This window comes from Paraburkholderia sediminicola (assembly GCF_046027355.1).
GTDB lineage: Bacteria > Pseudomonadota > Gammaproteobacteria > Burkholderiales > Burkholderiaceae > Paraburkholderia > Paraburkholderia sediminicola_B.
The window spans coordinates 1-49840 of the sequence record NZ_JAQQEK010000013.1 but is presented as its reverse complement, the minus strand read 5'-3'; the positions used below and the strand labels follow the sequence as shown (position 1 = coordinate 49840).

General features: G+C 61.4%; 76 protein-coding genes, 2 tRNA genes and 2 pseudogenes (1 of these 80 cut by a window edge). 35 read left to right on the top strand and 45 right to left on the bottom strand.

Annotation, left to right across the window (positions count from 1 at the left end; translation table 11 throughout):
• The 22 genes from PQR42_RS22425 to PQR42_RS22320 all read right to left on the bottom strand — a co-directional run.
• Positions 1-175, bottom strand: the 5' portion of a protein-coding gene (locus PQR42_RS22425) for a hypothetical protein (RefSeq protein WP_408493773.1). It extends 11 nt beyond the left edge of the window; only the first 175 of its 186 coding nucleotides appear in the window; the start codon lies at positions 173-175; the stop codon falls past the left edge of the window.
• Positions 159-359 (bottom strand): hypothetical protein, encoded by a 201-nt coding sequence (locus tag PQR42_RS22420; protein WP_408493772.1) that lies wholly within the window; start codon positions 357-359, stop codon positions 159-161. Before PQR42_RS22420 ends, PQR42_RS22425 begins: the two co-directional genes overlap by 17 nt.
• A gap of 55 nt (positions 360-414) precedes the next feature.
• Positions 415-1710: a phage major capsid protein gene (locus tag PQR42_RS22415; protein ID WP_408493771.1), complete on the bottom strand. Its 1296-nt coding sequence runs from the start codon at positions 1708-1710 to the stop codon at positions 415-417.
• A gap of 112 nt (positions 1711-1822) precedes the next feature.
• On the bottom strand, positions 1823-2722 hold the full coding sequence (sppA, locus tag PQR42_RS22410; RefSeq protein WP_408493770.1) for a signal peptide peptidase SppA: 900 nt from the start codon (positions 2720-2722) through the stop codon (positions 1823-1825).
• Positions 2719-3900 carry a phage portal protein gene (locus PQR42_RS22405; RefSeq protein ID WP_408493802.1) on the bottom strand — a complete coding sequence of 394 codons (1182 nt, stop codon included), beginning with the start codon at positions 3898-3900 and terminating at the stop codon, positions 2719-2721. Before PQR42_RS22405 ends, sppA begins: the two co-directional genes overlap by 4 nt.
• Before the next feature lie 92 nt (positions 3901-3992).
• Complete coding sequence (locus PQR42_RS22400; protein ID WP_408493769.1) at positions 3993-4178, bottom strand: hypothetical protein; 186 nt, start codon at positions 4176-4178, stop codon at positions 3993-3995.
• Positions 4175-5845, bottom strand: coding sequence for a terminase large subunit (locus tag PQR42_RS22395; protein WP_408493768.1), 1671 nt, complete (start codon positions 5843-5845; stop codon positions 4175-4177). The genes PQR42_RS22400 and PQR42_RS22395 overlap by 4 nt, the downstream gene beginning before the upstream one ends.
• Before the next feature lie 3 nt (positions 5846-5848).
• On the bottom strand, positions 5849-6319 hold the full coding sequence (locus tag PQR42_RS22390) for a terminase small subunit (protein ID WP_408493767.1): 471 nt from the start codon (positions 6317-6319) through the stop codon (positions 5849-5851).
• Between the two features lie 181 nt (positions 6320-6500).
• Complete coding sequence (locus PQR42_RS22385) at positions 6501-6830, bottom strand: HNH endonuclease (RefSeq protein WP_408493766.1); 330 nt, start codon at positions 6828-6830, stop codon at positions 6501-6503.
• Positions 6827-6982 carry a hypothetical protein gene (locus tag PQR42_RS22380; protein WP_408493765.1) on the bottom strand — a complete coding sequence of 52 codons (156 nt, stop codon included), beginning with the start codon at positions 6980-6982 and terminating at the stop codon, positions 6827-6829. The genes PQR42_RS22385 and PQR42_RS22380 overlap by 4 nt, the downstream gene beginning before the upstream one ends.
• Positions 6983-7087: 105 nt before the next feature.
• On the bottom strand, positions 7088-7570 hold the full coding sequence (locus tag PQR42_RS22375) for a hypothetical protein (RefSeq protein ID WP_408493764.1): 483 nt from the start codon (positions 7568-7570) through the stop codon (positions 7088-7090).
• A gap of 110 nt (positions 7571-7680) precedes the next feature.
• The gene (locus PQR42_RS22370) at positions 7681-8049 is read right to left on the bottom strand and encodes a hypothetical protein (protein WP_408493763.1); all 369 of its coding nucleotides are present in this window, start codon (positions 8047-8049) and stop codon (positions 7681-7683) included.
• Positions 8036-8299 carry a hypothetical protein gene (locus PQR42_RS22365; protein WP_408493762.1) on the bottom strand — a complete coding sequence of 88 codons (264 nt, stop codon included), beginning with the start codon at positions 8297-8299 and terminating at the stop codon, positions 8036-8038. Before PQR42_RS22365 ends, PQR42_RS22370 begins: the two co-directional genes overlap by 14 nt.
• Before the next feature lie 10 nt (positions 8300-8309).
• On the bottom strand, positions 8310-8798 hold the full coding sequence (locus tag PQR42_RS22360; protein ID WP_408493761.1) for a hypothetical protein: 489 nt from the start codon (positions 8796-8798) through the stop codon (positions 8310-8312).
• Positions 8795-9130, bottom strand: coding sequence for a hypothetical protein (locus PQR42_RS22355; protein WP_408493760.1), 336 nt, complete (start codon positions 9128-9130; stop codon positions 8795-8797). The genes PQR42_RS22360 and PQR42_RS22355 overlap by 4 nt, the downstream gene beginning before the upstream one ends.
• Entirely contained in the window at positions 9127-9579 is a 453-nt protein-coding gene (locus PQR42_RS22350) for a hypothetical protein (RefSeq protein ID WP_408493759.1), read from the bottom strand. The genes PQR42_RS22355 and PQR42_RS22350 overlap by 4 nt, the downstream gene beginning before the upstream one ends.
• A 14-nt stretch (positions 9580-9593) precedes the next feature.
• On the bottom strand, positions 9594-9938 hold the full coding sequence (locus PQR42_RS22345) for a hypothetical protein (protein ID WP_408493758.1): 345 nt from the start codon (positions 9936-9938) through the stop codon (positions 9594-9596).
• Positions 9939-9941: 3 nt separating this feature from the next.
• Positions 9942-10496 carry a DUF1064 domain-containing protein gene (locus PQR42_RS22340; protein ID WP_408493757.1) on the bottom strand — a complete coding sequence of 185 codons (555 nt, stop codon included), beginning with the start codon at positions 10494-10496 and terminating at the stop codon, positions 9942-9944.
• On the bottom strand, positions 10493-11653 hold the full coding sequence (locus PQR42_RS22335) for a replication protein (protein ID WP_408493756.1): 1161 nt from the start codon (positions 11651-11653) through the stop codon (positions 10493-10495). The genes PQR42_RS22340 and PQR42_RS22335 overlap by 4 nt, the downstream gene beginning before the upstream one ends.
• Position 11654: 1 nt before the next feature.
• Positions 11655-11855, bottom strand: coding sequence for a hypothetical protein (locus tag PQR42_RS22330; protein ID WP_408493755.1), 201 nt, complete (start codon positions 11853-11855; stop codon positions 11655-11657).
• Between the two features lie 71 nt (positions 11856-11926).
• Positions 11927-12523: a toxin YdaT family protein gene (locus PQR42_RS22325; RefSeq protein ID WP_408493754.1), complete on the bottom strand. Its 597-nt coding sequence runs from the start codon at positions 12521-12523 to the stop codon at positions 11927-11929.
• A 136-nt stretch (positions 12524-12659) separates the two neighbouring features.
• On the bottom strand, positions 12660-12827 hold the full coding sequence (locus tag PQR42_RS22320) for a hypothetical protein (protein ID WP_408493753.1): 168 nt from the start codon (positions 12825-12827) through the stop codon (positions 12660-12662).
• Between the two features lie 98 nt (positions 12828-12925).
• Here PQR42_RS22320 and PQR42_RS22315 point away from each other — a divergent pair, with 98 nt between their 5' ends.
• A complete protein-coding gene (locus PQR42_RS22315; RefSeq protein ID WP_408493752.1) occupies positions 12926-13138 on the top strand; it encodes a hypothetical protein in 213 nt (70 codons plus the stop codon).
• Here the strand turns inward: PQR42_RS22315 and PQR42_RS22310 are convergent.
• Both PQR42_RS22310 and PQR42_RS22305 read right to left on the bottom strand, forming a co-directional pair.
• Positions 13135-13467 (bottom strand): hypothetical protein, encoded by a 333-nt coding sequence (locus tag PQR42_RS22310; RefSeq protein ID WP_408493751.1) that lies wholly within the window; start codon positions 13465-13467, stop codon positions 13135-13137. The genes PQR42_RS22315 and PQR42_RS22310 overlap by 4 nt on opposite strands.
• Before the next feature lies 1 nt (position 13468).
• Entirely contained in the window at positions 13469-13708 is a 240-nt protein-coding gene (locus PQR42_RS22305; RefSeq protein ID WP_408493750.1) for a transcriptional regulator, read from the bottom strand.
• An 82-nt stretch (positions 13709-13790) separates the two neighbouring features.
• On the opposite strand from PQR42_RS22305, the gene PQR42_RS22300 reads away from it, so the two are divergent.
• The 18 genes from PQR42_RS22300 to PQR42_RS22215 all read left to right on the top strand — a co-directional run bounded on the left by PQR42_RS22300 (position 13791) and on the right by PQR42_RS22215 (position 24310).
• Positions 13791-14564: a S24 family peptidase gene (locus PQR42_RS22300; RefSeq protein WP_408493749.1), complete on the top strand. Its 774-nt coding sequence runs from the start codon at positions 13791-13793 to the stop codon at positions 14562-14564.
• A gap of 53 nt (positions 14565-14617) precedes the next feature.
• Positions 14618-15304: a hypothetical protein gene (locus PQR42_RS22295; protein ID WP_408493748.1), complete on the top strand. Its 687-nt coding sequence runs from the start codon at positions 14618-14620 to the stop codon at positions 15302-15304.
• 169 nt (positions 15305-15473) lie between these two features.
• Complete coding sequence (gene tcmP / locus PQR42_RS22290; RefSeq protein WP_408493747.1) at positions 15474-16301, top strand: three-Cys-motif partner protein TcmP; 828 nt, start codon at positions 15474-15476, stop codon at positions 16299-16301.
• 46 nt (positions 16302-16347) lie between these two features.
• On the top strand, positions 16348-17088 hold the full coding sequence (locus PQR42_RS22285; protein WP_408493746.1) for a DUF5131 family protein: 741 nt from the start codon (positions 16348-16350) through the stop codon (positions 17086-17088).
• Positions 17089-17441: 353 nt separating this feature from the next.
• Positions 17442-17711 (top strand): XkdD/Y8K6 family phage-associated protein, encoded by a 270-nt coding sequence (locus PQR42_RS22280; RefSeq protein WP_408493745.1) that lies wholly within the window; start codon positions 17442-17444, stop codon positions 17709-17711.
• On the top strand, positions 17708-17860 hold the full coding sequence (locus PQR42_RS22275; RefSeq protein WP_408493744.1) for a hypothetical protein: 153 nt from the start codon (positions 17708-17710) through the stop codon (positions 17858-17860). The genes PQR42_RS22280 and PQR42_RS22275 overlap by 4 nt, the downstream gene beginning before the upstream one ends.
• Positions 17861-18164: 304 nt before the next feature.
• Positions 18165-18455, top strand: coding sequence for a hypothetical protein (locus PQR42_RS22270; protein WP_408493743.1), 291 nt, complete (start codon positions 18165-18167; stop codon positions 18453-18455).
• Between the two features lie 7 nt (positions 18456-18462).
• Entirely contained in the window at positions 18463-18696 is a 234-nt protein-coding gene (locus tag PQR42_RS22265; protein WP_408493742.1) for a hypothetical protein, read from the top strand.
• A 23-nt stretch (positions 18697-18719) separates the two neighbouring features.
• Positions 18720-19259 (top strand): PRTRC system protein E, encoded by a 540-nt coding sequence (locus PQR42_RS22260; RefSeq protein WP_408493741.1) that lies wholly within the window; start codon positions 18720-18722, stop codon positions 19257-19259.
• 10 nt (positions 19260-19269) lie between these two features.
• Positions 19270-19683, top strand: coding sequence for a PRTRC system protein C (locus PQR42_RS22255; RefSeq protein ID WP_408493740.1), 414 nt, complete (start codon positions 19270-19272; stop codon positions 19681-19683).
• Positions 19680-19862 (top strand): hypothetical protein, encoded by a 183-nt coding sequence (locus PQR42_RS22250; protein WP_408493739.1) that lies wholly within the window; start codon positions 19680-19682, stop codon positions 19860-19862. Before PQR42_RS22255 ends, PQR42_RS22250 begins: the two co-directional genes overlap by 4 nt.
• The gene (locus PQR42_RS22245; protein WP_408493738.1) at positions 19859-20905 is read left to right on the top strand and encodes a PRTRC system protein F; all 1047 of its coding nucleotides are present in this window, start codon (positions 19859-19861) and stop codon (positions 20903-20905) included. Before PQR42_RS22250 ends, PQR42_RS22245 begins: the two co-directional genes overlap by 4 nt.
• On the top strand, positions 20902-21615 hold the full coding sequence (locus PQR42_RS22240) for a PRTRC system protein B (protein WP_408493737.1): 714 nt from the start codon (positions 20902-20904) through the stop codon (positions 21613-21615). Before PQR42_RS22245 ends, PQR42_RS22240 begins: the two co-directional genes overlap by 4 nt.
• Before the next feature lie 4 nt (positions 21616-21619).
• Positions 21620-22411, top strand: a complete 792-nt coding sequence (locus tag PQR42_RS22235; protein ID WP_408493736.1) for a PRTRC system protein A — start codon at positions 21620-21622, stop codon at positions 22409-22411.
• Positions 22408-23151 carry a PRTRC system ThiF family protein gene (locus PQR42_RS22230; RefSeq protein ID WP_408493735.1) on the top strand — a complete coding sequence of 248 codons (744 nt, stop codon included), beginning with the start codon at positions 22408-22410 and terminating at the stop codon, positions 23149-23151. The genes PQR42_RS22235 and PQR42_RS22230 overlap by 4 nt, the downstream gene beginning before the upstream one ends.
• Positions 23148-23594, top strand: a complete 447-nt coding sequence (locus PQR42_RS22225) for a hypothetical protein (RefSeq protein WP_408493734.1) — start codon at positions 23148-23150, stop codon at positions 23592-23594. The genes PQR42_RS22230 and PQR42_RS22225 overlap by 4 nt, the downstream gene beginning before the upstream one ends.
• Positions 23595-23630: 36 nt before the next feature.
• Positions 23631-23948, top strand: coding sequence for a hypothetical protein (locus PQR42_RS22220; RefSeq protein WP_408493733.1), 318 nt, complete (start codon positions 23631-23633; stop codon positions 23946-23948).
• A 2-nt stretch (positions 23949-23950) separates the two neighbouring features.
• Entirely contained in the window at positions 23951-24310 is a 360-nt protein-coding gene (locus PQR42_RS22215) for a hypothetical protein (RefSeq protein WP_408493732.1), read from the top strand.
• Positions 24311-24340: 30 nt separating this feature from the next.
• Here the strand turns inward: PQR42_RS22215 and PQR42_RS22210 are convergent, their stop codons facing one another.
• The gene (locus tag PQR42_RS22210) at positions 24341-24619 is read right to left on the bottom strand and encodes a hypothetical protein (RefSeq protein ID WP_408493731.1); all 279 of its coding nucleotides are present in this window, start codon (positions 24617-24619) and stop codon (positions 24341-24343) included.
• A gap of 91 nt (positions 24620-24710) precedes the next feature.
• On the opposite strand from PQR42_RS22210, the gene PQR42_RS22205 reads away from it, so the two are divergent.
• Both PQR42_RS22205 and PQR42_RS22200 read left to right on the top strand, forming a co-directional pair.
• Entirely contained in the window at positions 24711-24938 is a 228-nt protein-coding gene (locus tag PQR42_RS22205; RefSeq protein ID WP_408493730.1) for a DUF4224 domain-containing protein, read from the top strand.
• Positions 24907-26124 carry a site-specific integrase gene (locus tag PQR42_RS22200; protein ID WP_408493729.1) on the top strand — a complete coding sequence of 406 codons (1218 nt, stop codon included), beginning with the start codon at positions 24907-24909 and terminating at the stop codon, positions 26122-26124. The genes PQR42_RS22205 and PQR42_RS22200 overlap by 32 nt, the downstream gene beginning before the upstream one ends.
• Positions 26125-26145: 21 nt before the next feature.
• On the opposite strand, the gene PQR42_RS22195 is transcribed toward PQR42_RS22200, so the two are convergent.
• The 4 genes from PQR42_RS22195 to PQR42_RS22180 all read right to left on the bottom strand — a co-directional run bounded on the left by PQR42_RS22195 (position 26146) and on the right by PQR42_RS22180 (position 28675).
• Positions 26146-26370 carry a hypothetical protein gene (locus PQR42_RS22195; protein WP_408493728.1) on the bottom strand — a complete coding sequence of 75 codons (225 nt, stop codon included), beginning with the start codon at positions 26368-26370 and terminating at the stop codon, positions 26146-26148.
• Between the two features lie 686 nt (positions 26371-27056).
• Positions 27057-27132, bottom strand: a tRNA-His gene (locus tag PQR42_RS22190).
• An 88-nt stretch (positions 27133-27220) separates the two neighbouring features.
• Positions 27221-28231: a tRNA dihydrouridine(20/20a) synthase DusA gene (gene dusA, locus PQR42_RS22185; RefSeq protein ID WP_408215168.1), complete on the bottom strand. Its 1011-nt coding sequence runs from the start codon at positions 28229-28231 to the stop codon at positions 27221-27223.
• Positions 28232-28384: 153 nt separating this feature from the next.
• On the bottom strand, positions 28385-28675 hold the full coding sequence (locus PQR42_RS22180) for a DUF2213 domain-containing protein (RefSeq protein WP_408387509.1): 291 nt from the start codon (positions 28673-28675) through the stop codon (positions 28385-28387).
• A 114-nt stretch (positions 28676-28789) separates the two neighbouring features.
• Here PQR42_RS22180 and PQR42_RS22175 point away from each other — a divergent pair.
• Together PQR42_RS22175 and PQR42_RS22170 are read left to right on the top strand one after the other, a co-directional pair.
• A pseudogene (locus PQR42_RS22175) lies at positions 28790-29193 on the top strand (DUF1643 domain-containing protein).
• Between the two features lie 536 nt (positions 29194-29729).
• A pseudogene (locus tag PQR42_RS22170) lies at positions 29730-29927 on the top strand (pyocin activator PrtN family protein); the annotation flags it as partial.
• A gap of 35 nt (positions 29928-29962) precedes the next feature.
• Here the strand turns inward: PQR42_RS22170 and PQR42_RS22165 are convergent.
• The 3 genes from PQR42_RS22165 to PQR42_RS22155 all read right to left on the bottom strand — a co-directional run bounded on the left by PQR42_RS22165 (position 29963) and on the right by PQR42_RS22155 (position 32152).
• On the bottom strand, positions 29963-30832 hold the full coding sequence (locus PQR42_RS22165) for a hypothetical protein (protein ID WP_408493805.1): 870 nt from the start codon (positions 30830-30832) through the stop codon (positions 29963-29965).
• 760 nt (positions 30833-31592) lie between these two features.
• A complete protein-coding gene (locus tag PQR42_RS22160) occupies positions 31593-31838 on the bottom strand; it encodes a hypothetical protein (RefSeq protein WP_408387510.1) in 246 nt (81 codons plus the stop codon).
• 89 nt (positions 31839-31927) lie between these two features.
• On the bottom strand, positions 31928-32152 hold the full coding sequence (locus tag PQR42_RS22155) for a hypothetical protein (protein ID WP_408215162.1): 225 nt from the start codon (positions 32150-32152) through the stop codon (positions 31928-31930).
• A gap of 313 nt (positions 32153-32465) precedes the next feature.
• Here PQR42_RS22155 and PQR42_RS22150 point away from each other — a divergent pair, with 313 nt between their 5' ends.
• Positions 32466-32732 carry a hypothetical protein gene (locus PQR42_RS22150; RefSeq protein WP_091794641.1) on the top strand — a complete coding sequence of 89 codons (267 nt, stop codon included), beginning with the start codon at positions 32466-32468 and terminating at the stop codon, positions 32730-32732.
• A 119-nt stretch (positions 32733-32851) separates the two neighbouring features.
• On the opposite strand, the gene PQR42_RS22145 is transcribed toward PQR42_RS22150, so the two are convergent.
• The 3 genes from PQR42_RS22145 to PQR42_RS22135 all read right to left on the bottom strand — a co-directional run bounded on the left by PQR42_RS22145 (position 32852) and on the right by PQR42_RS22135 (position 33890).
• Positions 32852-33250, bottom strand: coding sequence for a glyoxalase superfamily protein (locus tag PQR42_RS22145; protein ID WP_408387511.1), 399 nt, complete (start codon positions 33248-33250; stop codon positions 32852-32854).
• Between the two features lie 84 nt (positions 33251-33334).
• Positions 33335-33580, bottom strand: a complete 246-nt coding sequence (locus PQR42_RS22140) for a hypothetical protein (RefSeq protein WP_408387512.1) — start codon at positions 33578-33580, stop codon at positions 33335-33337.
• A gap of 112 nt (positions 33581-33692) precedes the next feature.
• Complete coding sequence (locus PQR42_RS22135) at positions 33693-33890, bottom strand: hypothetical protein (RefSeq protein ID WP_408215154.1); 198 nt, start codon at positions 33888-33890, stop codon at positions 33693-33695.
• Between the two features lie 150 nt (positions 33891-34040).
• On the opposite strand from PQR42_RS22135, the gene PQR42_RS22130 reads away from it, so the two are divergent.
• Entirely contained in the window at positions 34041-34346 is a 306-nt protein-coding gene (locus PQR42_RS22130; RefSeq protein ID WP_408387513.1) for a hypothetical protein, read from the top strand.
• A gap of 8 nt (positions 34347-34354) precedes the next feature.
• On the opposite strand, the gene PQR42_RS22125 is transcribed toward PQR42_RS22130, so the two are convergent.
• The 4 genes from PQR42_RS22125 to ssuD all read right to left on the bottom strand — a co-directional run bounded on the left by PQR42_RS22125 (position 34355) and on the right by ssuD (position 37681).
• Positions 34355-34570, bottom strand: coding sequence for a TOBE domain-containing protein (locus PQR42_RS22125; RefSeq protein ID WP_028198179.1), 216 nt, complete (start codon positions 34568-34570; stop codon positions 34355-34357).
• A gap of 47 nt (positions 34571-34617) precedes the next feature.
• Positions 34618-35619 carry an ATP-binding cassette domain-containing protein gene (locus tag PQR42_RS22120; protein WP_408387514.1) on the bottom strand — a complete coding sequence of 334 codons (1002 nt, stop codon included), beginning with the start codon at positions 35617-35619 and terminating at the stop codon, positions 34618-34620.
• Entirely contained in the window at positions 35616-36452 is an 837-nt protein-coding gene (gene ssuC / locus PQR42_RS22115) for an aliphatic sulfonate ABC transporter permease SsuC (protein ID WP_408387515.1), read from the bottom strand. The genes PQR42_RS22120 and ssuC overlap by 4 nt, the downstream gene beginning before the upstream one ends.
• A gap of 68 nt (positions 36453-36520) precedes the next feature.
• A complete protein-coding gene (gene ssuD / locus PQR42_RS22110) occupies positions 36521-37681 on the bottom strand; it encodes an FMNH2-dependent alkanesulfonate monooxygenase (protein ID WP_408215143.1) in 1161 nt (386 codons plus the stop codon).
• A 583-nt stretch (positions 37682-38264) separates the two neighbouring features.
• Here ssuD and PQR42_RS22105 point away from each other — a divergent pair.
• Positions 38265-38690 carry a hypothetical protein gene (locus tag PQR42_RS22105; RefSeq protein ID WP_408215140.1) on the top strand — a complete coding sequence of 142 codons (426 nt, stop codon included), beginning with the start codon at positions 38265-38267 and terminating at the stop codon, positions 38688-38690.
• A gap of 97 nt (positions 38691-38787) precedes the next feature.
• On the opposite strand, the gene PQR42_RS22100 is transcribed toward PQR42_RS22105, so the two are convergent.
• Positions 38788-39924, bottom strand: coding sequence for an enoyl-CoA hydratase/isomerase family protein (locus PQR42_RS22100; protein WP_408387516.1), 1137 nt, complete (start codon positions 39922-39924; stop codon positions 38788-38790).
• Between the two features lie 46 nt (positions 39925-39970).
• A complete protein-coding gene (locus tag PQR42_RS22095; protein ID WP_408387517.1) occupies positions 39971-40852 on the bottom strand; it encodes a TetR/AcrR family transcriptional regulator in 882 nt (293 codons plus the stop codon).
• Positions 40853-40987: 135 nt separating this feature from the next.
• Here PQR42_RS22095 and PQR42_RS22090 point away from each other — a divergent pair, with 135 nt between their 5' ends.
• The gene (locus tag PQR42_RS22090; RefSeq protein ID WP_408387518.1) at positions 40988-41986 is read left to right on the top strand and encodes an NAD-dependent epimerase/dehydratase family protein; all 999 of its coding nucleotides are present in this window, start codon (positions 40988-40990) and stop codon (positions 41984-41986) included.
• Between the two features lie 216 nt (positions 41987-42202).
• On the opposite strand, the gene PQR42_RS22085 is transcribed toward PQR42_RS22090, so the two are convergent.
• Together PQR42_RS22085 and PQR42_RS22080 are read right to left on the bottom strand one after the other, a co-directional pair.
• On the bottom strand, positions 42203-42664 hold the full coding sequence (locus PQR42_RS22085) for a DUF1488 family protein (protein ID WP_408493727.1): 462 nt from the start codon (positions 42662-42664) through the stop codon (positions 42203-42205).
• Complete coding sequence (locus tag PQR42_RS22080) at positions 42664-42942, bottom strand: hypothetical protein (protein ID WP_408387519.1); 279 nt, start codon at positions 42940-42942, stop codon at positions 42664-42666. Before PQR42_RS22080 ends, PQR42_RS22085 begins: the two co-directional genes overlap by 1 nt.
• 290 nt (positions 42943-43232) lie before the next feature.
• Between PQR42_RS22080 and PQR42_RS22075 the strand changes: the two genes are divergently transcribed.
• Positions 43233-43424 (top strand): hypothetical protein, encoded by a 192-nt coding sequence (locus tag PQR42_RS22075; protein ID WP_342960273.1) that lies wholly within the window; start codon positions 43233-43235, stop codon positions 43422-43424.
• A gap of 73 nt (positions 43425-43497) precedes the next feature.
• Positions 43498-43890 carry a hypothetical protein gene (locus PQR42_RS22070; RefSeq protein WP_408387520.1) on the top strand — a complete coding sequence of 131 codons (393 nt, stop codon included), beginning with the start codon at positions 43498-43500 and terminating at the stop codon, positions 43888-43890.
• A 31-nt stretch (positions 43891-43921) separates the two neighbouring features.
• On the opposite strand, the gene PQR42_RS22065 is transcribed toward PQR42_RS22070, so the two are convergent.
• Both PQR42_RS22065 and PQR42_RS22060 read right to left on the bottom strand, forming a co-directional pair.
• Complete coding sequence (locus tag PQR42_RS22065; RefSeq protein WP_408387527.1) at positions 43922-44254, bottom strand: DMT family transporter; 333 nt, start codon at positions 44252-44254, stop codon at positions 43922-43924.
• A gap of 10 nt (positions 44255-44264) precedes the next feature.
• Entirely contained in the window at positions 44265-44762 is a 498-nt protein-coding gene (locus PQR42_RS22060; protein WP_408215116.1) for a heme-degrading domain-containing protein, read from the bottom strand.
• A 238-nt stretch (positions 44763-45000) separates the two neighbouring features.
• Between PQR42_RS22060 and PQR42_RS22055 the strand changes: the two genes are divergently transcribed.
• From PQR42_RS22055 to PQR42_RS22030, 6 genes are all read left to right on the top strand, one after another.
• Positions 45001-45077, top strand: a tRNA-Met gene (locus PQR42_RS22055).
• Between the two features lie 377 nt (positions 45078-45454).
• Positions 45455-46000, top strand: coding sequence for an NUDIX hydrolase (locus PQR42_RS22050; protein WP_408215113.1), 546 nt, complete (start codon positions 45455-45457; stop codon positions 45998-46000).
• 9 nt (positions 46001-46009) lie between these two features.
• Positions 46010-46747 carry a leucyl/phenylalanyl-tRNA--protein transferase gene (gene aat, locus PQR42_RS22045; protein WP_408387522.1) on the top strand — a complete coding sequence of 246 codons (738 nt, stop codon included), beginning with the start codon at positions 46010-46012 and terminating at the stop codon, positions 46745-46747.
• Positions 46748-46863: 116 nt separating this feature from the next.
• Positions 46864-47685 (top strand): arginyltransferase, encoded by an 822-nt coding sequence (locus PQR42_RS22040; RefSeq protein ID WP_408387523.1) that lies wholly within the window; start codon positions 46864-46866, stop codon positions 47683-47685.
• An 81-nt stretch (positions 47686-47766) separates the two neighbouring features.
• On the top strand, positions 47767-48828 hold the full coding sequence (locus PQR42_RS22035) for a quinone-dependent dihydroorotate dehydrogenase (RefSeq protein ID WP_408215104.1): 1062 nt from the start codon (positions 47767-47769) through the stop codon (positions 48826-48828).
• Positions 48829-48961: 133 nt separating this feature from the next.
• Positions 48962-49756, top strand: coding sequence for a cystine ABC transporter substrate-binding protein (locus PQR42_RS22030; protein ID WP_408387524.1), 795 nt, complete (start codon positions 48962-48964; stop codon positions 49754-49756).
• The last annotated feature ends 84 nt before the right edge of the window (positions 49757-49840 follow it).

Genomic DNA, 49840 nt, shown 5'->3' with positions numbered 1-49840 from the left:
TCTGCTTTACGGAGGCCGCGTTGGCATCCGAGGCGGGCGCAAAGCGCGGCGTGAAGCCGAGCAGCAGAGCTGCGGTCAAGCTGGCAGCCGTGCCGACGGTCACCGACAGTTGCACGAACGAGAATCCGTTCGCCACGTCGAGCTGCTGCGGGTCGAGATTAATTTCGGCCTGCACGTTGTCGCCGGTCGCTTTGACGATCTGCGCGACAGCCGAGCACGCCGGTCTGGATCAAGCCCAGCAACTTGTTGAAGTTGGCGGCCGATACCCAGGCCGACGTGAGCGCGCCAGCGCCCTGCGACGAGGGCGTGATTGCGCCCAACACTGCCACCTGTTCGGAGGCTTTGATATTCGGGATCATGGTCTTTCCTCGATGAACTCAGGAGAGAGCCGGGGACATACCCCGGCCAGGTGGATCAGCGTGCGGCGAGCTGGATGAACGGAGAGAGCGTGTTTGCGCCCTTCGCCTGCTGAATCGGATTGACGATCTTCGGCTGACCGTCCACGCGGAAGATTGCGCGGAACGCCGTTGCGTCAGCGTCGAAGTACAGATGCATCGACGTTGCGGTCTGAACGCCGCCCGCCTTCGTGATCGTGCGGTAGTACGACAGGTCGATCAGGCTGATGTCGCCCTGCGCGCTGAACGCCGGAGCATGCTGGCTGACGCTGATCGGCCGACCCATCAGCGTGCCGTACGGCGAACCCTGCGCACCTTGCGAGATCGGCAGGTAGATCGGGTAGTTACCCAGTTGCAGGCTGAACAGCGACGGCAACGCGTCCGGCGTGATGAGCCACGTGGACTTCGGGAAGCTTCCCGGGGTGAGTCGCGCAATCATGTTCGACACGTTACCGAGCGACACCGTCTTGGTCGCCTGGCCGGCGTCCTTCGCCTGCACCACGGCCGCCGCGCCGTTGAACGCGCCCTCGGGCTGACCGGCGCCCGTACCGAACAGAATGGCTTCGTTCGTTTTCCACCGGATCGAGCGCGCCATCAGGCCCGGCAGATACGATTCGAGCGCGTTCGCGTCCGACAGCAGTTCGTCCGTCACCGGCGTCAGTGCCATCAGCTTGTGCAGGCGCAGCGTCGAAACGCCGAGTTTCGGCTTGGTGGCATTGGCCTGCGATGCTTCAGCTTGCCAGTACGCGCGCACGCCATCCGTGCCCCACGGCGTGGTTTCGTCCTTCGGGAACGTCATGCCGTTGCCACCGACCTCGATGTTGTCAGTCATCGGCAGCAGCGCGTCGTCCTCGAGCGAGAGCGTAAAAATGTCGGTCGAGAAAGCCGGCGGAATGAGGAAGCCGCCATCGGTGCCGGCCGCCTCGTTGGCATACGTGCCCGCGCCGGGCGCGGCGGCGCCGATCACGAGACGCTGATCGATGCTGCCGTTGCGCTGGCTGCCAGCGCGCACGGCCATTGCGAACTCGCCGAACGACTGGAAGCCGCGGCGCGCGTCGTTTTCGATGTTCTCCGACACGCCGATGTGTGCACCTTCCGGAATCATGACACCGGCCGAGCGCTCCGCTTCGATCAGCGCTTCTTCGCGCGAAATTGCTGCTGCGGTGCGCTCCAGACCGGCGCGCTCGGCGTCGAACGCCGCGACTTCATCATCGGTCAGATCGCGGTTTTCCGACGCGGCCTTGTCGGTGATCGCGCGCATTGCGGCGACTTGCTTTGCTTTGCGGGCTTGCAGCTCGCGGAGTTGCTTGGACATTTAAGGGCTCCTGAAACGAAAAAACCGCCTCGCGGCGGCTGAATTTACGGTTTGCGCTCAGTCGGAGGACTGCACACAACGCGCTTGTTGGCGCGGTGCTCGGGCTTAGCGCTCAGCCCATAATTGCGATTTCGCGCTGCGCGGCAGCGAGGCGGCTCGCGGCCGGCTTCGTCGCCTTGATGTTTCGCTGCATCTTCGCCACCACGTCATCAAAGGTGGCGACGCCGTCGACCATGCGCTCGGACATTGCCTGATCGGCGCCAAGCACGCGACCTTGGCCCATACCGTTACGAACCTGATCGATACCGACCTTACGGCCCTTTGCAACGCCCTTCGTGAAGGCTGCGTAATAGTCGTCGACGCGCGATTGCATGAACGACTGCGCCTCGGCATCCAGCGGCTGATACGGGTTCCCTTCGACCTTGAACTTGCCGGCGGAAATGAGAGTGATAGACACACCCTCTTCCTCCATGGCTTTCGACCAGTCCTGGTGCGCCTGCCATACGCCGATCGACCCGACCTCGCCGCCCGGAGTGACGTAGAACTCGTTTGCCGCGCAGCCGATCCAGTAAGCCGCGCTCGCGGCAAGGCTGTTCGCCACGGCGATGACTGGTTTCTTGGCCTGCTGAATCTCTGCCGCGAGCTCTTGCACGCCGTAGACAGAACCGCCGGGGCTGTCGATGTCGAGCAGGATCTGCGAAACGGTGTCGTCAGCCGAAGCATCGGCTAGAGCCGCGCTGATCTGCTGCGTGCTGGTTCCACCGTCGCAGATATTGATCTGACTCGCGCGCTGGACAATGGCGCCATGCACCGGGATGACAGCAATGGCTCCCGCGCGCGCATTGCCACGACTGCGCGGCCCGGCCGACACGCCTTGCGCCGATTCGTCCTCGATGTCGGCGTGAACTCCGTTTTCGCGCCGAGCGAGCACCGCGGCGTAAGCCGCCATACGCTCGGGCATGAGTGCCCACGGGGTGGCGAGACACCACGTGATAAATCGTTCGTTTCTCATTGTTCGCCCGTACTGGAAGGGTCTTTCGGCTCCTGCGCTCCCTGCGCCGGGGGCTGTTTTTGCTGTTGCGCCTGCAGCGCTTTTGCATCGCTGACCGGAACCATGTTCAGGGGCATCAGCGGTTCGTCGAGACCATCAATCGGCTCCATATTCTCGCTTTCACGGGCTTGGTTCCGCGTCATCCAGCCGTCGAGAATGCCGTTGTGATAGAACATCGACCGCGCAGATTGATCGCCGCGCAGCAGGCCAGCAAAATCGAACTCAACTTCGATGTTTCGATCCTGCTCGAGCAGGAGATTCGACTCAATCGATGATTCCCAGCGCTCGGCCCACGGTGTCATCGTGTAGATGACAAAATCGAGCGATTGCTGCTCGATGTTGGAGAACGTCGCTTTGCTCAGGTCACCGACCAGGTGCGGCGGAATCCGGAACATGCGCGCAATGTCGCCCACTTGATACTGCCGTGCCTCGAGGAATTGGCTGTCCTTGTTCGTCAGGCCCAGCTCGTGGAATTTCATGCCGTACTCGAGCACGGCGATTTTCCCGCGATTCAGGCCGGTTTGTGCTGCCTGAAACGACTCGCGAAACGTGTCGCGAGCCGACTTGTCTTTGAAATTGCCGGGAAATTCGATCCAGCCGCCACCCGGCTTCGCGTCATTCTGAAAGAAACGCGCGCCGTAGTCCTGCGCCGACAATCCGAGGCCCACCGCCTCGCGTGCGATCTCGATCGGGTTCAAGCCAACGATGCCATCGCTTGAGAGTCCGCGGATGTGCCACAGTTCGCCGCGGGTGAACACTCGGACCGAACCGAACCGATCAGTGTAGCGATACCGGTAATCGAAATCGCCGCCGCCGTCGAGCAGCTCAATCTTGATGCGGTCCGGATGCAGCGGGATCAGGTCCGTAATATTGCCGCGCCGGTCCGTGACGATCTGATTGAAGGCGTTTCCCCGCATCGCAAGGTGCCCCTGCATCATCTCGCGCCATTCGAACGGTGTCTGATACTGGTTCGGTCGACGGCACAGCAGGTCGAGCAGCCAATGCTTGCGGATCGGCGTTTTTTTGTAGCCGCCGACGTCGTAAAGACGCATCGGCAGCACGCTAAACGACTCGGCAAGTACGCGCACACACGCAAACACGACCGGCAACTGCAACGCACGATCAGGCGAGACGCGCATACCGGACGCGGTGCGTGTCGTGACGGGCTCAAACCAGAAATTCCCATACGGGGACCGGTCACCGCCGTCTGCCTTGATGCGCGAAATGAACATCAGTCAACATCCTTTTCTTCGCTCTTGGGCACGTAAATGCCGACCATTCGCGTGACGACGAGCACAATCGCAAGCAACAGCAGACCCGCGAAGATCATCCCGCCACCCAAGTTGAGCAGCACGCCGCCGGCAAGCGCCAGAAGCCAGCCGATCAGCAGGCAGATGTTGAAAATGTGTGCGTTCATACCGTCATGAGTTCGTAGTCATCGCCGATGATCAGGCCGCCCTGCGGGTTCAGGCTCATCAACGTGATGGCATCGAACGCCGCCATAAGCGGGTCAATTTTTGCAGTGCCACTGGCCTGCTTCGTGATATTCACTGCATTGCCGACCGGGACAATCCGCGCGTTCCCTACGCACCACGCCATCATTCGCTGACCGCCATGAACTAGCACGCCCTCAGCGAGCTTTCGCTCGGTCGTCTTGATTGCGCCGGACAGCTTCCAGCCCTGCGAAATGCCGATCACCTTGTCTTCCGGCACATGGGCCTCGACCAACGCGTCGAGCACGCCGCCGATGCCCGCGGGGTCAGCGCCGACCTTGTCTAGCAGGCCGGCCGCATGAATGATGGCTACGATGTCGGCGACGTCGCGCACGTCATCACCGATCTGATCGACGACCGTTAGATCGCCATCTTTCTCGAAGTCGCGCAGCGTTGGCGCAACCTCTTTCCGACGTTCGAACACGGATGGATGCGCCCAGGCGTGCGTCCAGAGCAACCAGCGGCGCGTTGATTTCTCGCGCCCGACGACTGCCAGGCCGAGTAAGTCGTCGAGGCCACCGCCATCGATGCCGACGTCGATCACTTCGCAGCGCTCGATCAGGTCATCAAGTGTCAGCTTCGGCACCGAGCCTGCGTCTTCCCAGAATTCCGCGCCGGCCCAACGATCTGAGCGCAGCGCAAGGCCAATTTCGACGTTTGCATGCTTTGCGAGAAAGCCGCGGAACGATTCCTCGCCCTCGGTCTGCGCCTTCTTGAACTCGCGCTCAAGGAACTCCTGATCAACCGAATAGCCGAGGTTCGGGTTGACCATCCCGAGGTTTTCGACCTTCAGGTGCTGCTTGCTCGCCACCATTTCCGGCGGGTGCTCGAAGATCACCGGGACGAAACGCTTGTCTTCGATCTTGCCGTCGCGTACATCGCGCGCGTACTGGAGCTTCTGGCGAAACACGCCCGCCGGCGGATCATCGGACTGGGTCGTCAGATAGATAACGAAGCCTTCCGGCCGCGATGCCAGGCCGCCGATCGCCTCACGCAGCATATTCTCGGCATTGGCCTGCTTGCCGAAAAGCCAAAGCTCGTCGACCAGCGTGCCGACGCTCTTCTTGCCGCCGACGGTGTTTGAGTCTGCCGCGACGACCTTCAGCGTCGCGCCGCTGTTGCGGTGCGTGATCGTCTTGATGTGCGTCTGAACCTGCAGCAGCTCGTCGAGCTCGTCGTCGTGCTTCACCATGTCCCGGCTGGGACTGAAACTGTTCTGCGCAACCTCAATCGTCGGCGCCAGAATCGCGAACTCAGCCGACTGCCGCCAATTGAGGATGACCGCAGTCATCATGATCCCGGCCGCGATCGTCGACTTCGAGTTCTTTTTCGGCAGGCAGATAAACCATTCGGTAATCAGCCGCCTGCCGCTGTCTGGGTCGTACGCGCCGAAGATCGACGCGACCAGGTCGAACACCCACTGGGCGCACGACTCACCGAACGTCGGGCTGCCCGGCGCATCGACGATCTTCAGTTGCTTGAAGATTGCAAGCGCCTGCTCAGCCTGGTCGGGGAAGATCGGCGGCGGAATGATTGACTCGCCGCGCTTGAGCCGTTCGGCCCAGTCGAGGCAGCTTGTCTTCCATTCCATCTATCACTTCCGGTTATTGACCACCAGCTTCGGGGGAGCCGTCGCCGCGAACTTGCCGGCCCCGACCTTCTTTGCTGCGTCTGCCTTCGCGTCTTTCTTGCCGGCCTCGCCAACCTTGGCGTGCACAAACGGCATGAGCGCCTTCGCCGCGTCGACACGCAGTTTCGGTTCCGTGCGGTCATCGTTCATGGCGGCTATCAGAAACGCCTTCGGATCGGTGAAATTCGTCATCGCCTCGACGTCGAATTTCGGGGCTGGCTTTTCCTCGGGCGTCGGCGCAGTGGCTTGCGGCTTCGATTCCTGCTGGATGCGCTGGGCAGCCAGGTAGAGGGCGACGTCCTTGTCTTTAACAAGCCGCGATCCGGCGGCCGAGGCCGTCGCCTTGCTGTACCCTGCCGCGATAGCCGCGTCCTTATTGGACTTTCCGGCTAAAACAGCATCGGCGAAGAGCCGTTTCTTGCTGTTAAAAGCCATTAACAAAAGCTCCAAAAAGGGAAAAATTCTGCGCGTGAGAGAACGGTCGGTTTCCCGTCATGCGAAACGCTAGAGATTCGATGCCCCCACCCCCGCGACGCCGCTGCGGCACGCCAGGCGGGGCTGTGGCGGGCTGCTGCGCTGCAGCCGGTGCACATCGAACTCATTGGGAGGCCGCCTGCTACAGCGCGCCTGCTGCTGATCGGCCTCGCGCCTCGCTTGCCGTCTTGGCAGTATGGCAATCGTCGCAAAGCAGGTTGAGGTTGCTGTCGTCGTTGCTGCCTCCCTGCTCGAGCGGCACATGGTGATCGACCTGATCACGCCACGGCAGCCACACACAGCCACAGCCCTGGCACTCGAACTGCTGATCGACTGCGACGCGCCGACGCGTCTCAACCCATTTGCGCCCGCGTATGCGCGGCGTCGTGCCTGCCTTTGCCTCGAGCGTCGCGACGCGGTTGGTGTTCGCCGCTTGGATGCGCGGCTTGAGCGTCGACAGCTTCCGGCTCACTCGACGATCACCCGCATCGCGCGCTTGATCTGAGCTTGGAGCTTCGCCGGATCCGGCACATTGCCACTGAGAATGCAGCAGATCGCAAGCACGCGCAGGTATGGCTTGAGCCACCATGCGAATGTCACGCTCAATTTGATCTGCTGTGCCATGCGACGCTCCAATGCAAAAAGCCCGCTGGCTTTCGCTTAGCGGGCTTTGTTCGCACCAAGGGTACGGTATATGGAAACGGATGATATGGCGGCGTTTTCCGCCAGTCAAGCGTTTTGCGAAACGATCATCCCTGCTTCGTCGAGATGACCATACCATTCCGTCCACGCGCTTTTCTCGACGTCTTTCAGATACGCATTGATGATGGACGCGTGACGCTCTGCGGTACGCGGTGGGATATTGAGATCGCCCGCGATTTCCTTAATTTTGATCTTCTCGCCAAAGAACTTCTCAATCACTGCCGACCGGAAGCGGCGGAGCGAGAACGCGCCACCGAGCGCGGGGATCACCAGTTCCGTGAGTTGGCTGACCGCGTCGCGGTACAACGGGTTCGGTTTCCAGCCACCGCAGCAGACATGCTTGCATTCGCAACGTTCCTTGCGCGGCGCGCAGCGCGCGACCAGTACAAGCATTTGCACATAGTCGATGCGTTGGAGCTCGGCCAGCACCATCCCCGATTGCGCCGCGCCATCGAGCCCAATCAGGCCTCGACCACTGCCAGAGCCTCCGCGCTGCAGCAACTTCGCCATCGGCGACATCGCATATTGCTGCGCGGCGTAGTTGCACGCGAAGATCACAGCCTCATGAGCGCTCTTGAAAATGCCATCGTGCTTGACAGTTTCCATATCTTCTACTCCAGTTAAATCTTGATCACGCCGGTGGCAATAGCCTCGGCAACGCGCAAACGGCAAACAGCGACCAGCGGCAACTCGTCGCGAAACAGGTCGTGAAAGTCGGGGTTCATCTGCGCTTCGGCGATCCACACTCGCCGCGTACCGCCGCCCTTGCTGCTGATCTCGTCGAGCGGATACAGCGTGTAGTGCTGGCGGAACTGGATCGGCGACGTGATGACCGGGTTCTGTGTCGGCTGGTAGAACTGGTGGCCGATGGTCTCGACGTCGACGCGGCAGTACTCCATTCCGTTCGCCTTGACTACATCGGCGCGGAATCCTTCGGCGCGCGCAACCCAGCAATCCAATTGCGCGCCGTTCAACTCATGCACGTTCATCAGGCACCTCAGCCGCTTGCGGCATCTTTTCGTAATCCACGGTCACCGTGACAAGGGCCTCGTATTCCGAACCGTAGTTACCCATGCGACTGCTCAATTGCACCTGCACGCTGGTGCTGTCGGCATCGATCGGCACGCCGGCGGCCTCGCAGATCTGTCTGGCCAGAATCTGCTTAATCTCGTCGGCATGCAGCACAGCACGGTGCGTCTGTGTATTGGTGCGCCCGGTATGGATTTCGATTTTGCTCACCTGACGCTCCTTAAGCGAGACTCTTCAACAGCGCCTGCAGCTGGCGCAGCTTTTCGAGGTTTGCATTGCTCTCGGCATTGCCTTGCTCGATCGTGAGCGCCGCGGTTTCGATGTCCGACGCCAGAATTACGATGCTGGTCGCCATCGCCCGCGCACGCTCCGACAGGCCGGACAGAATGTCGATAGGCGATTTCGCCGGCGCACCGACGGCCTCTTTGCCTTCGCCCTTCATTTCGGTCGCCACGTGCAATACCTCCCTTTCCCTGATTTCCACTCGTTGATACAAGCCGGTTTGTCGCTCGCGAATTAGGCCGGCGTCTTTCAGGCGGATGAGGCAGCCATCGAGAACCGCAACATCGGGCGAGCTCTTCGTCACTCGCCTTAGATTGGACGCAATCTCGTTGCGCGACCACGCTTCCTGAATCGGCACCATCTCGAGCACCTTCTTCGCGATCGCCGATTGCGAGTTCAGTGCTGACTGATATTTAGCTGGCGTCATGACATCTCCCGTACGTCCCACTCCAGATCACCACTGGCGAGAAACGCCTCCAATGTGGTGCGGTTATATTCGACCGGCGCTTTCGCGCGATAAATGCCTTCGCCGACCCAATCCAGATCACCCGGCAGAAAGCCGCCGCGATAGTGTTCCGGTATCCACGCCTCGACATAGACAAAGCGCGGGCCGCGATGCTCGTACATCACACGCTCGAGCCGGTGGACCGTCGTCTCGATACGCCTGGTCTTTCCGTAGGTCGCGAACTGCACCCGCCCCACGCGACGGCCATGGCTCAACCAGCCGACGCCGTCGGGGATCTCAATCCACAATCTCAAACCGCCTCCTGCATTTCCAATCCCATCTTGCGAGCGCGCACTGGTGCCCACAACTCATAGCCGCTATCCCACACGTCGAACTTGACCCGCCTCGGCGTGCCGACGCGGTTCTGGTCGATCCACCGGTGGCATGGGTTGCAACCGGGCACCGTAAATTCGTTGTCTGCCTTCAGACCACCGGCTTTCCCATGGCGAGACTGATTCGAATGACACGGCACGACGGTGTCGTCCACAGGGTTAAGCCGGCACACCCCCGGCACGCGCAAGTAACACGGCTCGCCGCGGCACGCCGCTAGATACCTCGCGCCCTCGGCAACCGTCACGCGCTTCCGGCGCGTCTTGAGCGCAGCCTTGCGCAATCCCGTCTGCGTGTGAAATGTCGTCTTGAATGCTGCCGACGGCTCCGGGCGTTTGAAGCCAGTGCGCGCAAGCGGCGTCTTTCGCTGCATTGGTGCCGATCGCTTCACGCAACCGCCCTTCCGACTGTCACCATCGCGTGCATGGCCGCGTAGAGGCCACCGACCATCTCACCGCGCGACTCGCGCCGAGCCTTGCGCGCCGCATAGCGCGCGTTTGGTCGGTAATCGGCGACGCGGGGGAACGGCTTGCCGGTGAGTTGGTAAGACGATCGGTAACTCGAATCGCTTGCCTTGACATGACCGCTCTCCTTCAGCGCGCGAAGCCTTTTCTTGATGCTGTCGTAAGGAGCGCTAGTGCCCTCGACGATGTCCGCGATAGTCGAGTCCGGATACAGCTTCAGAAATTCACAAACCTCGCGCCGCTGGGCGCTCATGATTCGATTGGCCACGTGCTAGATCTCCTTCACCGTGATGCCGTGCTTTTCGAGCATCTGCTTGCGCTTCTGGATGTACGTTCGGTTCTTCCGTGTGGCTTCGGACTTGACGTCCTCGACGACGAACTTGCCGTCGCGGATGTACGTGAAATCCGCGACGTATGTCGACTTGCGCTCCCACGTGCCGTCGTCACGCTGCTGGCGCTTCGTCAGGAGGAACGGCACCTGCAGACGCAGTTCGCTGATCAGCCCGGCGGCCTGCTGCTGAACCAGATGGAACCAATGCGACCGTTCGCGCTGGCTGTCGAACTTGATGCCGTTGTGCTCGCACTTCGTGTTGCGGTACTTCGGCTGTCTCGCGGAGGGCGCCAGCGGAACGATCAGGCGTGGTGAGAACGGATCGTTATCGTCGACGTCATCCAGCGCGCTCGTCTGCGGCGGGTTGCCCGTAAGTTCGTAGATGCGGCGCTGCGCGGTCGTCATGGCCGGCCGCGAGTCGTCGCGCACGCGCGCAGTGCCGACGACCGTTGTTCCTGCCGGCACAACCATCGGCCAAGGTGCTCGTTTGCTCATGCGTTTCCTTCCTGCTTTGCGATTGCCGCCCGAACGCGCGCTGCGACAGCCGGCATCGGGTCTTCGTCGGTGAACGGCACGCCCATTTCAATCGCCATCGCCCTGATGCCGCTCGCGGACTTGTCCCACTCGCCCACCACCCTAGTGCCGTCGGGATTCCGCTTGACTGCCATGCGGCCCTTCACGTCGCCAAAGCCCTTCGGGCTGATCAGGTAATCGAAGCCGGCATGCGGCGGCAGGTCGACCTTGTCGCGCACCGCCGGGAAATACCGCGCCCATGCATCGACATCGCCCTTCAGGTGCGTCATGAACGCCCGGATTGCGCCAGCGCGCGGCTCAACGAACACAGCCTCGTCCACTGCGCCGATACGCTCCCCGAGTGCCTTGTTGAAGGCTCGGATCACGGCAAGTTCGGCGTCGGTGTATGCGGTCTGGATTTCGTCCATCCACCCGCCAGCGTTCAGCCACGTGGCTGCGTGTGGGATGAACTGCGGGTTCACCCACTGCCCCGAAGTCTTGGCACGCTCCAGACCTGCCATCAGGTCGTTGAAGAGCTGCTCGTTCGGTTTGAGCTTGGCGAAGGCTTTCTCTGCCGTGGTCTTGGATTTTTTCTTCGGGTATGCCGCCCAGAAAATATCAAAGCGTTCGCGAAGCGAGGGCGAAAGGTTTTCTTTTGGAGTTGTCTTTTGGTTAGTGTCTTTTGGGGTTGTCTTTTGTGGTTGTTGATTCGACAACCCTTCAGTTGTTGATTCGACAACCGGGCTGGTTGTATTTTCGACAACCGGGGGTTGTTGAATCGACAACCGTAGATGCTCGGCGACAGCCCATTGACGGTAGTGCTTGTTCAGACTCAGCGTGTGCGCATACTCGCCGTCGGCGCGGTGAAGGATGCGGAGGTCAACCAGCTGGGCAACTGTGCGGCTCAGGTTCGCTTTGTCGATGTTGGTCATTTTGCGGATCTGCGACAGGCCGATGTCGTCGCTGCGCTTGTTGAAGCCGTATGTCTTCCGGACGACTGCCATCACCACCGCAAGCTGCTGGCCCGTCAGACGGGCGAACAGCAGTGCGTCGAGCAACTCGTTGGCAATGCGCGTGAAACCGTCCTGCGTTTGCGGGCCGACCTGCTCAGGCAAATGAATGACCTCGGCCAGTGCCATATCAGTTCGTTGCGGGCAGACCGATGGTTTCGTTGAGTACGCCAGTGGCCGGGCATTTCTGCGTGCCGCGCACCTTGAGCGCCTCGTCGTCGAGCAGCTCGCGCACGCGGCCGCAGACGCTCGACAAACGGAGGTTCGTCCGGTCGGCGATCTCCTGCCGCGTGAGCGTCAGGTGTTCGCTGTAGAAAAGGTTCGTGATCATCTGCTTTTGCGTGCAGCGTTTCGTTCCGGTGACCGAGTCAGAGCCGGCGAGTTGCGTGTGTGTGGCGCGCATCAGGACACCTTTCGGAGATCGTGTTGGACGGTTTCGCCAGTCGTGGACAGCGCCGATTCGACGGCGCGCAGGGAGCGCTGTTTGACGCGGATGTCGTCGACCAGGCTGCTGTGGAGCCGCGGCAACTCGCCCGGATCGACTCCATCGAGCAGGTCGGCGGCGTCAGACTCGGTGCGATGGTTGGCGCGCATGATCGTTTGCACGAGCTCATGCGCGTTGATCTGGGCGTCGACGTCGTGATGGCGGGCGCGGGCTGCGCAGTCGATTTCCGCAAGAACCTCGTTCAGCAGATCGACGCGGCGCTCGACTGGCAGCGCCGCGAGAATCGAGTTCTCGAAGTTCGCCGGCATCAGGTTGTTGTCTTTCGACTCGTCGTCGAGCCAGCGCCAGATGCGGTCCGCGTGGTTCTTCTGCGTGGTGTAGACGTCGCCGTGCTTGTCGAACACGATCACGCCGGACATGTGACCGCCGATTCTCTCGTGAGCGGCGACGATCTCTGCTGCCGCAGTCTCGCGACTCCAGCCCTGCGCCTTTCGCCAAGCGGCAATGTGGTCGCGGATGATTCCGATTCGGGACTTGTGCGAACTGTCTCGCATGATCTGTCACTCGTTAGTGGCTACAGTGTCAACGTGCGATCAGGACTACTAAGCCGACGTACGTGACACAGGGAGAGAAAAATGAAAACGCTACGGGAATCTTTTGCTGCCGCCGTGCCCGATGGGGCCGCGGCAGTTACTTCGCTGCTACTGCTGGTTGCGCTGCAGCCACTTTCAGCGCCTCAAACTGCTTCGCCAGTTCCGCACGCGCCACGTCGTATTCACCTGGGTGGCGCGCACCGCGTACCGCAATCGCGCAAAGCGCCTCGCGGATTTGTTTTTGTTCGGTTGCTGTGAGCGCCATGCTCTCTATCTCCAACGTGCTGCGTAATGGGGTGGGTATCCCGGCTCTCGCCTGTAGAATTGGCAGCTCTCACACAACCAGTTTCTACGGGGATACCCATGGTTACAGAACAATTCAAAGCCAAAGACGAATCCGGGAATGTCTATCAGGTTGTCGTCCATCGAAACTCGATCAACACCAGCACGCTCGATGGTCCCGGCTCGCTGCTAGGCCTGCCCGATTTCCGCCTGTCAGATGGTCGATCGCTCAATCGAATTTCCGAGAACGTTTTCCAGATCGTTCAGACCGGAACGAAAATCGAACGCGTTTAGCCGTCGCGCAAAGCCCACTCGCGCGCGGTCGACTGCAAAGTCGTGGCATCGACCTCGCGCCCATATTTGCCGCTGAGGTGACGCCAAAGAGCGAGTTCGACGCTGGCCGGCATAACGATGCCATCAACGAGAAGATCGGCGCCCTGATACTGAACCTGCACAGTCCCAGGAATCGCCAGGCTGAGCTTGACGATGGGCGCCTCGTTGGCCGTGACATCAGTCGAGACGGACTGCACGCTCTTGATCTCAACGCCGTCGACGACGACTTTTCCGAAGCCCGCGCCATTCACAGTGATCGTTACCGCGGAACCGCTCTTGTTTTCGGTCATGTCAGGCCGCCTCCCTCGCGGCAGTGTTTCGCAAGTGCGCCCAGTTCACGTCTGGACGAAGGTCTTCGCAACGGACCGCGCCGCCGCTCTCGCAATCGATGTTGATGCACAGGGATTCGCCGAGTTGCTGGCCAGCGCTGATCGCCTTGCGCAGGTAACCAATGGTCGTACCGCATCGCGCCGCAAAGTCGCGTTGTGCGTCGGTGGCCAGCGAATTGAGGTATGCAAGTAGGTTGTCCATCCCCGCATATTACCGAATAGTAATGGGCAGTCAATACCTTTTGGTGTTTTACCTTTTGGTAATTACAACGGACAATTGCAGCATGAGCACCACAAACGAACTCCGCAGGCAACAGACGACCCGCCGCCGCGAACGGCTTGCGGAACTGATACGTCTACACTTCGGCGGAAGACAGTCCGGTTTCGTTGACAAGATCGAGGGAAATCAAGGCGAAATTTCCGCTCTCATCGGCAACGAAAAGAAATCATTTGGCGCGCTCAAAGCTCGCGGCCTTGAGCAAAAAGCCGGACTGCTGGCGGGAAGCCTTGACGCTTCCGTTGGGTCGCCCTTCTATCCCGTGAGCAGAGACCAAACAGGCAATGATTTGTCGGATGCTGACAAAACAAAGGCCCCAGGAAAAATTACACATCCGTTACCCTTAATGCATGCCGTAGGCGAATCGAAGAATTTTCGACGCGTATATGTAATTGGCCGCGCGCAAGGGGGACTACCAGAGCGCATTTGGACTGACGGGGATCATTTGGTGGGTGCAATTGATGAGTACGCAGAGCTCGCGACTACGGATCCGCAGGCTTTTATCTGCCCAGTAGTAGGCGACTCGATGTATCCGCGCTTCATGCCCGGCGAATACGTTCTGGTTGAACCGGGCACTCCGCCGCAGATCGAAGGAACCGTCCTGGTCAGGCTGACTACAGGCGAAACCATCCTCAAGAGATTGCTGTCTCGGCGAGACGCGCATGTGCGGCTTGGGTCATGGAATGATCCGATCGTCCACACGTTTCGCGAGAGTGAAATCACTTGGATGTACTACGTGGCGCATGCGGTACCGCCGGAAAAAATCAAAACACGCTTCTGACAGCGTCCAAAAATGCATCGGGGCAAAAGTGAGAATTGCAGGGGTAATTGTTTTTGTCTGCGCAGCAATTGGCTTTTTTGTCTCGCGCGCAGCAGACGCATTCGGAGCTGTTGCAGCTCCAGCACTTTCCTGTTCGTACTAAATTAAAAAATTGGAATAGCTCATTCGAGCAACGTAAAGAGGCCAAATTGAAAACCACACGCACTATCCGTGCGGCGGCAGTCGCCGTCGCTGCAACTTCGCTGACCGCTTGCTCCACCTATTCCGTTTCGCGCTACTCGGTATCAGCCGATGATGTCGTCGCCCTGCGCAGTCTGCCGCCCAATAGCGTCAGCGTTGGCGCGTTCACGTCCCCTAGCGGCCCAGTATCGGAAATCACATGCCGAGCTGTCGGTCCGATCAAAACTCCGGACGGGGAGACATATGCCGACTTTGTGCGAAAGGCGCTGATTTCTGAACTGAAAATGGCCGGGGCATATTCAGACACTGCGCCGACGCAAATCACAGGCGTGCTCAACAAGATCGATTTTTCGTCCAACTCGGGCATGTGGAATCTCGACCTTTCGCTCACCTCGACGAACAACCGATCCCTATCGGTGACAGAGGCGTATCCGTTCACATCAAGCTTTTACGGCGAGACGGCGTGTAATCAAACAGCTCAAGCCCTAATGCCGGCAGTGCAGGACCTGATTGGAAAGGCGGTGCAGAATCCCGGCTTCCCCGCAATGCTTGCTAGGTGACCCAGATCCGCCGTTCAACCTTGGGCGGTCCCTATTGCCGGTGCTGTAGCGCCGGCACTCAAGAAAGCCTACCAAATAGCAGTCGCTTGAAAAGAGACGCGTCGCTAAACCACGCAGGTGTAAGGCGGCGTCCAGTGTGTTCTAACGTCGAACAAAGACAGGCAACACGGTGGCTAACGAAAAAACCAGACCCGACCCATCTGACGGTCTGAAGGCGATGATCGTTGGTAAGTGGGCGCAAGAAAAGCATGAACGCCTAAGCGCGTATATCGGCGCATCAAGGCGGGCACGCGCGAAGTTTGGTTACTCTTCATATATTGATCTGTTCTGCGGGCCGGGGCGTGTGGTCGAGCGGCATACGGATACTTTCCGCGACGGAGGCGCACTCCTAGCTTGGAAGAGCTCTGTCATTGGGAAAGCGCCATTTTCGCGGGTTTTTGTATCCGACCTTGACGCAGAATCAGTCCAATCTTGCAAGGCCCGACTGGAGGCGTTGTCTGCGCCGGTCACCACAGCCGTCGGGCCAGCTTCGACAACAGTCGATGCGATTATTAGCAAACTGCCAAGCGGCCTTCATCTCGCGTTCCTGGATCCGTTCAACGCCGAGCACCTCGATTTTTCCATCATCAAAAAGCTCGCAAAACAGCCTCACATCGACATCCTCGTCCATTTCAGTGTCATGGACATACAGCGAAACATCGACCTCGAGGCTGCTAATAACGGATCGCGCCTTGACGCGATCGCTCCCGGTTGGCGCAACCGAATTGATCTCACGAAGTTGCCACGAAAGGACTTCGTCACGGCCTTTTCCGATTATTGGCAATCACTCGTCAGCGACCTCGCGAACATGAAGACTGCCAATGCCAAGCCATTGATAGTGAACAGCAACAACGGCCCCCTCTACCGCCTCATGTTGCTGCATCGTCACAAGCTTGCTGGCTCTCTTTGGGATGACGTTGGCCGCGAACATAAGGGACAATCGGACTTGTTTGACTAGGCTTCCCCGCCTACACTGCTACTGTACATATATACAGGGGTTTTAGATGCCGACCAAAACCGCGATCGAGTGGACTGAGATGACATGGAATCCGGTCACTGGCTGCGTGAAGATCAGTCAGGGTTGCAAGAATTGTTACGCTGAACGTATGGCGAAACGCTTAAAGGCGATGGGCAGCGCACGCTACGACGATGGGTTCGCCCCGACACTGCACGCCGATCTCGTCGACGTACCCCGGAAATGGAAGAAGCCACGCACCGTCTTCGTAAATTCAATGAGCGATCTCTTTCAGGAGGCTGTGCCGCTTGAATTTATCAAGCGCATTTTCCAGACAATGCGAGACACGCCGCAGCACACGTATCAGGTGCTGACCAAACGGTCCGAAAGGCTCCTCGAACTGTCTCCACATCTCGACTGGCCGGCGAACGTCTGGATGGGAGTGAGCGTTGAAGACGCACGGGTCATGCACCGAATCACGGATTTGGCGCAAACCAAAGCAAAGGTGAAATTCCTTTCCTGTGAGCCCCTGATTGGACCCCTAGACTCATTGCCGTTGCAAGATATTGACTGGGTTATCGTCGGCGGCGAATCGGGCCGCGGCGCAAGGCCAATGCAGGAGCAATGGGTTCAGTCGATTCGGCGCCAGTGTCGCGCATCCGGTACCGCGTTTTTCTTTAAACAATGGGGCGGTGTCAGGAAGGACATGACCGGCAGAATATTAAATGGTCGAACGTATGACGCGATGCCAAAGCGCACGGTCATACCGATCAACTCCATAGCCGCATAAAGTTGCCCCGCCGCGCGCGGGGCTTTTTTTTCGTCCAGACAAAAAGAAGCCACAGGCATCGCTGCGGCTCGGAGACACACGCCGCCCGGAGATCGCTGGGCGAGCATTGAGTCTTACACAACGAAAGGTTCTGGGCAATCCCGCGTATTGCTTGATCGATCGGCAGCGTATCCGCATATGGAATACGCCGCCGAACAATTACCGTTTGGTATTGCAAATAAAATTACCATACAGTAATATGCATCTCACGCACTCACCGACCTACCGGGAGACCTTGAGATGGAAAACCAACAGCAGCACACCGCCAAGTCGCGTACGCGTGACGAGGTGGACTACTTCACGCGGGGCATGTGATGCGCGACATGCTGCCGACCAAGGGGCCGTGGCTCCAACATCCGGATTACCCGCACTGCCTCGCCAGCGTTGAAGAGCCGACGATGTCGCTGCTGACCGTGGACGATGACGGCTATGGCGCTTTTTTGAGTGCCGACGATTGCCGCCTCGCGGCAGCAGCGCCCGAACTGCTCGACGCCCTTAAGGCAGTCGTTTCAGTAGCAGACCGCGCGACGGTTGAGTTTGACAAAGCCCGCGCCGCGATCGCCAAAGCCACAGGTGTTGCATGAACCGAGCCGCTTGCGATAACGATCTGCTCGCCGCCTGCTATCACGTGCACGGCCGCGCTGCAAAGTTCTTCGGAATGATGCTGCTCTGCGGCGTTGCCGTCGGCTGCGTCTGGTTCCTGTGCGTTGCAGCGCGAGCCGGTGCGTTGTGATGGTCAAGTACGCGAAAGCATGGGCGACTGCCCTTCTCGTTCTCGTCGTCTATTGCGCTGTCACGATGGCGATCGAAGCGCACGAGGCCCGTATCGAACGCTGCAGCGTCGTGCGCTGCACCTGATCCCGTAAAGGCTCACCGATGAATCTCCTGTTTTCATTCTTAGTAGTCCTTCTGGTGGCGAGCGCCGGATTTGCTGGCGGATTCATCGCTGGAGCCTTTTGGACCGCGCTCGGAATGATCGAGCATCGACTCGGTGACAGCGAATCGACTGCGACTCGCCCTTTCTTTCTTGACTGACCATGGCCCGCTGTCACGTCCGATGCCGCCACTGCGCAACGCGTCGCTGCCTGCGCCGCAACCCGCGCCATTACACCCGCCTGCCGGCCTGCTCCGTCTGCGGCCGCCGCAATTATCGCGTCGACCGCTGGATGAACCGGCGCGACACCGGTAAGACGCGGTGCGACTGCGCCGGCTACTGGTTCCCGCACCGCCGCGGCTCGCTTTTCTGCTGGAGCCGCGCCGACGGAACCGGCCGTTATCCCGGCGATGCGGATTTCGCCGATCGAAACTACGACGGGCTCGCAGCCTGAGCGCACGATGCACACCATTTCTCAACTCGCCGGCATGTTGCCCCGCGACCCGAAGTTTCGCGAGTGGCTTTCGTCCGCGACCCAGGTCGAGCACCTGAGCGTCGACGAAGCCGCGGAAGTTATCCGCCACGTATGCCAGATCGACAGCCGCCGCCGACTCGCCACGGACAAGGCAGCCGCTAAGCGCTTTCACAACTTCTTGCACCGCCCGTTCGCCGAGTGGCGCGCGAAGCAGCACTAACCTCACCCTTAATGGAGAAGCAGATGTCCCTCTTTGCATCACTGCACCCACTTGCGCAACGCACGACCCTCACGCTGCTCATCACCGCCGAAGGTGACCAGCTGCGCGTGAACGTCACGCCACGTGCCAACGACGACACGAAGGGAGAAAAGCCGCTCTACCCGCTCTCGATTCTGGCCACGCCCGACGAACTCGACCGCGACTTCGCTGAGGCGGTTTCGATCTACGAGCCCAGCACGCTGTCAGTGCTCGACCAGGCGCGCGCCGCGAGCGCCGCAAACGGCACGGTCGACGCAGGAACCAAAGCAGCACTGCCCGCCCCCACGACGAAGGGCAAGGGCGGTCGCAAGCGTGCCGCAGAATTGCCGGCGCCGACGGACGCGAGCGACAACGCGGGCGGCGATGCTGGCGATGCGACGCCGACCGACCCGCGTCAGACGCAAATTCCTGGCATTGATCCCGATGCCGAACCCGCCACTGTCGAAACGCCTGCAGTAGTCGCTGAGCAGGATTCCAGCAACGCACAGCCCGCCGTCGAGGAAGACGGCGTCGACCTGCTTTAAGGGGCGCGCGATGAAAACCGAAACGCTCGCTCGCGAATTCCGCTACAACGGCGCCAAGCTCACGGATCCGTCGCCGACATTTTCGCTTCAGCAGGTTCGCGACTTCTACGGAAACACCTATCCGGAGATCGTCAATGCCGAGATCGAAGGACCGGAAGTCGTCGGCAACAAGAACGTTTTCACGTTCCGCCGCGCCGTCGGCACCAAGGGCGCGACCGATGAACTAGTCAGCGTGCGCCAGAAGATCGGCCGCGTTCTGCAAAACTGCCGCCGCCTGCCGCCGTCGATCGTCGCCTATCTCGTCGAGGTCGAACGATTCGCAGGTGCGCATGTTTGCCCGCTTCTCGACGAGGAAATCAGCTTCATCGACGCGCTCTACGCGCGCTACGTCGTGCAGGCCCGCGCAATGGAGACAGCATCGTGACGCTCGACGATCTCCGCGCCGAGCTGGAACGCGGGCCGCTCGTTCCGTCCGGACAGCACCGGATCGATGCGCAGGCCGCCGATGGCCAGCTCGCACGCCGCCTTCATTCGCTCGCGTCGCGGCGTGCCGCCGGCGTGCGCCTGCAACTGCCCGTTTCCAGCATGCCGGTGCTGCCATGAGTTTCGCGCCCATTGCCATCCCTTCGCTCGCCGACATTCCGGGCGTGTACACGATCAGCTCGGGTGAGTCTTTCACCTACCCGCTCGTCCGGTCGCTGCTCGAGTCCGGTGTGATCGAGGCCGAAGATGTCGTGCGGCGCCCGCGATCGGAACTCGCACTCGCGACGGCCGCGCTCACCCGGCGCTGGAATCGCATTACCGACGGCATGCATCTGTTCGACTGGAATCTGCGCATCGATCAGGCGCTCGACGGGTATTCGTTCGACTCGCTGAAGCGAACGGACCAGCTGTGGGCGATGGTGCGGACCACGCACGGTCCCGTCTCATGCAAACAGGTCAGTGTTGGCGGTGCGATCACCGCGCTGGAACAGGTGCGCGAGGGACTGGGCCAGACATTACTCGCGGCGCTCTATGACGCATGCGACATGCTGCCGACCATCTGCACACCCGCTTACGTCCTTGGCCTCGCCGAATACACGTACTGGTATGGCGAGTCCGACGAGTCTTTCGCGATCGAGGAAGCGATTCAACTGCACGACTGCGCGTCCCGCGAAGAACTGATTGAGACGTTCGATTTCTTCACGCGAGACAAGTTTTTCCGCGACATGCCGGAGTGGGCCGCGTCGCCGAAGCGCGTTCTTTCGCGCACCCAGGTTAAGCGTGCCGCTGGTCGCGATGAATTCGCTGCCGAAGTCGTCGCGGCGATGGACACCATCTGGAACATTGCGCGCTTCTACGGACCGTTTGCGGAAGTCGGGACCGGCGGCGCTGGGCTCGATGCTATCGACCTTGCTCTCGTCGTGCGGTGGACGGAAGACGATGTTGTCGGTCGGGTAGTTGATGATTTCCTGCAATACATAGCCGACGGCGAGTTCCTCGGCGCGGCGTCCGCAACGCCGCTTGCCATCGTCGGCGGCGACATTGCGACATGGCTTAAGCAGATGGAAGCAACCGCGCTTCTGGCAAAAGCGGTCGAACACCTTCTCACCCTGCTGGGCCGCGAAGAATACCAGGTAAAAACACTGGTGCGGGTGTTCGCATGAAAACCGTCATGATCGCCCAGGACAACGACGTTGAACTGCAGCTCGACAGCGCGCTGCTTTTCTATCGCTCGGAAGGCACGCAACACGTCTACGCAACGCAGCACTCTGCGCGGGTCGTCGACGGCCGCCCGACATTGCTGCCCGGCGTGCCTATCACGCTTGACCAGTTGGCCGAGATCGCTGAGATCGCCGCCCGCAAAACGAGCTATCGCGGTTTCGTGCATGAACGAGTCGTCTATTTCGCCCCGAACATGCTCGCATGGTGGGTTCCCGCCTGCACGCGCCGCGTTTGGTTCAAGTCGACCGACAAGATTGGTGAGCGTGCCGGCGACACCAACCATCCGCCGCTGGTGTTCATCGTCAACCGCGACAGCTGGTCGGTTTTCGCGCTGCGCGAAAACGAACGGCCGGCCCCAACGACGAAGCTCTACACCGCGCCCTATTACAACGTCTGGGAAAACGGCGAGATCTGCGAAGGCAACGTCAAAACGCCGGACAGCATCGGTACGGACAGCATCAAGCCTTTCGAAGATGCTTTTTTCCGCAGCCGCTTCACCCATTCCAACAACGAACGACTTATCCACAGGCGCGGCGGCGCTGAACGTCTGTGGCTCGACCTGCTCGACGGCGCCGAATTTCCCCTTGATCGCCTGATCGACACGAAGCGAACGCTCGCCGACGTGATCAGCAACATCACCACTCTGGACTGACGCCATGGAAAAACTACTCGCCCTGTTTCAAGACGCTACGCAGGCAGGCCTGCGCGACATCGCAACCGCACTCGACCAGTTTTCGAAAGGTGTTGCCGACGAGATTGCCCGCGCCAAGCCGCGCGCGATCGCTGCGGCCGAAGATGACGAAGCTCTCCCGCTCGACGTCGCGCTGTTCGATAGTGCGCCGACGGTTGCGGTACCGAAGCACGCACAGTTCGCCCCGCTGCTCGAGGTCGGCCACCGCTTTCTGATGACGGCGGAAGGTGTCTTTGTCGAGGTGCGCCGGCCGTGGCTCCATGTAATCCAGCAGCTGGCCAAGCACAGCGACGTGGGCCCGAAGCCGCCATATGGCCTGGTCATGCCGAAGATCGAGCTCGCGTTCGGCCGACTCGGCGTCGCCCTGCCGTTCGTGCAGGCGTTCGCTGAAGAAGCGCAAAGCGCACTGCCGAACGAGCACGCCGCATGGATCGTGTGGGACCAAGACAAAAAGGAATTGGCCTACAAGGCGCTGCACGTCTCGTCCGCCACGCCCGGCGCGATTACGTTCGAACGGCCGGAACTGCAGCCACACGAATCGCTCGCGATCGACCTGCACAGCCACGGCGGCACGCCGGCATTCTTCAGCACGCAGGACGACGCCGACGACGCTGGCGAAGTGAAGATCTCGGCGGTGCTCGGCGGCCTCGGTGATGGTGGAACGCCGAGCGTCGCGTTCCGTCTCTGCGTGCTCGGCATGATCATTCCGTTGAAAGTGCCGGCATCCGCCGTGTTCAAGGTTCCGGAGCCAGCATGACCCACATCACGCCCGCACACTTCCTCGATCGGCGCGTGAATATCGCGCTGGTCGGCTGCGGCGGCAATGGCTCGCAGATGCTGACCGGCCTCGCGCGACTCAACCACGCACTGACCGCGCTCGGGCATCCGGGCCTGCACGTCACGGCGTTCGACGGCGACACGGTCAGCGAGGCGAACATCGGGCGCCAGATGTTCAGCCCCGCCGACGTAGGCATGCACAAGAGCGTCGTGCTGGTTCACCGGCTCAACGCATTCTTCGGGCTCGACTGGCATGCCCGTCCGATCCATGCGAGCGCCAGCGAACTCGTGCATCTGGGCGCGGGCATCGCGATCATGTGCGTCGACAGCGCAGCTGCTCGAGCAAAGCTTGCGACGACGATCGGTGGGTTGCGGGCGTATGTGATGGATCTCGGCAACCGGGCCAGCGACGGGCAGGTCATTTTCGGATCGAAGCCGACCGCAGAGCGCGAAGGCAGCACGCCGCTGCGCTGGCCGTATGACGTGCTGCCTGAGTTGATCGACACAACGGTGCCCGAAGACGACACGCCCAGTTGCGGCCTCGCCGAAGCGCTCGAGCGTCAGGAGCTTTTCATCAATCAGGCGATCGTGACGCCGGCGCTGGGAATCCTGTGGGAGTTCTTCCGCCACGGCCGGCTCAGCTGGTGCGGCGCGTTCGTCAACCTGAAAACCGGACACGTTCGGCCGTTGCCTGTGGATAACTCGGCGGTGACGTCATGAGCTTCGATTACATCCGCAAGTACTACGAGGTGCCCGCCGAGCGTGGTCGTCAGGTGATCTGCTATGGCGAGCGGGGCGTCATCGTCGGCGCCGACGGCCACTATCTCTGTGTCGTCATCGATGGCGACAAGCGCGAGGAAGAGCGCCGTTACCACCCAGTCGACAAGGTGGTGTATGGGGACATCGTCGATGTCCCCGCACTGCGCGAGTGGAAATGCCTGCCGCCATGGCGCGATGGTTGGGATCATCCGGCCTGCTTCACCGTCACTGCCAGCACACGCAGCAAGGCTCGGTACAAAGCCTTTCTCGATCTCTCCGACGTCTACGACCTGTCTGGCAAAGACCTGATCCGAATCCGAGTAAAGGCCGTGCCACGCCCGAAGTGCCACGAGCGGGGCGCCCCGGAGCACGACGCCGCTCTCGATCCCGATGTCCCGTTTTGACGCCTGACCCGCTAACCCTTCAATTGTGAGATGAGCATGAGTAATCCGCGCTTTTTTTGGATCGGCGAAGAGTCCGAAATCTTCGTGGCCGCATCGTGGGAACAACTGCTGGCCGATCAGGGCCAATGCGGCTCCGGTATCGAATCAGTGGTAGACGGTCTTGCGCTTGCAGACGACGGCGAGCCGATGGAATGGGGCGAACTCGACCCGATCGAGACGCGCATGACCATGCGCAACTGCGACGAAAACGAGCGACGCCTCGAAACCTTGACCGGCAACCTGTACGACCTCTACGCCTGGACGGATGGCGGGCGCTTCAACCTGCCTGTGATGTTCAGCACGCAGTACGGCTGATCATGTTTCTCGACCTCGTCGGCGGCGAATGTCCCGGCCCGCTATTCGTGCCGGTGAAGCGTCGCGCGCCGCTCATCACGTCCGGCAAGAACGCCGGGCGCCGCCGGCGCCGTCGCGAGCGGCGCGCAATGCCGCCGTGGGTGAGGCTGTCCGACATCCGGCCGTTCTACCGCGAAGCCAAGCGGCTGACGCGGGAAACCGGCGTGCTGCACGTCGTCGATCACATTGTGCCACTCGACGGAAAGATCGTCTGCGGGCTGCATGCGCCGCACAACCTGCGCGTCATCCCCTGGTACGAAAACGCGATCAAGGGCTGGTTCTATTGGCCGGGAATGCCGTTTGAACAATTGGAGCTTTTGTAATGGATAGGGGCGACAAGCGAGTCAGTTGCATCAGCGTTGCGACGTGTGAAGCGCGTTCAGTTGTGCGTGAACGAGTCCCTCAAGAGCAATCACGGCATCAGCCTCGGTATAGAAGCGCTGGTGACCGCGGAGCCGATGAACAGACAAAGGAGTATCGCGATTGCGGTCGTCGATTACCTCGACATGAGGCAAATACTTCGCCGCATTTGCGCCGCCCGCAAGTTCAAGAACGACTTTCACGATACCGACTCCACCAACGCGGGCAACTTCTTCGCGGAAGCTCTCGCCTAGCTTGGGTGACAACTTCATAGCTGATCTCCTTTTTTTGGCTGACGAATCCTAGCATGACCGCGGCAGCACAACGACTTCTGGAAACCAAGCGCAAACACTGGGGTGTGAATTGAGCGACTACCTATCCGCGCACGAGCTGGCCGACCTCGTCGGCTGCAAGCCAAACCAGCGCGCCGCGATGGCGCACTGGCTCTCCGATAACCACTGGCGATTCGTCGTCGACAAGAATGGCCTGCCCAAGGTGGCACGCGAGTACCGCGACCGCAAGCTAGGCCTCACCACTGAAACGAAATCAGCGAAATACGATGCCGGCCCGAACCTCCAAGCCTTCGCGTGAGAATCACGTCGCCACAAACGAGTCGACTGGTATCGATCGGCTTTACAAGCGATACGGCGCCCGCAAGATCTCGTTTTGGTACAAATACCCGGACGGACGCAGCGAAACGCTGACGGCCGCGCCTCGAGGCGACCGAACCGCGATCGCTACGGCTGAGCGCAGCGCGAAGCGCAAGGCGCTCGACATCCAAGCCGGACAAGTCATCGCCGGCTCCGTGGCAGACATGATTGACCGGTTCAAGACGGACGTCGCGCCGGACCACTTCCGAGACCAATCGAAAGACGGCTTGGCTGTGCGCAACGGCGCATACGACCGCCTGACCAAATTCTTTGGGCGCATGGCGCCGATGAAGCTGGAAACCTTTCACGGCTACCAGTTTCTCGATCAGCGCGCGAAAGCTGGCGCGCCGATCGGCGCAAACAAAGACATGGCGCTAATGCAGACCATCTGCAATTACGCCGTACGCTGGGGCGTCATCAAGCAGAACCCGTTCGTCGGCATGATGCAGAACCAGGCGGAGAAAGACGTGCGCGTCGTCGAGCGTTCGCAAGTCGTCCGGTTTTATCTGTGGGCGCTTCGGCAGGACCAAGCATACCGGACGATGGGGCTCGCCGCGATGTTTTGCTATCTGACCGGCTTTCGCGCTGCCGAGATTCGACCGTTCCACATGTCCGGCCTGACCGATGCCGGTGTCCGCGTTACGAACGCCAAGCGGAAGAAAGGCGAGGCCGAAGTGCAGAAGCTGCGCTACTGGTCGACGCGCTTGCGTGTGGTCGTCGAGCGCGCGAAACGGGATCGCAAGGTGCAGAGCCTGTTCCTGTTTCCGAATCGCCGCGGCCAGCCGTATTCGAAGAGTGGTTGGGGCTCGGTGTGGCAGGACGCCATGTACGCATATATCGGCGCATTCGAGCCGGCGATCGCGAAAGAGTTTGAAGAGAAGAAGAAGCGCGAGGCCGCGCAGCGAATCGCGAAGCGCCGCGACAACCCGATCAGCAACAGCGTCGAGCTGCAACTCACGAACCATCCGGCCTATTTTTCGATGCTCGATATTCGGCCCGCTGCGATAACGATGAAGCTCGAAAACCGCGATGATGACGCATACGATTTTGCCGCCCACGCGAACCCCGGAACGACGCATCGGCACTATGACAGACGCAAGGTAAAGGTCGCCAAGGCGACGGAGTAAGCGAGCCCGTCTGACAGTCGTCTAGTGAATTGTGATATGGGCCTTGAACTGATCGTAGAGCCACGCCAGGGCACTGACTATCACGATCACTGCGGCCACAGCGCCGCCCGCGCGAATCACGACCTTCTCGAGTTTCGACAGCTTGGTATCGATCTCCCCCGACTTCGTGTCGAGCTTGTCCACGGACTTCTGCATGGTATCGATGCGGGCATCAAAGCGGCCATATTTCTCTGACAGCTCGCCCATCCGCTTCTCCATAGCATCAAGCTTCACCCACACAAATTGAGCGAAGTCGGCTTGAGATCCACCCATTCCCGAATCAGGAGTCGAGACAGAGCCAACTGCCGGCGCGGCGTCGTCAGTCCCGCTCCACGATGAAGCACCCGATGTTTTCCTTGGCATGTTTATTCGGTCTGCGCCTTGATCCATTCCCATAGCGAACTTGGAGCTCTGCCGCCGTAGGAGCCAAGCGTCAGGACCAATCCCGTACCTACATGCGGGTCGTTTCGAATCCCCAATTGCTCAGCCAGATCGCCGGCAGGGCCCTCGGCGTAAACAACCCATTTATCCGGGGCCAACTCGTACCGCTGTGCCTCAGGAACGACAGTCGCAATCTTCCCTTGGACAGCCGGAGCATTCGTAAGCGCTGTCACGAAAAAAAGTTGCTTTGGCATATTCGTTTTTTACTTTGGTTCGACTGATCGTGGACCGACTATAGCACCCGACACCATCCGCGAGCCCAATGACAGACTAGCCTGTGAGGGCATGAAGAGAGGCCGTCGGCGGTGTCCTAAAAAGTCACAGCATCGAACGTGCCCGGTGGCAAACGCCGATTCACACCACCGGCCCGTTCCGAAAACAAAAAAGCCGTTCCGATTTTCATAATCCGGAACGGCTCTTAATGCTTAACTGCTTGATACTACAGAATTCTTTGGGGTGGCTGATGGGGCTCGAACCCACGACAACAGGAATCACAATCCTGGACTCTACCAACTGAGCTACAGCCACCACTGACATCTGCTTGACTCGCCGTAAAACTTGGCTCGTCGATGAAGAAACGAGATTATACGAACAAGAATCCCGTTTGCCTAGTCCTTTATTCAAAAATTTCGATGGGCTCGCGCAGATGCTGTCTTGCCTCATCGAAGATCGTCAGATCGCGCGCGGCGAGCCGCTTGCTATCGGACAACACACGACGCCATCCACGTGCGCCCGCTTCACCGCGGTAGAGGCCGAGCGCATGGCGCGTGATGGCGCCGAGATATGTGCCGCGCGCCATTTCAGCGGCGCAATACTCGATCAACTTCGCTTCGACCTGCTCGCGAGTCAGCGGCGTTTGCGTCGACCCATAGAAGCGTGCATCGACATCGGCCAGCAGATACGGGTTGTGATAAGCCTCGCGCCCGAGCATCACACCGTCGACGTGTTGAAGATGCGTCTCGACTTCATCGAGCGTCTTGATGCCGCCGTTGATGATGATCTCCAGCTGCGGGAAGTCGCGCTTCAACTGATACGCGTACTCGTATTTGAGCGGCGGAATCTCGCGATTCTCCTTCGGACTCAAGCCCTTGAGAATCGCGTTGCGCGCGTGCACAACGAACACGTTGCAGCCGGCGTCCGCAATCGTGCCGACGAAATCGCGCACGAAACCGTACTCTTCCACGGCATCCACGCCGATGCGGTGCTTCACGGTGACCGGCACGGACACCGCATCGCGCATGGCCTTCACGCAGTCGGCGACGAGCTGCGGCTCGTTCATCAGGCATGCGCCGAACGCGCCGCGTTGCACGCGCTCGGACGGGCAGCCGCAGTTCAGATTGATTTCGTCGTAGCCCCATTGCTCGCCGAGCTTCGCCGAGCGCGCGAGGTCGTCAGGTTCGCTGCCGCCGAGTTGCAGAGCGACCGGCGCTTCTTCGGGCGTGAACGCGAGATGGCGCGGCACGTCGCCATGCAGCAGCGCGCCGGTCGTCACCATTTCCGTGTAAAGCCACGTATGGCGAGAGATCACGCGATGCAGGGAACGGCAATGACGATCGGTCCAGTCCATCATGGGTGCCACGGACACTCGTCGGGGTGTTGATTTGATTGGATTTTGCTGCACTTTCATGACCTTACGGATGATTCTTTAGCGTTCGGTTTAAGTCCGTTTTTCGTCGTCTTTGCTGGTTATTTGCTACGATGTTGCACCGAAAAACTGCGCGTAGCACCGGGGAACGATGGGAACAATTACGGAACGCGCGCGAAAGGACAAAAGTATAGGCTACACCGCGCAGATTCGCCTGAAGCAGGATGGGCGCGTGGTGCATAGCGAGGCAAAGACGTTCGACCGCAAACCCGCCGCCCAGGCGTGGCTTGACAAGTGGGAGACCTGATAGACCTTGTCCGGATCGAGGCCGAGTTCATCGTATTTCGGGATTTCCCGACCCCAGTATGGATTAACCCCGGCTCTTGATATGCGGCTGGTTTCCAGAAACAGCCGACCGTCGGTGTCGGTCCGGCGAAGGTTCGGTTTATCGAACGCCAGCAAAATTTCGGATTTATTCGTCTTCATCGTTCACGCCCGGGATAATTGGAGCCCCGACGCAGCCGCAGTTAATCAGTTCGCCGGGAAATATATATTCGCCGCCGATTTTAAGACCTTTCGTTAAATCGAAAACCTTCCCGTTTGCTTCGACAGCTCGACGACCCGACCATTCGCCGATGCCGCGGCTTCGCGAAACCCTGGGATTGCAATGGCCTGGCAGTCGCCAACCTGTACGCGCTGCGCTCGACGGACCCGCTGCTCTTTGGCCGCATCCGGATCCGGTCGGCCCCGACAACGACGACTACCTGTGGAACTTCGCCTGCGAGTGCGGCGACGTCGTTTGTGCATGGGGCTCGAATGCCAGGCCCGAACGGGCCGCGCGCGTCGCCAGCATCATGCGCGACGCCGGCGCGCGCCTTTGGTGCCTCGGCACAACGAAAGACGGATCGCCGCGCCACCCGCTATACGTCCGCGCTGACCAGCCGCTGATCGAATGGAGCCCCGCAGCTATCGCGACATCCGCAGAGAATGGAGATAAGGCATGAACGGCAACAAACGCTCGCTCTGCGGGGCTATCGGGGTCGCCCCAGCACAGAGGCAAGTACCGCCTTCCTCCAGGCATGGTCGGGAGGCTTGCGCTCAGGAATCTGCGGGACAGGAACGCTCGACTCGCATTCCCACCAAAGGCCGGCCGGTAATCCATGGGATGTGTTTTGCTTCAACCAGCAACCGCAAGAGGCGCATCGGTAAAGGACGTAGCGTGTTATCGGCGATTTTGGCGTACCAAAAACACCCGACCCAGAGCACAGGAGTTTTTCGTGTGGGGGGACTGTTGAAGCTCTTCCGATCAACGTCTCGCAAGCAAGGCACCGTTCCATTTCGCCCTCCCTTTCGGACACAACCGACCTACTCAATAAGCATAGGTCATCCAGATAGGTCGAAGCAGAACTGATCGCAAACCGTCAGTGGTTGATTAAGCGGAAGCAGGGGTACAACGAATCGTCGAAACGACTAGAGCCGCATGGGGTATCAAATGAAAACCGTTTTCCTGTTGATGGCTCAATATGACGCCTAGGCGGTCGTGCCGATCGACGTCGTCTGCCGGGACTATTTCTCGCCGCTCACTGTACCGACGCTGGTCCGAAAAATCTCGGCCGGCGAGATCGCGCTGCCGCTGGTTCGTATGGAGACTTCGCAGAAAGGCGCGAAGGGTGTGCACGTTGAGGATCTGGCCAAGTACATCGATGACCGGCGGGCCGCCGCACTTAAAGAGTGTGACAGCTCTGCCGATGAATTCAGAAAGACCGGTTGTCTTCACCGCTTAGCGCCAAACCGATGTTGCATCCACTCTATGAATACTTCGGATAGGTTCGGATCCAATCGGCCTTCGTCCCATACCCACCGGGGAAGCAACCCAATCTTCTGGTCAGCATACTCTGTATCGAACTGATCGGCCGTACGGTTAAACTCGCCGGAAGGACCGAAATTCAACCAGCTATTCTGACCACGCAACTCTGTAGTCAGCGCCCCAAGAGCATCTTCGGAATACATCGCAGAATGGATCCTCCATGCGTTTTCTTCTCCGTCCGCGCGAAAACCGACTCCCTCCTTGATGTGTCCGAAGTAGTCGTGAACGATCCGAAATACGTCATTGACCACAAGTCGAATCCCGCCGATGTACTCATTCGTCTCAGTCAGCAGCGGATTTGACTCTACGTCATAGTAGGAATCGACGCCGTCTGATCCGAACGCCGCCAGTGTCGGTGATACCCACAGATGGTTGTTTCGAACAACGTCAAGTATCGCCAACCGCGGAGTAAGACGATAGGGATCTATCGAGAAATCGAGCGGCAACATCTCGATATGCAGACCGGTTGTCCTAATGAACTCGTATTGACGCATCGTCTCTGCGATCAGCGCCGCATACGAATGCGCTGTAGCTGGTTCACTAGCATCATGGACGAGTCGATCATACTCATCCGCTATGAGCTCGGCCCTGCTCCTGTCCACTTTGCGGTAAACGCGGGGGGAATTGTGGCTGCGCATTTCACTGCGCATATAGGCATCCGCTAGCTGCCGAGCCGCCGGCAAAGGCCCAAACAACACCGTGCCTTGCCCTTTGATTTCGATGTAGCGAGGAAGGCCCCGAAGGGGTTGTGGAAATCCATCGCCACCGTTCTTCATTCTATTTCCTCCGAAGCGCGGCATGGCGAATGGCCAGCACGCGTCCGAATCGGTGCCCCCATCCGCTACGCGCTTCTTCGAACTCCTCGTCGGAATCAAACTCCGCACGCTCCGGTGGTGGAGGCAAACCCCGCTTGATTATTTCGGGCGCGCTATTCCAACTGACCGCGCTCACAGCATTCCGCTGAGGTTCCGGGCGATTGTCACGCGCCACATCTGCAGCCGTCCCTGGGAAGGTCAATGTCTTCGATGTCATGATTTGCCCTCGTCCGCGACCGAAAAAATTACTACGATGTCGGCACAGAATAGTGTGGATGCGCACACTTTAGTCCACTTGTCCTCGATATGCACGCCGACCTCTAACATTTGGCGCAGCAATGCGTGGGCCTGCTTTCCACGAGCAGCTGGTAGTCGGATGCTCGCTAACGCCGCTCCCTTCGTCCGTGCGGAGTCGCACACATGGCCATTCGGCGTTCCGCGATAGCAACTGAGTAGGTCGAAAATGCTACATCAGTGCCACAAAAGACTTTCGCTCACGCCTCAATGCGCCACCGGCACAGGGTCACGCCATTCTCAGTCCGTCCAGTCCATCATCGGTGCGACCGATACGCCGCGCGGACTGGGAGTGTGACGTGAAGACATGGGGCGGCCAGACGGCTTGATTCAAAACACCGATTTTACCGCAAGGCGTGAAATCGCCGGCCCGGGCGGCCTACTCGTCACCTGCGCCTTGATTCTCTGACAGCAAAGCTGCTGCGTTTTAGCGAGTCGCGCCCGAGACGTTCGTTCCGCCCTCATCCGTTTTAGCCTGAAGCAAACCGGTGTTGCGCATGGCCGAAAGCACGTCCTCGATTCGCGCGTCCTCAAGCAGGCGCCGGCCGGCGCGCAGGCGTCGTGCGTTCGTCAAATCGATCGCGCGCTGCAAATCGGAAGTTTCAGCGGCGATATATACAGCCATGCCATAGCCATATATATCGGCGAGCTTGTAGTCGAAGAAGTATTTCATGCTCCCGTTTTCGGCAGCCGCGCCGAAAACTTTACAGCGGAGTCACGAGGGCAAGCGAAACGGTCGCCCCTCGCAAAACAGATCAACCATCAGTGCTGCCCCGCGTTCAACAACATCCATATCTGCTTTCGAGGCTCACCGGCCAGGACGCGCGCGAACGCCGCTCCACACCGCACGCACGTGTAGTGCTCCTCCGCTCGCTCGTCCTTCACCGCCCCGCGACTTTTCAGCGTCAGGTTGTCATGCGGGCGATGGGCGGCCGGCAAGCCATAAAGCTCGAAGCAGTCAGTGCACGGTTGAATCCACAGGTCCATCGAAGTGCTCTCCAAGGCAACGAATCCAGACTGAATGTCGATTCGCACCACGCTACCAATCGCGATTAACCCGCACCGCGACCGGGTCTTTAACGCCCAAAAACGCTGTACTCGCGGGGTCGGACCACCGCTGACGCTTGTCCCGTCTACGTTCAGCCGATTATTTCAGAATCAAGAACAGTAATTTCAGATTATCGGTACAAATTTTCAATAGTAGGGGTATACACTGCCTCCCATCGACGTTGCAGACACACCTCACCGGCCCCTGCGACGCCTTCCTGAATTGAAGTCGAAACGTTATCGGAGTCACACCATGAAGACCAAGCTCATCGCCGCCCTGCTGGTTGCTGTTTCTGCCTCGATCGCTGCTCCCGCCTTTGCTAGCGGCTACGGCCCGGCACCGTTCTACCGTCCGTCGGTCGGCGCACCGGCTTCGCAACAAGGCCAGAACGCACAAACCGTCGCAGCTGAACGCGCCAACGCTGAATCGAATGCCTACGGCGGCGTGAACAACGTGTCGTCGCAATCGGGCGCCAAAGAGCCGGTTTCGGGCCCGCAATCGGTTTTCTTCGGCCACTAAGCAGTTGCCGTTGAACCGGCTGCCTCACGAGGGCAACCGGTAAACTGGGCGCCGCGCATGCAGTATCGATGCCGGCGCCCAGTTGCGTTTACGCGGCACTGCAACCGCATGACGATGCCCTACCCGCCGCTCAGCGACTGATCGCCCGCCAATTCCTCCTTCGGCGATTCGCAAAACCGGATCCGGTTGCCGAACGGATCGACCGTCTCCAGCACCCTTCCCCACGGCAACGTTTCAACGCCCGGCTTTCCATATTTGTAGTCTTTGCGCTGAAGCTCGGCATGAAACGCGTCGATGTCCTGCATCGGCACGAAAATCGTCGAACCCGGCGTGGCGTCGCCATGATGCTCGCTCAAGTGCAGGATCAGGTCGGAGCGCCGCACCTGCGCATAGAGCGGGAAATTCTCTTCGAACCGGTGTTCCCATTCGACAGTGAAGCCGAGAAAGTCCACGTAGAACTCCCGGGCTTTTTCCTCGGAAAAGATACGGATGATCGGGATGGCACGCGCGAAATGCACAGCGGTCTCCAGCTAGTCATGGCAAGACGGCCAGCTTAATCGAACGCGTTCGCAATTTCACCCAGGTGCGCGAGGAGCATGCGGCTAGGCGGCCAGGCCGCCCGCGTCGATTACTTCGCGCGCCGCGCGGAAGCCCGCCTCGGCCGCGGCATGCTCGGTGCACCATAAGCTGTCGATATGCACGAGCCGCCAGTCGACCAGCACCGCCTCGCCCCGCAACACGCGAAAATGCGCTTTGACGCCCGTCAGCACCTGCTCGACGGCGACCTCGATGTCGTAGTCCTGATAGCGCTCCTGGTAGTCCCCCATGTCGAGGCCCTTCGGCTCCATGCTCGCCTCCGTGGTGCCGCCGCCGATGCGACGGCCATACTTGTCCGGCGAGCACGCTCGACGGCTCGCGGAACGATTCGGCCTGAGCGTCAGGCCGACCTTGCGCTGGCGATCAATCGCAATCGCCAGAAAGATATTGCCGGCCGTTGCAGGTGATTTCGACGTCGCCGCCGCTCGCTTTGGCGACCAGGCCGCCCGCCAGCAATTCGGCTGTAATGGACTGCGCCAGCTTCGGCGCCTCCTGTCCGACACCGACGTCGTTCAGACGCCGCAAGGCTTCAACCGCTTCGGGACTCAATGACTTCGACATGGCCGTCTCCGTCTACATGCTCAAATTCATCCTAGCAAGTTTCGGGGACGTATGCAGGCGCGCGTCGAGGCACGCGGGTTGCGTGGCGGAAGTGATCCACCAGCGTGACAGCGGCGAAACCGGCAGGCGGCATCGCCAAGGAGGACGGAGATGGAGCGAAGCAGATGGGCGGTGCTGACAGCGGGCGTCGCGCTGGCGGTAGCCGGCACGAACGGCACGGTGGCATTCGCACAGACGGCGAAACCGGGTCAAGCGCAACAAGCGGGACAAGCAACGCAAAAACCGGCACAGGCAGCGCCGCAAAACGACAACTCGTCGATGGTCAAGCCGCCCGAGGCCGCCTCCGGCTCAGGCGGCTCAAGCAATCCCGACAACATGCCGATCAAGCGTCCGACCAAGCCGACCAACGACAGGATGACGCACGAGCCGCCCGCCAGCGGCGCGAACGCGAAATAGCGCGGGCCTCACAGGCGCGCGATCGACACCTCCGTCGACTTCACCAGCGCGACCACTTCCGAGCCGACCTTCAGATCGAGTTCGTCGACGGAGCGCGTGGTGATCACCGAGGTGACGATACCGAACGGCGTATCCACATCGACTTCGGACACCACCGGTCCGCGGATGATTTCCTTGACCTTGCCTTTGAATTGATTGCGTACGTTGATTGCGGAAATGGTCATAACGTGTGGCTCCAGGGAAGCGATTAAAAACAGTCAGTCAAGGAATGTCAGACGGCCCAGCGGACGTCTGTCGGCCGCGTGAGGCGGCCTTCGTCACGTGCGTCGTACGCGCGATGGGACAGCGCGTCGTCATTCGGCGCCGTCTTCAGTACGCGTTGCAACACATGTTCTTCGAGCGCGGCGAAACCCGCCGATGCGCGCGCCCGCGGACGCGCCAGCGGCACCGGCTGATCGAGCGCGATGCGCCCTTCCTCGATCAGCAGAATCCGGTCGCCGAGCGCCACGGCTTCATGCACGTCGTGCGTGACCAGCAGCGCGGTAAATTGATGTTCGCGCCACAGACGCTCGATCAGCGCGTGCATTTCAATGCGCGTCAACGCATCGAGCGCGCCGAGCGGCTCGTCGAGCAACAGCAATTGCGGCCGATGCACCAGCGCCCGCGCCAGCGCCACGCGCTGACGCTGACCGCCGGAAAGTTGCGCGGGCCAGTCGTTGGCGCGCTCCAGCAAGCCGACTTCGGCGAGCACGGCGCGTGCGTCCTCACGCGCGCTGCGACCGAGGCCGAGCATCACGTTTTGCAGCACGCTCTTCCAGGGCAGCAGACGCGCGTCCTGAAACATGATGCGGGTGTCGAGCGGGCCGCCGTTTTCGGTGCGCTTTTCGAGCACGCCAGCAGTGGTCTTTTCCAATCCGGCGACGAGCCGCAGCAAAGTGGACTTCCCGCAGCCGCTGCGGCCGACGATCGCCACGAAACTGCCGCGCTCGATCGACAGATTGAAGTCGGCCAGCACCTGGCGTTCGCCGTAGCGTTTGCCCACGCCGCGCAATTCCACCGAATGATCCGCCGCGCGACGGACATCGTTGCGCGCGAGCGCACCAGCCGACAGTCCGGCAGCGGCGCGCGGTTGATGATGATGCGTCGCATCGGCGTACTCGACGTCCGCAGCTTCGTGCGCGTCGTGATCGACATTGCGCGCTTGAGCCAACTCGGCTTCGAGATCGCTGCCGGCAATCCCGCCGAACGACGCGGACAAGGTCGTTGCGTTCATGATTTCGCTCCTCGTTGATAGGCCGGGTGCCAGCGCAGCGAGACGCGTTCGAGGCTCTTGGCCAGCACGTCGGCGAGTTTGCCGAGCGCCGCGTAGAGCAGAATGCCGACCACCACCACATCGGTTTGCAGGAATTCGCGGGCGTTCATCGTCATGTAGCCGATGCCCGATTGCGCGGAAATGGTTTCGGCGACGATCAGCGTGACCCACATCAGCCCGAACGCGAAGCGCACGCCGACCAGAATCGACGGCAACGCGCCCGGCAGAACCACATGCCGGTACAGCGCGAAACCCTTCACGCCATAACTGCGCGCCATTTCGATCAGATTGGCGTCAACCGAACGGATGCCGTGAAACGTGTTCACGTAGATCGGGAAAAACACGCCCAGCGCGACGAGAAACACTTTCGCTTGCTCCTCGATGCCGAACCACAGAATCACGAGCGGAATCATCGCCAGCGCCGGGATGTTGCGGATCATCTGCACGGTCGAGTCGAGCGCGATCTCGGCGGGCTTGAACAGACCCGTCGCGAGTCCGAGCACGAGACCGATGCCGCCGCCGATCGCAAAACCCGACACCGCGCGCCACGTGCTGACCTTCACGTCCGCCCACATTTCACCGGACTGGATCAGCGACCACGCGGCCTTCACGACCGCAAGCGGTTCGGGAAGCACGCGCGTCGACAGCACGCCGCTGCGCGCGGCGAATTCCCACGCCAGCAGAATCGCGAGCGGCGCGAGCCACGGCGCGAGATGCACGCCGATCCGGCGCAGCGTGTTCAAAGCCGCGCCGGCGCCTTCGTCCCGCGCGGCGCTCACAGTGGATTGAGCCATGCTTGCGTTCCTCATTGCTTATCGATGGTCATGCATGCAGCTTGCAGCACGCGAGTTCAGCCCGAAACTCAGCTCGAACTCGCCGCCTTCGGCAGATAGTTGTTGCCGACGATCTCGCCGAACGGCCCCGACAGCGGTCCATTCGAAACCTTGTTCTGACGGTTCGGCAGCAGCGGAAACACGAGTTCGGCGAAGCGATACGACTCTTCCAGATGCGGATAGCCCGACAGAATGAAGGTGTCGATGCCGAGCTCGGCATACTCCTTCATGCGCGCCGCCACCTGCTCCGGATTGCCGACCAACGCCGTGCCCGCGCCGCCACGCACGAGGCCCACGCCCGCCCACAGATTCGGATAGACCTCGAGCTCCGCGCGGCCGCCGCGCTTGCCGCCGTGCAGCGCGGCCATGCGGCGTTGTCCTTCGGAGTCCATCTTCGAGAACGAGGCCTGGGCGCGCGTGATGGTTTCGTCGTCGAGTTTGCTGATCAGCTTGTCGGCGGCGGCCCACGCTTCTTCTTCCGTCTCGCGCACGATCACGTGCAAACGAATCCCGAACTTGATCTGGCGGCCATGCGCCGCGGCGCGCGCGCGGATGTCGGCGATCTTCTTCGCGACGGCTGCGGGCGGCTCGCCCCACGTCAGATAGGTGTCGATATGCTCGCCCGCCATGTCGTGCGCGGCCGGTGACGAACCGCCGAACCACAGTGGCGGATGCGGGTTCTGCACCGGCGGATACAACGCCTTGCCACCCTTCGAGCTCAGATGCTTGCCTTCGAAATCGATCGCGTCGTTGGTATGCGCGGCGGTCAGCAGCTTGCGCCAGATATGCAGGAATTCGTCGGTGATTTCATAGCGCGTGTCGTGGTCGACGAACACGCCGTCGCCTTCCAGTTCGGCTGCGTCGCCGCCCGTCACGACATTGATCAGCAGACGCCCGTTCGACAAACGGTCGAAGGTCGCCGCCATGCGCGCGGCCAGACCCGGCGACGAAATGCCCGGGCGAATCGCCACCAGGAACTTCAGCCGTTTGGTCGCGGCGATCAGGCTCGACGCGACGACCCATGCGTCCTCGCACGAACGGCCCGTCGGCAGCAGCACGCCCTCGTAGCCAAGCGTATCGGCGGCGACGGCGATCTGCTGGAAATAGTCGTAATCGGCTGCGCGTGCGCCTTGGGACGTACCGAGATAGCGGCTGTCGCCGTGAGTCGGAATGAACCAGAACACATTCATTTGCTGCTCCTGCATGATCGAAACTGGATTGAATGAAGACGGTGCGTCGAGCGTTCGCGCACACGCCGGCCGCGCGCATCCCTCCGGCACACAGCCGGACGGTGCATCGCAAAGAGGCGGAAAAATACGGTAGCGGCGCTGGCTAGCGGCGACAGCGGACCCGCCGGCGCGCGCGCGCCATGCGGCGGGTGAAGATCGGCATCAGGCAGGACATCGCGACAGCTTCCCTCGACCAAACGTGCGCGTCATGCGCTCGATTAAACGGCGACGGCGGCAAACGCCGTCTGTATGGAGAAACAGTCTATGGATCGGGCTGCGGCTTTTGAACGATTTTTTTTAGCTTAGGTTTTCCACTTTCGTGATTAGCCCGACGCTAAAGCATACGGATGTTGCGCGTTGTGCACGCTCGAATTGGGGTGGCGCTCGCGAGAAAACGCCGGGCCGCCCCAAGTTTTCTCGCACCCCCTCGGGGGGCCTGGCGCGAAGCGACAGGTTAGGGGGCACTCTATATAATGGCGCACGTTTCCAACAATCCGGTCCAGGCCATGCGAACCACGCCGCCTGTACCCTGGCGGTGCAATGCATGCAAAAACTCATCCTGCCGTTCGTCGCCGGTTTTCTGGCTTCCTTGTTCTTCCACGAATCGACGCTGGCGCTGCTTCACGCAGCCGGGATGATCGACCCGACCGGTTTTTCAACCGCGCCGTTTTTACCGCTCGGGCTGCCTGAGTTCATCGCCAATGCGATCTGGAGCGCGTTCTGGGCCGTGCTGATGGCGTGGCTGTTGCGCGTCGCGCCGCATCGACGTGCGCCGTGGGTGCCGGCCTTCGTGTTCGGCGGCATCGCGTTGACGGCGGCGAGCGTGTTCGTGATCGATCCGCTGCGCGGCATCTGGCCGAGCGGCAACATGCTGCCGCGCCTCTCCGTGGGATTCGCCGCGAATGCGATGTGGGGCTGGGGCGCGCTGGTGTTCATGCGCGCGTTCATGGCGAGCGAAGACGAGGACTGAGCGGCTTGGCGGCCTGGCGGCCTGGCGGCTAGTTAGTCGCAACGCTATGCCGCCGGCAAGGGCCGCATAGCATGCTGAAATTAGAGTCGCTCGCGCCTTAACCGCGCAAATCCCGCAGCGGGTGTTCGTTCGCCGGCCACGGGCTCTCGAACATCTTCTCGACTTCGGCGGGGTTCACGTCTTCAATGCGCGCAAAGCGCCAGCGCGGCGCGTTGTCCTTGTCGATGATGCGCGCGCGAATGCCTTCGATCGTGTCGCCGTGCAGAAAGCTCGAGCGCGTCAGATCGAGGTCGCCACGCAGCACGTCGGCCATCGAACCCTCGGCGCGCGTCACCACTTCCAGCGACACCGCCATCGACAACGGCGAACGTTCGCGCAACACCGCAATCATCTGTTCGGCCCAATCGGCAGCGTCGCCGCCGCCGTCGCGCTCGCTTTCGAGCGACGCGAGAATTCGCGCGACATCCGGCAACGCGAAGTGACGATCGATCAACGCACGCGCGTTCGCCAGCGACGACGCCTCCGGCTGCGGCACAACGTGATGCGCGAGCGTCTCGCGCCCGACGCACGCCACCACGTCCGCGCCGCGCTCGAACCGCTCGCCGCGCAAGGTATCGACCAGCGCGGGCAATGCCGCGTCGTCGATATAGGTGTCGGCGAGACCCGCGTAGAGCGCGTCGGCCGCGCCGATCGTTTCGCCGGTCACGGCCAGATAGCGGCCGATCGCCCCCGGCGTGCGGGCCAGAAACCAGCCCGCGCCGACATCGGGAAACAGTCCGATGCGGGTTTCGGGCATCGCCATCTTGATCGAACCGGTGACGACACGCAGACCGCCGGTGCGATGCGCACCCTGCGAAATGCCCATGCCGCCGCCCATCACGACGCCGTTCATCAACGCGATATACGGCTTCGGATAGGTGAAGATCGCGTGATTGAGCCGGTATTCCTCGATGAAAAACGTGTCGCGCGCGTCGTGCTCGCCGCGCTGCGCCGACTCGTAGAGAAAGCGGATGTCGCCGCCCGCGCAGAACGCGCGCGGGTGCTGGCTGCGCACCACGACGGCTAGCACGTCCGGATCTTCGCGCCACTGGTCGAGCGCCGCGTGCATCGCGCGAATCATGCCGGTCGACAGCGCGTTGAGCGCCTTCGGCCTTTCCAGTTCGATGAAACCGATGCGGTTGGCTACGTAAGTCGCGACTTCGTCGCTGACGGCGGGCGAGGCGGAAATGGACATGGAGAGCTAAGCGCAACGGCGCAAAGTGAGGTGGAACTGAACGTTATCACGCACTCGTGGCTTTGCGCCTGGGAGCGGGCACGGTGACGCTGCCGGGTGCTGCTTTCGCCGATTTTTTGCTGGGCGGCTCAAGAGCAGGTTCGTTGTCTGGTTCCGGCTCCGGTTCCACCGGCGATCCGGTGCGCGCGTCAGGGCATTTTTTCTTGCGCGTGCCGGCGGTGGCCGTGGTGCTCGGCGATTGCGTTGCGGGCGATGCGCCCAGCCAGGCGTCGAGCGCGACGTCCACCACCGTATCGAGCGGCGTGGTCGGAAACACGGGACACGTGAGGTTCAGCGCGACGATGCCGTGCAGATTCGCCCAGAACGCCTCGGCCCACACCGCCACGTCCATCGATGCCGACAGACGCCCCGCCGCTTTGAGCTCTTCGAGCGCGGAAATCATGATGTGCAATGCGGCCTCGCCGGGATCGTCCTCAGGCGGGGCCGCTTCACCGCTCGCTTCGTCCGACGCCGTGACGCCGCCGTCCTCGCCCGCCACCGCCTTACCCTTCGGCGCGCCGCTCAACGCCGCGCCGGTGTAGGTCGGATCTTCCATGAAGATGAGCCGGTACGTTTCCGGATGCGCGACGCCGAACGCCACATAAGCCCGCCCGAGCGCCTTGAGCCGCTCAGCAGGATCGGCGATGCCCGCGAGCGGCACGAACGTTTCCAGCAATTGCGCATAGCCTTCCGCGCACAGCGCCTGCGCGATCTCGTCGCGGCTCGCGAAGTGCAGGTACAGCGTGGCCGGCGAATATTCGATGGCGTCGGCGATTTTGCGCATGGACAGCGCGGCAAAGCCTTCGCGCATCACGATGCGCCGCGCGGCATCGAGGATGCGTTCGCGCAGTGCCTGTTTCTGGCGGTTCTTTCGTTCGGCGATTCCCATGACGAGCATTTTCGGGTTGACAAACTGAAAAGTCAAATTAAACTGAACACTGTTCACTGAACGGTGTTCATTAAATTTCAGACCATCAGTCATAATCCATGCGGACGCGATGTGGCGCCGCTTCAGGGAGTCGTCATGCAAGTCACAGGCAAGGTGGGTTTATTCGGCGCCGCGGGCGCGGCCGGTCAGATCATCGCCGCGGCGCTCGGCGCGGCGGGCCGCGATTATCGGGTGGTTGGCCGCTCGCGCCGGCCGCTCGAAGCCGCGTTCGGCCACGATCCGCACGCGGAAATCGTCACGTGGAATCCGGACGACCCGGCGTCGATCCGCGCGGCGTCGCAGGGTCTGCAGACGGTGATCTATCTGGTCGGCGTGCCCTACGATCAGTTCGCCGCGCATCCGCCGCTCATGGAGAGAACGCTGGCGGGCGTGACGGCGGCGGGCGTCGAGCGCTTCATTCTGATCGGCACGGTGTATCCGTACGGCCGCGCGCGCGGCAATCCGATCCGCGAAAATCATCCGCGCGAGCCGCACACGTTCAAGGGCCAAATGCGGCTCGCGCAGGAAAATCTGGTGCTGGCCGCGCATGGAAGGGGCGGCCTCTCGACCCTCGTGCTGCGCCTGCCCGATTTCTACGGCCCGGGTATCGAGCGCAGTCTGCTGAACGGCGTGTTCGAAGCCGCGGCGAACGGCAAGCGCGCGCAGGTAATCGGCCCCGTGGATGTGCCGCATGAATTCATCTATCTGCCGGATATCGGGCCGGTGGTCGAACAGCTCACGCGCACACCCGACGCGTACGGGCGCTGGTGGCACCTCGCCGGCGTGGGCACCATCACGCAGCGCGAAGTGGCGCGGCAAGCCTACGCGCTGGCGGGCCGCCAACCGAAGCTGATGGTGGCCGGCAAGACCCTGCTGCGCGTACTCGGCCTGTTCAATCCGCTGATGCGGGAACTGGTGGAGATGAACTACCTGATGACCGAACCGGTCGTGCTCGACGACTCGGCGTTGACTGAACTGATTGGCCCGATCGCCAAGACGTCTTATGAAGAAGGCATCCGCCATGCGTTCGATGCCGCGCGCAAGGCGGCGTCGGCAAATGCGGGAGCGAACGGAAGCGCCACGAGCGCGGCTTGAGTAAGGACGCGAGGACCGTCTGGACGTGGCAAGTGGCGGCAGCGAGTTTCGCTGTTGGTTGTAGGTAGCGTCCAGCGTTTCAGGTCAGCGCAAGCAGACGCGCCCTGGCTCGCTCGGCCCGCTCAGTCGTACTTTGCTCATAGCCACGTCCATCCCTCGAATCCGCTGCCGATGCGACGGAGCCCGCACGGCTGCATTCTCTCTCGGGCAGCGCGATTACCCCGCCACGTTGCCGGGCGGAAAATGCCCGCTCTTGAGCAGCACGGGCGTGCCGTTACTGATCTGCAGATGCTCGCGCGCGACGGCTTCGATGCGCGGACGTCCGGCGTCGAACGCGCGCATCCAGCCTTCCAGGTCCTCGGAGTAGGCGCCGAAGTGATCTTCGAGCGCTTCGACCGAGATCGCGCACGGCACCGGCTCGCCGTTCACCAGTGCGGGAAAGACAACGGTCAGATTCGAGTCGCGGTAAGCGGGCGCGTCCGCGGGAAACCGAATTTCCATGGTCGCCTCATCTGAAAGATCCGGCAGGGAACCGGCGCCGGCGAGAACTGGCCGGCCCCGGACAACGTCGATATGGTACTCGCGCGGCCGGACCGCGGTCCAGCCTGCCGCAGCGCTTTCATCAGCGTTTTTGTCGATGCTCGCAGTAACGCTTGTCTCCACCTTGCTCACCGCCATCAAGCGCCTCCCAGCAAACGGTCAACGTAATCGCGCGCCGCCTGCTCGACGAAGACGAGCGCCTCCTCTTCGCTGCTGAAGCGCTGGCTGTCGCCGAGTTCGAGCAAGGTTTCCATGCGGTGAGGATCGTCCGGACCGTGTTCAGCCAGGCTCACCGAGCCGACGTAAGTCCCGCTCGCACTGCCGGCGGCCGTGGCCGGCGTGTCGGCCGCCGGCACGAGGCGCGCGGCGGCGCTGATGTAATAACCACGGTAAGGGCCGCTGACCCGTTCAGCCATATTCGTTCTCCTCGTTGCAATTCATGGGCGGACGCCGCGTGGAACCGCGTTCGATACGCTGCCCGTGCATTGAACCTTCATGTCGCCGGCTGCGTCCGCGCGGGCCGGTGCAGCGCACGCGTCGGCGCGCGGCCAGCCAGTATGTAAGGCGCCTCGCGAGCCGATTAGTTCTGTCGAGCCACGCGGCGATGCACCCGAATCGCACTTGTTCGGCTCGCGCCGGTCGAACTGGATCATCGGCACGATCCGTGCTGCCGCCACGACGCCTTTTCGAGTTCAGCGAGCGCAATATGGGAAAATATTTTCTGCAAAACCACGAATTGCCCGAACCGGATGCGGCCAACACATGGTTTGCTTACGCCGAAAGCCACGGCATCGACATTCCAAAAGCCATCAGCATCTGGGAAGACGCGGCCACCAAGGAAGGCGAGGAAAGCCGCCGGGTGGTCAGCGCGGCGGGCATTACGATCGAAACGCCCTGAGCTGCCCCGACGTTCAGCAGGCGCCCCGGTCTGCGTGGCAAGCCCGAATATCAATCTGAAAGGAAACAACACGATGCATTTCATGACGCAACTGCGCCGCGCCGGCCGCTTCAACCGCTTGCGAACCCGCTCAGTGCTTGCTCTCGTTCGCCGGACCTCGCTGTCGGCCGCCCTTCCCGCCGCCGTGCTGCTCGGCGCGGCGAGCCTCGCCGGCTGCGCATCGTCGAACACCACGTCGCTGATCAATCTGCCGAACGGCCAGACCGGCTTCGCCGTGAATTGCAGCGGCGCCGACGCCGCTTCCAGCTGGGCTTCGTGCTACGTGCAGGCCGGCAAGGCATGCGGCGCGACGGGCTACGACATCGTGTCGAAAGACAATGACGAAGGCGGCACGGCGGGCGGCAGCGTCACCAACGTCGTGTCGGCCAACGTGAAAAACCGCTCGATGATCGTGCGCTGCAAATAAACGCCCGCGGCGCCTGGGTTCGCGCCGCGGCTCAGTGCGCCTGCATCTTCGAGAACATGTTCAGCACGGCAACCCCGGCAATGATCAGGCCGAGCCCGAGGATGGCCGGCACATCGGGCACCTGCCGGTACAGCACCACCGCGACCAGCGTGATCAGCACGATGCCGGCGCCCGACCACACCGCGTAGACGATCCCGACCGGAATGCTCCTGAGCGTGAGCGACAGGCAATAGAACGCGACGCCGTACCCAAGCACGACCACCGCTGAAGGCAGGAACCGCGAGAAGCCCTCCGATGCGCGCATCGCGGAGGTCGCGATCACTTCGGCCACGATCGCGATGCCGAGCAAGGCATAAGGAGGCAGCCGCATCGCCTCAGGCCTTTGCAAGCGCGAGCTTGCTGTAGTCATGGCCGAGATGCGCGCACAGCGCTTCCACCACCAGCTCGTGATCGGCGCGCTGCGGCAGACCCGACACCGTGATCGAGCCGATCACGCCCGCGCCCGCCACCGTCAGCGGAAACGCGCCGCCATGCGACGCGTACTCCGTGGCGGGCAAGCCATGCTTGTCGGCGAGCGTGCCGCCGGCCTGCTGCATCTTCAAGCCGATCGCATACGAGCTGCGGCGGAAATGCGCGACCGTGTTGCTCTTGCGGCGCACCCAATCGACATTGTCCGGCGTCGCGCCGTCGAGCAGACTGAAGAAGAGCGGCTGACCGAAGGTGCGCACGTCGATCGCAACGGGGATACCACGCGCCTTGGCGACCTCGTGCAGATAGGCGCCGACTTGCCACGCGCGGTCGGCATCAAATTGTGGGAACACCAGCGCGTGTTCCTGGGCGGCAATCACCTGCAGATCGTGAGCGATATCCATGGAGTTCAGAGCAAGGTAAGAGGTGGAGCGTGCGCCGCCGTGCGTGCATGGCGACGTCGCGAGAGGAACCTGAATTCTAGCGCAGCGCCTTACGCCGGCCTTCCGGCATACGACGCCGGCAATGCGTGCGGCGACCTTCAGATCTCACGCGCGGATCCATATCCCATGGATTGAAGCCGGTTCTTAAATAGCTATTGCACAGCTATCCGCTTTGTTCTATAATCTTTTCTTCGACGGACGCGGGGTGGAGCAGTCTGGCAGCTCGTCGGGCTCATAACCCGAAGGTCGTAGGTTCAAATCCTACCCCCGCAACCAAGTGCACCAAATTGGTCGGATACGTCGAAAACAACATTGAAGGCTTGCCCAACCGGCAGGCCTTTTTTGTTTTTCTTTCCAAATATTTCATGGCGCGTTGCGCATTCCCCGCTTTTCTCGTTTCCCCAATCTGATTCCAGCAGCGGTTCCTGACGGCAAATCGCCCCGCCCGTGACGCCATCCACGCCCTCGGATCAAGCCTCGCGCGCAAGATACTCGGGATTCCGAACAAAATGATTGCGCCATTTGCGAGCAGTTTTCGGCGCCCCCGCGCACCGACCTCACCGGCCGCGGAATCCCGCGCGACGCTATTTTGCAGCCTGAGAAAAACCGCGTGCCAGTGATAAACTCCTATCACCCTTTCTCGTCCCCTTCTTATGAAATTCTGTTCTGTCTGCGGCCAGGGCGTCAGCCTGAGCATTCCGCCTGGCGACAACCGCGAGCGCTTCGTATGCGGCAGTTGCGGCACGGTGCACTATCAGAATCCGCGCAACGTGGTCGGCACCGTCCCGGTCTGGGACGAGAAAGTGCTGCTGTGCCGTCGCGCGATCGAACCGCGCTACGGCTACTGGACGCTGCCCGCGGGATTCATGGAAATGGGTGAGACGACCGCCGAAGCGGCATCGCGCGAAACGCTGGAAGAAGCCGGCGCGCGCGTCGAAGTGCAAAACCTCTTCTCGCTGCTGAACGTGCCGCACGTGCATCAGGTGCATCTGTTCTATATGGCGCGCCTGCTCGACCTCGAGATTGCCGCCGGCGAAGAAAGCCTCGAAGTGAAGCTCTTCGAAGAACATGAAATCCCGTGGGACGAGATTGCCTTTCCCACGGTCGGCCAGACCCTGCGTTTCTTTTTCGCCGACCGCGCCGCCGGCAGCTTCGGCCTGCACACGGGCGACATCTTCCGCTCGCTGCGCGAAGGTTGAGCGGCGCGCATGGTTCCCTGGCTCGGACCTGACGATCCGTTTCCGCCCGTCGAGCGCGCCCTCGGCGCGACCAGCGGCGCGCCGGGCCTGCTCGCCGCGAGCGGCGACCTGCTGCCGTCGCGGCTGATCGACGCCTATCGGCGCGGCATCTTCCCGTGGTATTCGGACGGCCAACCGGTGTTGTGGTGGAGCCCCGACCCGCGCATGGTCCTGCGCCCCGCCGAATTCAAAGTGGCGCCGTCGCTGCGCAAGACGCTCAAGCGCGTGCTGCGCGAAGACGCGTGGGAAATCCGCGTCGACCATGATTTCGCCGCGGTGATGCGCGCCTGCGCGCAGGCGCCGAGACGCGGACAACGCGGCACATGGATCACCGCGGATGTCGTCGAAGCGTACTCGTCGCTGCATCGTGTGGGCGACGCGCACAGCATCGAAACCTGGTTCAAAGGCAAGCGAGTCGGCGGTTTGTACGGCGTGTCGTTCGGCAAAATGTTCTTCGGCGAATCCATGTTCGCGGAGGTCACGGATGCGTCGAAAATGGCGCTGGCCGCGCTTGTCGGACACTTACGCCGTCACGAAATAGAAATGATAGACTGCCAGCAGAACACGTCGCATCTGGCGTCGCTAGGCGGTCGCGAGATAGCGCGCAAGACGTTCATCGCGCATGTTCGCGCGTCGGTCGAGGCGCCGCCGATTCCCTGGCGCTTCGACAAGACCGCGTTGCTCGAGGTCGTTGCGCCAGCGGCGTAGGAAGAATCAGGCCGAATCCGGATCCGTCGCCTACCGAGCCGCGGGTCACGAGCCGCGGGTTGTCCACCGCAAGGCGCCGGGTTTGCATTACCAGAGACGCTTCGAGAGCTGCCAACGTGACTCATCCTAACGAGCTGCCTCTTTCCCCGCTTTCGGCGCTGCAATTTTATGCAACAGCGCCCTATCCCTGCAGTTACCTGGACGGGCGCATCGCGCGCTCGCAAGTCGCCACCCCCAGTCACCTGATCAACTCCGACGTCTACACCGACCTCGTCAAGGCCGGCTTCCGGCGCTCGGGCGTGTTCACGTACCGGCCGTATTGCGACGGCTGCCGCGCCTGTGTGCCGGTCCGCGTGCCGGTCGACCAGTTCGAGCCGAACCGCACGCAGCGCCGCGTCTGGAAGAAACACGGCGAACTGATCGCGACCGTCGCGCCGCTGCACTACGACGAAGAGCACTACGCGCTCTACATGCGCTATCAATCGGCGCGGCATGCGGGCGGCGGCATGGATCGCGACAGCCGCGATCAATATGAACAGTTCCTGTTGCAGAGCCGGATCAACTCGCGGCTGGTCGAATTCCGCGAGCCGCTGCCGGGCCGGCCGGATGCGCCCGGCATTCTGCGCATGATCAGCATGATCGACATCCTCGGCGACGGGCTCTCCTCGGTGTACACGTTTTTCGAGCCGGGGCTGCCGAACACGAGCTTCGGCACCTACAACATCTATTGGCAGATCGAACAGGCGCGCAGTCTCAAGCTGCCTTACGTGTACCTCGGCTACTGGATTCGCGAGAGTCCGAAGATGGCGTACAAGGCGAATTTCCGGCCGCTCGAAGGTTTGATCGACGGCGCCTGGCGCGTGCTCGATCCCACGGGCGTGGACCTGCCGCCGGTCGATCTGGCGATTCAGGGCAAGCGCATGCCGTTCAAGCCGTAGCGAAGCCGTAGCCAAGGCGGTCCGCTCAGGCCGCCGCCCGATCCCGCCAGTCGGTCTCATTAAAGCCTCAAAGCCGGTAAAATGGCGGGTTCCCATTTTCCGGCCGCCCGGCTTCGTCCCGTGTTCAGTTCCCTCTACCCGCTTGTACGCGCCCAACTCTTTCGCATGGACGCGGAAGACGCTCACCACCTCACCTTGCGCATGCTCGGCGCCGCCGGCCGCACCGGCCTCGCCGGCGCGCTCGCGCCGCGCGTGCCGGATGCGCCGCGCACCGTGATGGGGCTGACGTTCCGCAACCCGGTGGGACTCGCCGCAGGCCTCGACAAGGACGGCGCCTGCATCGACGGCCTCGCCGCGCTCGGCTTCGGCTTCATCGAAGTGGGCACGGTCACGCCGCGCGCGCAACCGGGCAATCCGCGCCCGCGCATGTTCCGCCTGCCGCAGGCGAACGCCGTGATCAACCGCATGGGCTTCAACAACGCGGGCGTCGACCAGTTCGTCAAGAACGTGCAGGCCGCGCGCTATCGCGGCATTCTCGGCCTGAACATCGGCAAGAACGCCGACACGCCGATCGAGCGCGCCGCCGAAGACTATCTGTACTGCCTCGAACGCGTGTATCCGTTCGCCAGCTACGTGACGGTCAACATCTCGTCGCCGAATACGAAGAACCTGCGCCAGTTGCAAGGCGCGGGCGAACTCGACGCGCTGCTCGCGGCGCTCAAGGAGAAGCAGCAGCGCCTCGCCGACATGCACGGCAAGCTCGTGCCGCTTGCGCTGAAGATCGCGCCTGACCTCGACGACGAACAGATCAAGTCGATCGCCGACACGCTGTTGCGTCATCAGTTCGAAGGCGTGATCGCCACCAACACCACGCTCTCGCGCACGGCCGTCGCCGGCATGCAATACGGCGACGAAGCCGGCGGCCTGTCGGGCAAGCCGGTGTTCGACGCGTCCAATGAAGTGATCCGCAAGCTGCGCGCGGAAGTCGGCGAAGCGGTGCCGATCATCGGCGTCGGCGGGATTTTTTCCGGCGACGACGCGCGCGCGAAGATCGCGGCCGGCGCATCCCTCGTTCAGCTCTATACCGGGTTTATCTACCGCGGACCGTCACTGGTCGCCGAATGCGCGCAAGCGCTGCGCTGAGCGTGGCTTGGTTCGCCGCCGTGGCCGCTGCCGCGTCGGTAATATAGACATAAACAAACGATATTTTGGTTTCGATAGTCTGCTTTGTTATGCTTTCGTCTGTTAAAACGCCAGACGAACAAAAAGGAACTCGATGAAATTTGGCTTGTTGAAAAAGATGCTCGTCGCCGGTCTGATCGGCGCGTCGTTCACCGCCGTCGCCGCCCACGCCGACGACCTGCTCGATCAGGTCAAACAGCGCGGCACACTGCGCATCGGCCTCGAAGGCACCTTCCCGCCGTTCAATTCGAAAGCGCCGTCGGGCGAACTGGTCGGCTACGACGTCGACATCGCGAAGGCTGTCGCGGCCAAGCTCGGCGTGAAGCCGGAATTCGTCACGACGGAATGGAGCGGCATCATCGCCGGCCTGCAGGCGAACAAGTTCGACGTGATCGTCAACCAGGTCGGCATCACCGACGCGCGCAAGCAGGCGCTCGACTTCTCGCCGGCCTACACGTACTCGGCCGCGCAACTGATCCAGCGTAAGGACGACACGCGCCAGTTCAAGTCGCTCGACGACCTGAAGGGCAAGAAGCTCGGCGTCGGTCTGGGCACGAACTACATGGACATGGCGAAGTCGGTGCCGGGCATCGACGTGAAGACGTATCCGGGCGCGCCCGAGTACCTGCGTGATCTGGCCGCCGGGCGTCTGGACGCGGCGCTCAACGACCGCCTGATGCTTGCCTACCTGATGAAGAACTCGCAATTGCCGCTGCGCACCGGCGCGAATGTCGGCCCGGGCAACCCTTCCGGCATTCCGTTCAGGAAGGGCAATCCGAAGTTCGCCAAGGCGATCGACGACGCGATGACCCAGTTCGAAGCGGACGGCACGTTCTCGAAGATCTCGGACAAGTGGTTCGGCATCGACGTCAGCAAGCCGATCAAGTAAAGACGCGCTGACTGAAACGAAGGGCGGCATCGTCGACGATGCCGCCCTTCGCGCGGTTTGAGCAACCGTTATTATGTGGGCTTT

Excerpts from the sequence above, each read along its gene's own strand:
- PQR42_RS22420 (WP_408493772.1), bottom strand. The coding sequence starts at position 359 with ATGATCCCGAATATCAAAGCCTCCGAACAGGTGGCAGTGTTGGGCGCA.
- PQR42_RS22415 (WP_408493771.1), bottom strand. The coding sequence starts at position 1,710 with ATGTCCAAGCAACTCCGCGAGCTGCAAGCCCGCAAAGCAAAGCAAGTC.
- sppA (WP_408493770.1), bottom strand. The coding sequence starts at position 2,722 with ATGAGAAACGAACGATTTATCACGTGGTGTCTCGCCACCCCGTGGGCA.
- PQR42_RS22405 (WP_408493802.1), bottom strand. The coding sequence starts at position 3,900 with ATGCGCGTCTCGCCTGATCGTGCGTTGCAGTTGCCGGTCGTGTTTGCG.
- PQR42_RS22400 (WP_408493769.1), bottom strand. The coding sequence starts at position 4,178 with ATGAACGCACACATTTTCAACATCTGCCTGCTGATCGGCTGGCTTCTG.
- PQR42_RS22395 (WP_408493768.1), bottom strand. The coding sequence starts at position 5,845 with ATGGAATGGAAGACAAGCTGCCTCGACTGGGCCGAACGGCTCAAGCGC.
- PQR42_RS22390 (WP_408493767.1), bottom strand. The coding sequence starts at position 6,319 with ATGGCTTTTAACAGCAAGAAACGGCTCTTCGCCGATGCTGTTTTAGCC.
- PQR42_RS22380 (WP_408493765.1), bottom strand. The coding sequence starts at position 6,982 with ATGGCACAGCAGATCAAATTGAGCGTGACATTCGCATGGTGGCTCAAG.
- PQR42_RS22375 (WP_408493764.1), bottom strand. The coding sequence starts at position 7,570 with ATGGCGAAGTTGCTGCAGCGCGGAGGCTCTGGCAGTGGTCGAGGCCTG.
- PQR42_RS22370 (WP_408493763.1), bottom strand. The coding sequence starts at position 8,049 with ATGAACGTGCATGAGTTGAACGGCGCGCAATTGGATTGCTGGGTTGCG.
- PQR42_RS22360 (WP_408493761.1), bottom strand. The coding sequence starts at position 8,798 with ATGACGCCAGCTAAATATCAGTCAGCACTGAACTCGCAATCGGCGATC.
- PQR42_RS22350 (WP_408493759.1), bottom strand. The coding sequence starts at position 9,579 with ATGCAGCGAAAGACGCCGCTTGCGCGCACTGGCTTCAAACGCCCGGAG.
- PQR42_RS22340 (WP_408493757.1), bottom strand. The coding sequence starts at position 10,496 with ATGAGCAAACGAGCACCTTGGCCGATGGTTGTGCCGGCAGGAACAACG.
- PQR42_RS22335 (WP_408493756.1), bottom strand. The coding sequence starts at position 11,653 with ATGGCACTGGCCGAGGTCATTCATTTGCCTGAGCAGGTCGGCCCGCAA.
- PQR42_RS22330 (WP_408493755.1), bottom strand. The coding sequence starts at position 11,855 with ATGATCACGAACCTTTTCTACAGCGAACACCTGACGCTCACGCGGCAG.
- PQR42_RS22325 (WP_408493754.1), bottom strand. The coding sequence starts at position 12,523 with ATGCGAGACAGTTCGCACAAGTCCCGAATCGGAATCATCCGCGACCAC.
- PQR42_RS22320 (WP_408493753.1), bottom strand. The coding sequence starts at position 12,827 with ATGGCGCTCACAGCAACCGAACAAAAACAAATCCGCGAGGCGCTTTGC.
- PQR42_RS22315 (WP_408493752.1), top strand. The coding sequence starts at position 12,926 with ATGGTTACAGAACAATTCAAAGCCAAAGACGAATCCGGGAATGTCTAT.
- PQR42_RS22310 (WP_408493751.1), bottom strand. The coding sequence starts at position 13,467 with ATGACCGAAAACAAGAGCGGTTCCGCGGTAACGATCACTGTGAATGGC.
- PQR42_RS22305 (WP_408493750.1), bottom strand. The coding sequence starts at position 13,708 with ATGGACAACCTACTTGCATACCTCAATTCGCTGGCCACCGACGCACAA.
- PQR42_RS22300 (WP_408493749.1), top strand. The coding sequence starts at position 13,791 with ATGAGCACCACAAACGAACTCCGCAGGCAACAGACGACCCGCCGCCGC.
- PQR42_RS22285 (WP_408493746.1), top strand. The coding sequence starts at position 16,348 with ATGCCGACCAAAACCGCGATCGAGTGGACTGAGATGACATGGAATCCG.
- PQR42_RS22280 (WP_408493745.1), top strand. The coding sequence starts at position 17,442 with ATGCGCGACATGCTGCCGACCAAGGGGCCGTGGCTCCAACATCCGGAT.
- PQR42_RS22275 (WP_408493744.1), top strand. The coding sequence starts at position 17,708 with ATGAACCGAGCCGCTTGCGATAACGATCTGCTCGCCGCCTGCTATCAC.
- PQR42_RS22270 (WP_408493743.1), top strand. The coding sequence starts at position 18,165 with ATGGCCCGCTGTCACGTCCGATGCCGCCACTGCGCAACGCGTCGCTGC.
- PQR42_RS22265 (WP_408493742.1), top strand. The coding sequence starts at position 18,463 with ATGCACACCATTTCTCAACTCGCCGGCATGTTGCCCCGCGACCCGAAG.
- PQR42_RS22260 (WP_408493741.1), top strand. The coding sequence starts at position 18,720 with ATGTCCCTCTTTGCATCACTGCACCCACTTGCGCAACGCACGACCCTC.
- PQR42_RS22255 (WP_408493740.1), top strand. The coding sequence starts at position 19,270 with ATGAAAACCGAAACGCTCGCTCGCGAATTCCGCTACAACGGCGCCAAG.
- PQR42_RS22245 (WP_408493738.1), top strand. The coding sequence starts at position 19,859 with ATGAGTTTCGCGCCCATTGCCATCCCTTCGCTCGCCGACATTCCGGGC.
- PQR42_RS22240 (WP_408493737.1), top strand. The coding sequence starts at position 20,902 with ATGAAAACCGTCATGATCGCCCAGGACAACGACGTTGAACTGCAGCTC.
- PQR42_RS22235 (WP_408493736.1), top strand. The coding sequence starts at position 21,620 with ATGGAAAAACTACTCGCCCTGTTTCAAGACGCTACGCAGGCAGGCCTG.
- PQR42_RS22230 (WP_408493735.1), top strand. The coding sequence starts at position 22,408 with ATGACCCACATCACGCCCGCACACTTCCTCGATCGGCGCGTGAATATC.
- PQR42_RS22225 (WP_408493734.1), top strand. The coding sequence starts at position 23,148 with ATGAGCTTCGATTACATCCGCAAGTACTACGAGGTGCCCGCCGAGCGT.
- PQR42_RS22220 (WP_408493733.1), top strand. The coding sequence starts at position 23,631 with ATGAGTAATCCGCGCTTTTTTTGGATCGGCGAAGAGTCCGAAATCTTC.
- PQR42_RS22215 (WP_408493732.1), top strand. The coding sequence starts at position 23,951 with ATGTTTCTCGACCTCGTCGGCGGCGAATGTCCCGGCCCGCTATTCGTG.
- PQR42_RS22210 (WP_408493731.1), bottom strand. The coding sequence starts at position 24,619 with ATGAAGTTGTCACCCAAGCTAGGCGAGAGCTTCCGCGAAGAAGTTGCC.
- PQR42_RS22200 (WP_408493729.1), top strand. The coding sequence starts at position 24,907 with ATGCCGGCCCGAACCTCCAAGCCTTCGCGTGAGAATCACGTCGCCACA.
- PQR42_RS22195 (WP_408493728.1), bottom strand. The coding sequence starts at position 26,370 with ATGGGCGAGCTGTCAGAGAAATATGGCCGCTTTGATGCCCGCATCGAT.
- dusA (WP_408215168.1), bottom strand. The coding sequence starts at position 28,231 with ATGAAAGTGCAGCAAAATCCAATCAAATCAACACCCCGACGAGTGTCC.
- PQR42_RS22180 (WP_408387509.1), bottom strand. The coding sequence starts at position 28,675 with ATGAAGACGAATAAATCCGAAATTTTGCTGGCGTTCGATAAACCGAAC.
- PQR42_RS22165 (WP_408493805.1), bottom strand. The coding sequence starts at position 30,832 with ATGAAGAACGGTGGCGATGGATTTCCACAACCCCTTCGGGGCCTTCCT.
- PQR42_RS22160 (WP_408387510.1), bottom strand. The coding sequence starts at position 31,838 with ATGAAATACTTCTTCGACTACAAGCTCGCCGATATATATGGCTATGGC.
- PQR42_RS22155 (WP_408215162.1), bottom strand. The coding sequence starts at position 32,152 with ATGGACCTGTGGATTCAACCGTGCACTGACTGCTTCGAGCTTTATGGC.
- PQR42_RS22150 (WP_091794641.1), top strand. The coding sequence starts at position 32,466 with ATGAAGACCAAGCTCATCGCCGCCCTGCTGGTTGCTGTTTCTGCCTCG.
- PQR42_RS22140 (WP_408387512.1), bottom strand. The coding sequence starts at position 33,580 with ATGGAGCCGAAGGGCCTCGACATGGGGGACTACCAGGAGCGCTATCAG.
- PQR42_RS22135 (WP_408215154.1), bottom strand. The coding sequence starts at position 33,890 with ATGTCGAAGTCATTGAGTCCCGAAGCGGTTGAAGCCTTGCGGCGTCTG.
- PQR42_RS22130 (WP_408387513.1), top strand. The coding sequence starts at position 34,041 with ATGGAGCGAAGCAGATGGGCGGTGCTGACAGCGGGCGTCGCGCTGGCG.
- PQR42_RS22125 (WP_028198179.1), bottom strand. The coding sequence starts at position 34,570 with ATGACCATTTCCGCAATCAACGTACGCAATCAATTCAAAGGCAAGGTC.
- PQR42_RS22120 (WP_408387514.1), bottom strand. The coding sequence starts at position 35,619 with ATGAACGCAACGACCTTGTCCGCGTCGTTCGGCGGGATTGCCGGCAGC.
- ssuC (WP_408387515.1), bottom strand. The coding sequence starts at position 36,452 with ATGGCTCAATCCACTGTGAGCGCCGCGCGGGACGAAGGCGCCGGCGCG.
- ssuD (WP_408215143.1), bottom strand. The coding sequence starts at position 37,681 with ATGAATGTGTTCTGGTTCATTCCGACTCACGGCGACAGCCGCTATCTC.
- PQR42_RS22105 (WP_408215140.1), top strand. The coding sequence starts at position 38,265 with ATGCAAAAACTCATCCTGCCGTTCGTCGCCGGTTTTCTGGCTTCCTTG.
- PQR42_RS22100 (WP_408387516.1), bottom strand. The coding sequence starts at position 39,924 with ATGTCCATTTCCGCCTCGCCCGCCGTCAGCGACGAAGTCGCGACTTAC.
- PQR42_RS22095 (WP_408387517.1), bottom strand. The coding sequence starts at position 40,852 with ATGGGAATCGCCGAACGAAAGAACCGCCAGAAACAGGCACTGCGCGAA.
- PQR42_RS22090 (WP_408387518.1), top strand. The coding sequence starts at position 40,988 with ATGCAAGTCACAGGCAAGGTGGGTTTATTCGGCGCCGCGGGCGCGGCC.
- PQR42_RS22085 (WP_408493727.1), bottom strand. The coding sequence starts at position 42,664 with ATGGCGGTGAGCAAGGTGGAGACAAGCGTTACTGCGAGCATCGACAAA.
- PQR42_RS22080 (WP_408387519.1), bottom strand. The coding sequence starts at position 42,942 with ATGGCTGAACGGGTCAGCGGCCCTTACCGTGGTTATTACATCAGCGCC.
- PQR42_RS22075 (WP_342960273.1), top strand. The coding sequence starts at position 43,233 with ATGGGAAAATATTTTCTGCAAAACCACGAATTGCCCGAACCGGATGCG.
- PQR42_RS22070 (WP_408387520.1), top strand. The coding sequence starts at position 43,498 with ATGCATTTCATGACGCAACTGCGCCGCGCCGGCCGCTTCAACCGCTTG.
- PQR42_RS22060 (WP_408215116.1), bottom strand. The coding sequence starts at position 44,762 with ATGGATATCGCTCACGATCTGCAGGTGATTGCCGCCCAGGAACACGCG.
- PQR42_RS22050 (WP_408215113.1), top strand. The coding sequence starts at position 45,455 with ATGAAATTCTGTTCTGTCTGCGGCCAGGGCGTCAGCCTGAGCATTCCG.
- aat (WP_408387522.1), top strand. The coding sequence starts at position 46,010 with ATGGTTCCCTGGCTCGGACCTGACGATCCGTTTCCGCCCGTCGAGCGC.
- PQR42_RS22035 (WP_408215104.1), top strand. The coding sequence starts at position 47,767 with ATGGCGGGTTCCCATTTTCCGGCCGCCCGGCTTCGTCCCGTGTTCAGT.
- PQR42_RS22030 (WP_408387524.1), top strand. The coding sequence starts at position 48,962 with ATGAAATTTGGCTTGTTGAAAAAGATGCTCGTCGCCGGTCTGATCGGC.